Annotated in this window: 60 protein-coding genes and 1 rRNA gene (1 of these 61 cut by a window edge); 34 read left to right on the top strand and 27 right to left on the bottom strand. The window is 69.1% G+C overall.

The features are described from left to right. On the bottom strand, positions 1-327 hold the 5' portion of the coding sequence (locus ACSMFO_RS36320; RefSeq protein WP_016336029.1) for an SRPBCC domain-containing protein. 27 nt of this gene lie to the left of the window's left edge; only the first 327 of its 354 coding nucleotides appear in the window; its start codon is at positions 325-327; the stop codon falls past the left edge of the window. 124 nt (positions 328-451) lie between these two features. Between ACSMFO_RS36320 and ACSMFO_RS36315 the strand changes: the two genes are divergently transcribed. Then, positions 452-1,075 carry a uridine kinase gene (locus tag ACSMFO_RS36315; protein ID WP_436462097.1) on the top strand — a complete coding sequence of 208 codons (624 nt, stop codon included), beginning with the start codon at positions 452-454 and terminating at the stop codon, positions 1,073-1,075. A 4-nt stretch (positions 1,076-1,079) separates the two neighbouring features. Here ACSMFO_RS36315 and ACSMFO_RS36310 read toward each other — a convergent pair whose 3' ends face one another. The 3 genes from ACSMFO_RS36310 to ACSMFO_RS36300 form a co-directional block, all read right to left on the bottom strand. Next, positions 1,080-2,237: a glycosyltransferase family 4 protein gene (locus ACSMFO_RS36310; protein WP_436462096.1), complete on the bottom strand. Its 1,158-nt coding sequence runs from the start codon at positions 2,235-2,237 to the stop codon at positions 1,080-1,082. A 77-nt stretch (positions 2,238-2,314) separates the two neighbouring features. Beyond that, positions 2,315-3,367 carry a C40 family peptidase gene (locus ACSMFO_RS36305; RefSeq protein WP_436462095.1) on the bottom strand — a complete coding sequence of 351 codons (1,053 nt, stop codon included), beginning with the start codon at positions 3,365-3,367 and terminating at the stop codon, positions 2,315-2,317. Positions 3,368-3,813: 446 nt separating this feature from the next. After that, the gene (locus ACSMFO_RS36300) at positions 3,814-4,056 is read right to left on the bottom strand and encodes a hypothetical protein (RefSeq protein WP_240594053.1); all 243 of its coding nucleotides are present in this window, start codon (positions 4,054-4,056) and stop codon (positions 3,814-3,816) included. A gap of 192 nt (positions 4,057-4,248) precedes the next feature. Between ACSMFO_RS36300 and ACSMFO_RS36295 the strand changes: the two genes are divergently transcribed. Continuing rightward, a complete protein-coding gene (locus ACSMFO_RS36295) occupies positions 4,249-5,241 on the top strand; it encodes a hypothetical protein (protein WP_436462094.1) in 993 nt (330 codons plus the stop codon). A 44-nt stretch (positions 5,242-5,285) separates the two neighbouring features. On the opposite strand, the gene ACSMFO_RS36290 is transcribed toward ACSMFO_RS36295, so the two are convergent. After that, on the bottom strand, positions 5,286-6,674 hold the full coding sequence (locus tag ACSMFO_RS36290) for an NYN domain-containing protein (protein ID WP_395872238.1): 1,389 nt from the start codon (positions 6,672-6,674) through the stop codon (positions 5,286-5,288). A gap of 96 nt (positions 6,675-6,770) precedes the next feature. Between ACSMFO_RS36290 and ACSMFO_RS36285 the strand changes: the two genes are divergently transcribed. Both ACSMFO_RS36285 and ACSMFO_RS36280 read left to right on the top strand, forming a co-directional pair. Next, on the top strand, positions 6,771-8,492 hold the full coding sequence (locus ACSMFO_RS36285; protein WP_436462093.1) for a DEDD exonuclease domain-containing protein: 1,722 nt from the start codon (positions 6,771-6,773) through the stop codon (positions 8,490-8,492). A gap of 206 nt (positions 8,493-8,698) precedes the next feature. Then, positions 8,699-8,983, top strand: a complete 285-nt coding sequence (locus ACSMFO_RS36280) for an Lrp/AsnC family transcriptional regulator (protein WP_016336037.1) — start codon at positions 8,699-8,701, stop codon at positions 8,981-8,983. A gap of 80 nt (positions 8,984-9,063) precedes the next feature. Here the strand turns inward: ACSMFO_RS36280 and qcrB are convergent, their stop codons facing one another. Genes qcrB through ctaE form a run of 4 tightly spaced genes read right to left on the bottom strand, consistent with a single transcriptional unit; the run spans position 9,064 to position 13,355 of the window. Continuing rightward, positions 9,064-10,731 carry a cytochrome bc1 complex cytochrome b subunit gene (gene qcrB, locus ACSMFO_RS36275; RefSeq protein WP_038510200.1) on the bottom strand — a complete coding sequence of 556 codons (1,668 nt, stop codon included), beginning with the start codon at positions 10,729-10,731 and terminating at the stop codon, positions 9,064-9,066. After that, entirely contained in the window at positions 10,728-11,861 is a 1,134-nt protein-coding gene (gene qcrA / locus ACSMFO_RS36270; RefSeq protein WP_037344746.1) for a cytochrome bc1 complex Rieske iron-sulfur subunit, read from the bottom strand. The genes qcrB and qcrA overlap by 4 nt, the downstream gene beginning before the upstream one ends. Then, positions 11,858-12,676, bottom strand: a complete 819-nt coding sequence (gene qcrC, locus ACSMFO_RS36265) for a cytochrome bc1 complex diheme cytochrome c subunit (RefSeq protein ID WP_038510197.1) — start codon at positions 12,674-12,676, stop codon at positions 11,858-11,860. Before qcrC ends, qcrA begins: the two co-directional genes overlap by 4 nt. A 55-nt stretch (positions 12,677-12,731) precedes the next feature. Further along, complete coding sequence (gene ctaE / locus ACSMFO_RS36260; protein ID WP_073848452.1) at positions 12,732-13,355, bottom strand: aa3-type cytochrome oxidase subunit III; 624 nt, start codon at positions 13,353-13,355, stop codon at positions 12,732-12,734. A 95-nt stretch (positions 13,356-13,450) separates the two neighbouring features. On the opposite strand from ctaE, the gene ACSMFO_RS36255 reads away from it, so the two are divergent. From ACSMFO_RS36255 to trpD, 3 genes are all read left to right on the top strand, one after another. After that, entirely contained in the window at positions 13,451-13,867 is a 417-nt protein-coding gene (locus tag ACSMFO_RS36255; protein WP_436462092.1) for a hypothetical protein, read from the top strand. Between the two features lie 61 nt (positions 13,868-13,928). After that, positions 13,929-14,339 (top strand): hypothetical protein, encoded by a 411-nt coding sequence (locus ACSMFO_RS36250; protein WP_016336048.1) that lies wholly within the window; start codon positions 13,929-13,931, stop codon positions 14,337-14,339. A gap of 3 nt (positions 14,340-14,342) precedes the next feature. Continuing rightward, positions 14,343-15,368: an anthranilate phosphoribosyltransferase gene (trpD, locus tag ACSMFO_RS36245; RefSeq protein WP_436462091.1), complete on the top strand. Its 1,026-nt coding sequence runs from the start codon at positions 14,343-14,345 to the stop codon at positions 15,366-15,368. Positions 15,369-15,446: 78 nt separating this feature from the next. Here the strand turns inward: trpD and ACSMFO_RS36240 are convergent, their stop codons facing one another. Next, entirely contained in the window at positions 15,447-16,412 is a 966-nt protein-coding gene (locus ACSMFO_RS36240; protein ID WP_436462090.1) for a helix-turn-helix domain-containing protein, read from the bottom strand. A 52-nt stretch (positions 16,413-16,464) separates the two neighbouring features. Here ACSMFO_RS36240 and ACSMFO_RS36235 point away from each other — a divergent pair, with 52 nt between their 5' ends. Next, positions 16,465-16,860 carry a cupin domain-containing protein gene (locus ACSMFO_RS36235; RefSeq protein WP_037344733.1) on the top strand — a complete coding sequence of 132 codons (396 nt, stop codon included), beginning with the start codon at positions 16,465-16,467 and terminating at the stop codon, positions 16,858-16,860. On the opposite strand, the gene ACSMFO_RS36230 is transcribed toward ACSMFO_RS36235, so the two are convergent. Beyond that, positions 16,857-17,819, bottom strand: a complete 963-nt coding sequence (locus tag ACSMFO_RS36230; protein WP_350597651.1) for a GlxA family transcriptional regulator — start codon at positions 17,817-17,819, stop codon at positions 16,857-16,859. The genes ACSMFO_RS36235 and ACSMFO_RS36230 overlap by 4 nt on opposite strands. 82 nt (positions 17,820-17,901) lie before the next feature. Here ACSMFO_RS36230 and ACSMFO_RS36225 point away from each other — a divergent pair, with 82 nt between their 5' ends. Further along, a complete protein-coding gene (locus ACSMFO_RS36225; protein ID WP_038522794.1) occupies positions 17,902-18,777 on the top strand; it encodes a DMT family transporter in 876 nt (291 codons plus the stop codon). Positions 18,778-18,841: 64 nt separating this feature from the next. Here ACSMFO_RS36225 and ACSMFO_RS36220 read toward each other — a convergent pair whose 3' ends face one another. Further along, positions 18,842-19,261, bottom strand: a complete 420-nt coding sequence (locus ACSMFO_RS36220) for a cytochrome c oxidase subunit 4 (RefSeq protein WP_037344731.1) — start codon at positions 19,259-19,261, stop codon at positions 18,842-18,844. Positions 19,262-19,301: 40 nt separating this feature from the next. Then, positions 19,302-20,240 carry an aa3-type cytochrome oxidase subunit II gene (gene ctaC, locus ACSMFO_RS36215; RefSeq protein WP_360089059.1) on the bottom strand — a complete coding sequence of 313 codons (939 nt, stop codon included), beginning with the start codon at positions 20,238-20,240 and terminating at the stop codon, positions 19,302-19,304. Positions 20,241-20,432: 192 nt separating this feature from the next. On the opposite strand from ctaC, the gene asnB reads away from it, so the two are divergent. Both asnB and ACSMFO_RS36205 read left to right on the top strand, forming a co-directional pair. Then, positions 20,433-22,367, top strand: coding sequence for an asparagine synthase (glutamine-hydrolyzing) (gene asnB / locus ACSMFO_RS36210; RefSeq protein WP_436462089.1), 1,935 nt, complete (start codon positions 20,433-20,435; stop codon positions 22,365-22,367). A gap of 56 nt (positions 22,368-22,423) precedes the next feature. After that, the gene (locus tag ACSMFO_RS36205; protein WP_436462088.1) at positions 22,424-23,080 is read left to right on the top strand and encodes an alpha/beta fold hydrolase; all 657 of its coding nucleotides are present in this window, start codon (positions 22,424-22,426) and stop codon (positions 23,078-23,080) included. Here the strand turns inward: ACSMFO_RS36205 and ACSMFO_RS36200 are convergent. Both ACSMFO_RS36200 and ACSMFO_RS36195 read right to left on the bottom strand, forming a co-directional pair. Further along, entirely contained in the window at positions 23,069-23,722 is a 654-nt protein-coding gene (locus tag ACSMFO_RS36200; RefSeq protein WP_436462087.1) for an SMI1/KNR4 family protein, read from the bottom strand. The two genes, ACSMFO_RS36205 and ACSMFO_RS36200, sit on opposite strands and share 12 nt — an antisense overlap. 86 nt (positions 23,723-23,808) lie before the next feature. Continuing rightward, the gene (locus ACSMFO_RS36195; RefSeq protein ID WP_143202733.1) at positions 23,809-24,798 is read right to left on the bottom strand and encodes a carbohydrate kinase family protein; all 990 of its coding nucleotides are present in this window, start codon (positions 24,796-24,798) and stop codon (positions 23,809-23,811) included. 141 nt (positions 24,799-24,939) lie between these two features. Here ACSMFO_RS36195 and ACSMFO_RS36190 point away from each other — a divergent pair, with 141 nt between their 5' ends. Further along, positions 24,940-25,128 (top strand): hypothetical protein, encoded by a 189-nt coding sequence (locus ACSMFO_RS36190; RefSeq protein WP_016336059.1) that lies wholly within the window; start codon positions 24,940-24,942, stop codon positions 25,126-25,128. Between the two features lie 87 nt (positions 25,129-25,215). Here ACSMFO_RS36190 and ACSMFO_RS36185 read toward each other — a convergent pair whose 3' ends face one another. Further along, a complete protein-coding gene (locus ACSMFO_RS36185; RefSeq protein WP_005164197.1) occupies positions 25,216-25,593 on the bottom strand; it encodes a HesB/IscA family protein in 378 nt (125 codons plus the stop codon). Positions 25,594-25,736: 143 nt separating this feature from the next. On the opposite strand from ACSMFO_RS36185, the gene ACSMFO_RS36180 reads away from it, so the two are divergent. Beyond that, on the top strand, positions 25,737-26,393 hold the full coding sequence (locus tag ACSMFO_RS36180; RefSeq protein WP_038510163.1) for a DUF3043 domain-containing protein: 657 nt from the start codon (positions 25,737-25,739) through the stop codon (positions 26,391-26,393). 226 nt (positions 26,394-26,619) lie between these two features. Then, a complete protein-coding gene (locus tag ACSMFO_RS36175; RefSeq protein WP_037344716.1) occupies positions 26,620-27,609 on the top strand; it encodes an aldo/keto reductase family protein in 990 nt (329 codons plus the stop codon). 67 nt (positions 27,610-27,676) lie between these two features. On the opposite strand, the gene ACSMFO_RS36170 is transcribed toward ACSMFO_RS36175, so the two are convergent. The 3 genes from ACSMFO_RS36170 to ACSMFO_RS36160 are packed head-to-tail and all read right to left on the bottom strand — an operon-like array spanning position 27,677 to position 29,494. Then, a complete protein-coding gene (locus ACSMFO_RS36170; RefSeq protein ID WP_016336063.1) occupies positions 27,677-27,904 on the bottom strand; it encodes a hypothetical protein in 228 nt (75 codons plus the stop codon). After that, positions 27,897-28,748, bottom strand: coding sequence for a phosphoribosylaminoimidazolesuccinocarboxamide synthase (locus tag ACSMFO_RS36165; RefSeq protein ID WP_436462086.1), 852 nt, complete (start codon positions 28,746-28,748; stop codon positions 27,897-27,899). The genes ACSMFO_RS36170 and ACSMFO_RS36165 overlap by 8 nt, the downstream gene beginning before the upstream one ends. Next, on the bottom strand, positions 28,745-29,494 hold the full coding sequence (locus ACSMFO_RS36160; RefSeq protein WP_037344711.1) for a GntR family transcriptional regulator: 750 nt from the start codon (positions 29,492-29,494) through the stop codon (positions 28,745-28,747). Before ACSMFO_RS36160 ends, ACSMFO_RS36165 begins: the two co-directional genes overlap by 4 nt. Positions 29,495-29,664: 170 nt before the next feature. Here ACSMFO_RS36160 and ACSMFO_RS36155 point away from each other — a divergent pair, with 170 nt between their 5' ends. Next, on the top strand, positions 29,665-30,069 hold the full coding sequence (locus ACSMFO_RS36155; RefSeq protein WP_037344708.1) for a hypothetical protein: 405 nt from the start codon (positions 29,665-29,667) through the stop codon (positions 30,067-30,069). On the opposite strand, the gene ACSMFO_RS36150 is transcribed toward ACSMFO_RS36155, so the two are convergent. Next, entirely contained in the window at positions 30,066-30,734 is a 669-nt protein-coding gene (locus ACSMFO_RS36150; protein ID WP_038510150.1) for an IspD/TarI family cytidylyltransferase, read from the bottom strand. The genes ACSMFO_RS36155 and ACSMFO_RS36150 overlap by 4 nt on opposite strands. Before the next feature lie 93 nt (positions 30,735-30,827). Between ACSMFO_RS36150 and cobT the strand changes: the two genes are divergently transcribed. Beyond that, positions 30,828-31,904, top strand: coding sequence for a nicotinate-nucleotide--dimethylbenzimidazole phosphoribosyltransferase (cobT, locus tag ACSMFO_RS36145; protein ID WP_436462085.1), 1,077 nt, complete (start codon positions 30,828-30,830; stop codon positions 31,902-31,904). Between the two features lie 96 nt (positions 31,905-32,000). On the opposite strand, the gene ACSMFO_RS36140 is transcribed toward cobT, so the two are convergent. Then, a complete protein-coding gene (locus ACSMFO_RS36140) occupies positions 32,001-33,104 on the bottom strand; it encodes a branched-chain amino acid aminotransferase (RefSeq protein ID WP_436462084.1) in 1,104 nt (367 codons plus the stop codon). A gap of 117 nt (positions 33,105-33,221) precedes the next feature. Between ACSMFO_RS36140 and ACSMFO_RS36135 the strand changes: the two genes are divergently transcribed. After that, positions 33,222-33,533 (top strand): hypothetical protein, encoded by a 312-nt coding sequence (locus ACSMFO_RS36135; RefSeq protein ID WP_038510141.1) that lies wholly within the window; start codon positions 33,222-33,224, stop codon positions 33,531-33,533. Here ACSMFO_RS36135 and ACSMFO_RS36130 read toward each other — a convergent pair. Together ACSMFO_RS36130 and ACSMFO_RS36125 are read right to left on the bottom strand one after the other, a co-directional pair. Further along, positions 33,530-34,156 (bottom strand): DUF402 domain-containing protein, encoded by a 627-nt coding sequence (locus ACSMFO_RS36130; RefSeq protein ID WP_037344701.1) that lies wholly within the window; start codon positions 34,154-34,156, stop codon positions 33,530-33,532. The genes ACSMFO_RS36135 and ACSMFO_RS36130 overlap by 4 nt on opposite strands. Beyond that, positions 34,149-35,018 carry a hypothetical protein gene (locus ACSMFO_RS36125; protein WP_436462083.1) on the bottom strand — a complete coding sequence of 290 codons (870 nt, stop codon included), beginning with the start codon at positions 35,016-35,018 and terminating at the stop codon, positions 34,149-34,151. Before ACSMFO_RS36125 ends, ACSMFO_RS36130 begins: the two co-directional genes overlap by 8 nt. 132 nt (positions 35,019-35,150) lie before the next feature. Between ACSMFO_RS36125 and ACSMFO_RS36120 the strand changes: the two genes are divergently transcribed. Then, positions 35,151-36,653, top strand: coding sequence for a leucyl aminopeptidase (locus ACSMFO_RS36120; protein WP_038510136.1), 1,503 nt, complete (start codon positions 35,151-35,153; stop codon positions 36,651-36,653). An 82-nt stretch (positions 36,654-36,735) separates the two neighbouring features. Continuing rightward, the gene (locus tag ACSMFO_RS36115; protein ID WP_436462082.1) at positions 36,736-37,719 is read left to right on the top strand and encodes an SMI1/KNR4 family protein; all 984 of its coding nucleotides are present in this window, start codon (positions 36,736-36,738) and stop codon (positions 37,717-37,719) included. Between the two features lie 3 nt (positions 37,720-37,722). Here the strand turns inward: ACSMFO_RS36115 and ACSMFO_RS36110 are convergent, their stop codons facing one another. Beyond that, positions 37,723-38,067, bottom strand: a complete 345-nt coding sequence (locus ACSMFO_RS36110) for a hypothetical protein (protein WP_037345665.1) — start codon at positions 38,065-38,067, stop codon at positions 37,723-37,725. 214 nt (positions 38,068-38,281) lie between these two features. Between ACSMFO_RS36110 and lpdA the strand changes: the two genes are divergently transcribed. The 8 genes from lpdA (at position 38,282) to ACSMFO_RS36070 (ending at position 45,923) form a co-directional block, all read left to right on the top strand. Then, a complete protein-coding gene (gene lpdA, locus ACSMFO_RS36105; protein ID WP_037344695.1) occupies positions 38,282-39,655 on the top strand; it encodes a dihydrolipoyl dehydrogenase in 1,374 nt (457 codons plus the stop codon). A 56-nt stretch (positions 39,656-39,711) separates the two neighbouring features. Then, on the top strand, positions 39,712-41,478 hold the full coding sequence (gene sucB / locus ACSMFO_RS36100) for a 2-oxoglutarate dehydrogenase, E2 component, dihydrolipoamide succinyltransferase (RefSeq protein WP_360097722.1): 1,767 nt from the start codon (positions 39,712-39,714) through the stop codon (positions 41,476-41,478). A 217-nt stretch (positions 41,479-41,695) separates the two neighbouring features. Further along, on the top strand, positions 41,696-42,778 hold the full coding sequence (locus ACSMFO_RS36095) for a serine hydrolase (protein WP_436462081.1): 1,083 nt from the start codon (positions 41,696-41,698) through the stop codon (positions 42,776-42,778). 22 nt (positions 42,779-42,800) lie between these two features. Further along, positions 42,801-43,301 carry an ArsR/SmtB family transcription factor gene (locus ACSMFO_RS36090; protein ID WP_073848438.1) on the top strand — a complete coding sequence of 167 codons (501 nt, stop codon included), beginning with the start codon at positions 42,801-42,803 and terminating at the stop codon, positions 43,299-43,301. A 14-nt stretch (positions 43,302-43,315) separates the two neighbouring features. Further along, positions 43,316-44,200: a TIGR01777 family oxidoreductase gene (locus ACSMFO_RS36085; protein WP_360134898.1), complete on the top strand. Its 885-nt coding sequence runs from the start codon at positions 43,316-43,318 to the stop codon at positions 44,198-44,200. Further along, on the top strand, positions 44,197-44,811 hold the full coding sequence (locus tag ACSMFO_RS36080) for a phosphatase PAP2 family protein (protein ID WP_038510119.1): 615 nt from the start codon (positions 44,197-44,199) through the stop codon (positions 44,809-44,811). Before ACSMFO_RS36085 ends, ACSMFO_RS36080 begins: the two co-directional genes overlap by 4 nt. Positions 44,812-44,821: 10 nt before the next feature. Beyond that, positions 44,822-45,565 (top strand): lipoyl(octanoyl) transferase LipB, encoded by a 744-nt coding sequence (lipB, locus tag ACSMFO_RS36075; RefSeq protein ID WP_073848437.1) that lies wholly within the window; start codon positions 44,822-44,824, stop codon positions 45,563-45,565. Between the two features lie 61 nt (positions 45,566-45,626). After that, the gene (locus ACSMFO_RS36070; RefSeq protein ID WP_436462080.1) at positions 45,627-45,923 is read left to right on the top strand and encodes a hypothetical protein; all 297 of its coding nucleotides are present in this window, start codon (positions 45,627-45,629) and stop codon (positions 45,921-45,923) included. Between the two features lie 62 nt (positions 45,924-45,985). Here ACSMFO_RS36070 and ACSMFO_RS36065 read toward each other — a convergent pair whose 3' ends face one another. Beyond that, positions 45,986-46,921, bottom strand: coding sequence for an LLM class F420-dependent oxidoreductase (locus ACSMFO_RS36065; protein ID WP_436462079.1), 936 nt, complete (start codon positions 46,919-46,921; stop codon positions 45,986-45,988). A 25-nt stretch (positions 46,922-46,946) separates the two neighbouring features. Next, positions 46,947-47,564, bottom strand: coding sequence for a TetR/AcrR family transcriptional regulator (locus ACSMFO_RS36060; protein WP_016336085.1), 618 nt, complete (start codon positions 47,562-47,564; stop codon positions 46,947-46,949). Between the two features lie 132 nt (positions 47,565-47,696). Between ACSMFO_RS36060 and ACSMFO_RS36055 the strand changes: the two genes are divergently transcribed. From ACSMFO_RS36055 to ACSMFO_RS36025, 7 genes are all read left to right on the top strand, one after another. Beyond that, positions 47,697-48,224 (top strand): hypothetical protein, encoded by a 528-nt coding sequence (locus ACSMFO_RS36055; RefSeq protein WP_436462078.1) that lies wholly within the window; start codon positions 47,697-47,699, stop codon positions 48,222-48,224. Positions 48,225-48,266: 42 nt separating this feature from the next. Continuing rightward, positions 48,267-49,223 (top strand): oxidoreductase, encoded by a 957-nt coding sequence (locus ACSMFO_RS36050; RefSeq protein WP_436462077.1) that lies wholly within the window; start codon positions 48,267-48,269, stop codon positions 49,221-49,223. A gap of 37 nt (positions 49,224-49,260) precedes the next feature. Continuing rightward, complete coding sequence (lipA, locus tag ACSMFO_RS36045; RefSeq protein ID WP_360134965.1) at positions 49,261-50,262, top strand: lipoyl synthase; 1,002 nt, start codon at positions 49,261-49,263, stop codon at positions 50,260-50,262. 61 nt (positions 50,263-50,323) lie between these two features. Further along, on the top strand, positions 50,324-50,986 hold the full coding sequence (locus tag ACSMFO_RS36040; RefSeq protein WP_038510102.1) for a DedA family protein: 663 nt from the start codon (positions 50,324-50,326) through the stop codon (positions 50,984-50,986). A 9-nt stretch (positions 50,987-50,995) separates the two neighbouring features. After that, entirely contained in the window at positions 50,996-51,862 is an 867-nt protein-coding gene (locus tag ACSMFO_RS36035) for a patatin-like phospholipase family protein (RefSeq protein WP_037344668.1), read from the top strand. 92 nt (positions 51,863-51,954) lie between these two features. Continuing rightward, positions 51,955-53,154, top strand: a complete 1,200-nt coding sequence (locus ACSMFO_RS36030; RefSeq protein WP_436462076.1) for a L,D-transpeptidase — start codon at positions 51,955-51,957, stop codon at positions 53,152-53,154. Positions 53,155-53,169: 15 nt separating this feature from the next. Next, entirely contained in the window at positions 53,170-53,916 is a 747-nt protein-coding gene (locus ACSMFO_RS36025; RefSeq protein ID WP_436462075.1) for an SIR2 family NAD-dependent protein deacylase, read from the top strand. 260 nt (positions 53,917-54,176) lie between these two features. Here ACSMFO_RS36025 and rrf read toward each other — a convergent pair. After that, positions 54,177-54,274, bottom strand: a 5S ribosomal RNA gene (gene rrf, locus ACSMFO_RS36020); the annotation flags it as partial.

Raw genomic sequence — 54,274 nt, 5'->3', positions numbered from 1 at the left:
TCGCTCGGTCACTTCGGTCCAGTATGCCCGCTGTTCCTCGCGCTCGTCGGCGCCCGCGAGCCATTCCTGGTGGAACCGGAGCGTGGTCTTCTGGTCGGTGCCGCTCACCGTGATCTGCAGGGTCGAGTCGTGGTCCCAGTCCTTCGGGCGCCAGGTCAGCCGGAGTTTGTCGCCTTCGGAGCGGCCGCGGATCTCGCCGGTCGTCCCGTTGGCCGTCTCGTACGCCGCGCCCAGCTCGTGGCCGAGTTCGGCACCCGGACCGAGCCAGATGCCCACACCTTCGCGTCCGACCAGGAAGTCCCACACCTGGGTGCCGCTGTACGGCACCGTCTGGGAAACGCCTACCTGCCAACCACTTCCGGCTGTTTTGGCCGTTGTCTTGGTCACCGGGCCATCATCCCATCGGGTGTACCGTGCGACAGTCACCGGTCCGGGTGGAGGATGTCTTCCCGTGCGCTACCGTCCGATTTCTCCCGCTCTGCTGGTGTCCGAACTGACCGAACGCATCACCTCGATCACGGGCCGCCGCCGGATCGCGGTCGCCGTCGACGGCGCGGCCGGTGCGACCAACACCACAGAACTCGCCGACGCCCTGGTCGATCCCCTGCGCATCGCCGGTCGCGCGGCGTTGCGGATCTCGGCGAACGACTTCCTGCGCCCCGCTTCATTGCGCTTCGAACGAGGCAAAGAGGACCCGGACTCGCGCTACAGCGACTGGCTCGACCTCGGCGCCCTGCGGCGCGAAGTGCTCGACCCGCTCGCCGAGGACGGCAGCGGTCTCGTCCTTCCGTCGCTGTGGGATCCGGTCCGTGATCGCGCCACGCGCGCCGAACGCGTCGAACTGCCCGAGGGCGGCGTCGTCCTGCTGGACGGGGAGTTCCTGTTCGGCGCGGGGCTCGCGTTCGACCTGAGCGTGCATCTGTGGCTCTCCCCCGGCGCGCTGAGGCGGCGGGTGCCGGACGCCTGGGCGCTCCCCGCTTATGCGCGCTACGAACAGGAAATCGATCCGTCGGCGCTGTCGGACGTGGTGATCCGCGTCGACGATCCGAAGCATCCGGCGCGCTACGAACCCTGATTCCTCAGCGCACCGCCGCGACGGGGTCGCCGTCGAGCAGGACGGAAAGCCGGCTCGCCATGGTGTCCCACCGCCAGTTCTCGCCGACCCAGTCGCGACCGGCGGCCCCCATCCGCCGTGCCCGCACCGGATCGGCCAGCAACGCCGCCAGCGTCTCCCTCAGCTGCTGCTCGTCGCGTCCGTCGACGACGTGCCCGGTGACCTCGTCCAGCACCGTTTCCGGCGCACCACCGGAATTCCCGGCGACGACCGGCAAGCCGGTCGCGGAGGCTTCCAGGTACACGATGCCCAGACCCTCGACGTCGAGCCCCTTCCCGCGCGTCCGCGCCGGCATCGCGAAGACGTCGCCCGCGTTGTAATGCGCGGGCAGCTCTTTCCACGGCACCGATCCGGTGATGACGACGCTGTCTTCGACCCCCAGCGCTTCGACGAGCCCGGTGAGCGTCTTGCGGTACGGGCCGCCGCCGACGAGCAGCAGCGCCACGTCCGGGATGCGCTTGCGGAGCTCGGGCAGGATCTTGATCAGCATGTCCTGGCCTTTTCGCGGCACCAGCCGCGAAACGCAGACGATCGTCGGCCGGTCGGCGAGGCCGTGCCGCTCGCGGATCTCCTTGCCCGCGGCCGGATCCGGCCGGTAGAGCGCGGTGTCCACGCCGCACGGGAGCATCTCCAGTCCCGCCATCGGACCGAAGGCGGCCGAAAAGCGGGAACGCGTGTACTTGCTGACGTAGGTGACGACGTCGACGGTGTCGCCGATCCGCCGCAATGCCTGCCGTGAACCAGGAAGCATCGACCAGCCGACCTCGTGGCCGTGCGTCGACGCCAGCACCCGGCGCGCGCCCGCCGAACGCAGCGGATGCCCCAGCAACGCCAGCGGCGCCGCGGCGCCGAACCAGACGGCCTCGCAGTCGCGGGCGCGCATGATCTCCTTCGCCCGCTTGAGCACGTCCGGGGTCGGCAGCATCAGCGACGTCGGATGGCGCACCACCTCGAACGGGGCGGCGGCGTCGAACTCGCCGTGCGAGCCGGTGCTCGACTCCCAGGAGGGGGCGTAGACGACCAGGTCGTCGGCGGGCAGGCGGGTGGCCAGCGAATTCAGGTAGTTCTGGATACCGCCCGGCCGGGGCGGGAAGTCGTTGGTCACCAGCAGGGTCCTCAGCACCCCTGCAGGCTACTTGGCCCGCCGCGTGCGAAAGGGGCGGCACCGCTTGCGCGGTACCGCCCCTTGTCGTCTGTTCGTCAGGCCGTCGGGCGACGGGCGCCGACGTAGTTGTTCTGCAGCGGCGACACCTTGACGACGTCACCGGTGGTCGGCGCGTGCACCATCATGCCGTTGCCGACGTACATGCCGACGTGCGAGACCGGCGAGTTGTAGAACACCAGGTCGCCCGGCTGGAGCTGCGACCTCTGCACCGGGGCGCCGAAGGTCGACTGCTGACGGCTGGACCGCGGCAGGGTCAAACCGGCCTGCTTGTACGCCCAGAGCATCAGACCGGAGCAGTCGAAGGACGACGGTCCGGTGTCACCCCAGCCGTACGGGCTGCCGAGCTTGCTCTTCGCGGCCGCGAGGGCCGCCGCCGCGGCGGGCCCCGGGGCGGGCAGGTTGGGGAACGCGCCGCCCTTGTCCTTCTGGGCGTTGCGATCCGAGGCGCTCAGGTTGCCGCCGGCCCGCTCGATCTCCTTGAGCTGGTCGGCCAGCGTCTTCTGGCGCGCCTCGATGTCCGTGGTCAGCTTGGCGGCCGTGTCACGGGCGGCGGTGGCCGTGTTCTGGGCGTCCGCCGCCTGCTTGGCCGCGGCCGCGGCCTGGGCGACGGCACCGCTCAGGTTGGTCAGAGCGGTGTTCTTGTTCGCGGCGAGGACCTCGAGTGCCGAGGAACGCTCCAGGAAGTCCTGGGTCGACGCTCCCGACAGCAGCGACGACAGCTTGTTCAGCTGCACACCGCTGGTGAAGGAGGCACCGGCGAACTTGTTCACCTCGGCCTGGAAGGTCTTCTCGTCACCGGCCGCCTTGATACCGAGCTCCTTGGCTGCGGCGGCGTCCGCGGTCGCCTTGTCGAGCTCACCCTGCTTCGCGGCGAGGTCGTCCTTCGCCTTGAGGAGGTCTTCGTTCGCCTTCTCGGCCTGTGCCGCGAGGTCGCGGTACTTGGCGAGAGCGTCCGAGCCGGACGGGGGCTGCTGGAGGGCGGGGCCTGGGGCAGCGGTGGCTGAAGGCTGGGCCACTGTCACCGCGGTGATCACCGCGGCCGCGGCCAAAGCTCCTGACACCACGCGCTTGACTGGATGCGACTGCACGGTCGCGCGTGTCTCCTTTGCTGTCGGCCACCGACTCGGAACCCGGGACGAAGAGGTCGGGGGCCCTCTTCCGCGAAGCCGCGACGCCGACCGTGTGGCCCGCGCGGTTCCCCGCGTTCCCGCCTCGCGCCTGGCCGAGTGCTATCGCAACAGGTTTGGCGCTTGGCTGGTTCCGGTGCAGCTCCCCGACAAAGCTGCCTCAGTGGCGATCTCGTGTCGCCGTCTGGCGACGACTTCCGGCCACGAGATCTCGGACAGGTTACGAAACCACGGGCACCGCGTCCACCATGGGAAGCGCAAAAACTCTCCGTGATGCGCCGAAACACCTTCGGACCAGCATGAGCGGAAAGGTGTGACGGGCGTTACAACCTGGGGCCGATCACGACTACCTACCGTTCACCCGATCGGATCGACCACTCGTCGAATACCCCGGTCGAGGCGTGTCCTCAGGCCGATTTCCGGCGCTCCTGCTCCACGATCTCGACCATCCGGAGGCGCGGGACCATCCCGGCTTCGGCGAGCGCGTCGACCGCTTTCCGCTCGTCGGCGTCCCATTCGAGCGCGAGCGGCGCGCCGAGAAGGACGCTGACGACACAGTCATGACATGCGTCACCGCGGACCGCGCACCGGTCGCAATCGATGACGAGCGTCTCTATGTCGGCTATATCGGCGATGGCCTTGTCGTCCATCTCGGACTCCTCACTTTCAGTGGTGAGGTGCACATTAAGAGCGACCACCGACAGTTTCGCCTCGTGAGTGTTCAGGACGGTTAGAACCGTCCTGAACACTCACGAGACTTGAGCTGTCCACAACCGCCTGTTCCATCCACAACTTGCGCCTGCGGGCTCTTTCGGTGCTCTGCTCCGGTCAGTGTGAACGGCGTGCCCCTACACAAACGCTGGTCGGAAGAAGCCATCCCGGCCGAACAACGGCCGAGCTGGCCTGTCCTGCTGCAGGAGCAGCACGGGATCGTCACCAGAGCTCAGCTCCTCGCCTATGGACACACCAAGGCGGACATCGTCGCCAATCTGGAGGCCGGACGCTGGCAGCGTGTCCTGCCGCGGGTCTACGCGACCTTCACCGGCCCCCTCCCGCGAAACGCGAGAATGCACGCCGCCCTCCGCTATGGAGGTGGACACGCCGTTCTCAGCCATCGCACGGCGGCCGAGGAATGGCGTCTCCTTCCGATCGAAGAGGGTCCGATCGAGATCACCGTTCCGTATGCCAGTTCCGCCGTTTCCCAATCCCCCTTGGTGAAGGTCCACCGGTCGCGAGCGCTCCCGTACTCCACGGCCGAGGCGTGGCCGCCTCGTACGAAGCCCACGGACACGATCGTCGATCTGGCGGTCTCCCAGCCCACCGGGCGAGACGCGGTGCACGTCGTCGTCGATCTGGTGAGCCGGAGCAAGGTCCCGGTGTCCGCGATGCGCGACTGCGTCTCGATGCGCCCGCCGTTCCGCTTCCGCGCCGAGATCCAGCGAGGCCTCGAACTGGTGGACGGAGGCCTGATGTCCGCGCTCGAAGTGGAGTTCAAGGAACAGGTCGAGGAGCGACACGGTCTACCACCGGGTGACCGGCAGACGGCGATCAAAGTCGATGGGAAGACCTTGTGGGAGGACGTCACGTACGACTCGCACGGGGCGGCGCTGACCGTCCGCCTGGACGGGCGAGCGACCCATGCGATGGCCTCCGTCGCGTTCCGGGACCGTCGACGAGACAACGCCGCCGAACTCGCCGGCCGGGCACGCCTCGTCTACGGCTGGCAGGACGTCCGGAACTCACCGTGCGAGGTCGCGGCCGAGGTCCGCGCGATCCTCGTCCGAGAGGGCTGGCGACCGGCCGCCCGGCGCGTCACCTGCCTGGCCTGCTCGTGAGTGCCAAGGACGGTTCTAACCGTCTTTGCCACTCACGAGACGCGTCACACCCGGCTGAGCCGCGACACCAGCACCGCCGACGGCACCGGATGCGCGCCCTTGCCCCGCACCGAATCCGCCACCGCCCGGTCCGTGCTCGCGACCACCATCGGCCGCCCCGGCGGCTCGGCCGCGACGAGGGACCGGATGACGTCGTCCGCGAGCACCCCGCGTTCGGAGAACAGCACCCGCACCCCGCGCGGCACCGCGGCGGGCACGGAAAGCACGCCGGCACCGTCGAACACGACGGTGACTTCGGCCGAAGTCCGCGCGGCGAGCGCGGAAAGCTGGTGGATCAGCCGGTCGCGCTGGTCGGAAAGCGCCAGCTCCGGATAACCGGTCTTCGTGACGTTGTAGCCGTCGACGATCAGGTGCACGTTGGGCAGCGCGAGGTGCCGGTCGAGCGCGGTGACGTCCTGGATCTTGCCACCCGCCCCGAGACCCGACGTCGCGCCGCGCACCATGTCCGCCGGACGCTGACCCCGCGCGCTCACCGAAAGTTCGCGGCGCAGCCCGCCGACGGCGCCCTCGATCGTGTCCAGCAGCAGCCCGAGCCTCACCTCGTCGGCCTGACGCGCCTCACGGGCCGACTGACGGGCGATCTCGGCGTCCGTGACGGCCTTCTCCGCCCGCGCCCGCTCTGTCGCGACACGCTGCCTCTCACGGTCCAACTGGGCCTTCAGCGCCTTGATCTCTTCGGCGCTCTCGGCGCCTCCGCTCTCCAGCCGAGCGTGCGCCTCGGCGACGGCGTCCTTCGCCTGGCGCAGCTGGACACCTTGTTCCCGCAGGCGCTTCAACAGCTTTTCGACCTCGGCGTCGCGTTCGCCCCGCGCACCACCGGCGATCTCCTTGGCCTCGCGCAATTCTTCGCGCAGCTGCGCCAGTTCCGTCTCAAGCCGCTGGTTACGCGCCAGCGCGGCGTCGCGTTCGGCGCGCAACGCCGTCTCCTCGGCGTTCTTCGCCACCAGCCGGACCCGTCCGGCCGCGCCCGCCTCGCCGAGCAGCACGGCGGCGGCCGCGGCGGCGACGGAATCGGGGGCGTTCGGGTCGAGGGCGTCCTTGCGGTGGTCACGCAGCCATTCGGTGACCGCGACCCGGAACTGCGAAGACTCCCCCAACGCGGTGAGCAACGCCGTCCCGCCGAGTTTCGCGCGTTTCGCCGGGGCGAACTTCGCGACCGGGCGCAGCTGCCTCGGCACGTCGGCGACCGGCAGTTTCCCGACGGCGGCGGCCGCCAGTTCGGCGATCCGCTCCCGCACGGTCTCCGGCAAGGCCGTCCAGCCTTCGGCCGGCACCTCTTCGGACGTCTCCGTCGCGCCCGCCGACGCCACGACACCCGAGGGGCCGCCGGTGGCGTCCTCGGGCGATTCGGGCACTGCGGGCTGCGGTTGCATCGCTCCAGCGTAGGCCCCGTGCCCTCGGGGCGCGCTCGATGGGACGGCGTGCGCGCATCCTGGGATTGTCGGTGCCCGCCCCTACTGTGCCCGACCATGGACACCGGACGGCGGCCCGGCGCGGCGCAACTCGCCTTCGACGAGCTGGGAACTCCTTTGCGGGACATCACTTTCGTCGTATTCGACCTGGAGACCACCGGGACGAAACCCGGACCGGACGGGATCACCGAGATCGGCGCGGTCAAGATCCGCGCGGGCGAGGTGGTCGGCGAGTTCGCCACCTTCGTCAATCCTGGGATGCCGATCCCGCCCCAGATCGTCGAGCTCACCGGCATCACCGGGGCGATGGTCTACGACGCTCCCCGGATCGAGCGCGTGCTCCCCGCGTTCCTCGAATTCATCTCCGGTGCCGTGCTCGTGGCGCACAACGCCGCCTTCGACACCGGATTCATGCGCGCGGCCTGCGAAGGCCACGGCTACCACTGGCCCAAGACGGCCGTCGTCTGCACGGTCCGGCTCGCCCGCCGGGTCATCTCCCGCGACGAGACGCCCAGCTACCGGCTTTCCGCGCTGGCGGCGTTGTTCGGGGCGCGCACGACGCCCAACCACCGCGCGCTCGCCGACGCGCGCGCCACCGTCGACGTCCTGCACGCGCTTCTCGAACGGGTGGGCAATCTCGGCGTCCACACCCTCGAAGAGCTGCTGGACTACCTGCCCGAAGTGACCGCTGCCCAGCGCCGTAAACGGTCGCTGGCCGAGCATCTGCCGTCGAGGCCCGGCGTCTACCTGTTCCGCGGCCCGAGCGACGAGGTCCTCTACGTCGGCACGTCGTCCGATCTGCGCCGCCGGGTCCGGCAGTACTTCACCGGTTCGGAGAGCCGGGGGCGGATCCGGGAGATGGTCGCGCTGGCCGAGCGGGTCGACGCGGTCGAATGCGCGCACGCGCTCGAAGCCGCCGTCCGGGAGCTTCGGCTGATCGCCGCCCACCGCCCCATGTACAACCGCCGTTCCAAGAACCCACGGCACGCCTGGTGGGTCGCGCTGACCGAGGAGGCGTTCCCACGCCTGTCGGTGGTCCGCATGCCGCGAGACGGGATGCTGGGGCCCTTTCGCACCCAGACCGACGCCCGGTCCGCCGCGGACACCCTCGCCGGCGCCTCCGGGCTGCGGACGTGCACCCAGCGCATCTCGGCGACCGCGCCGAGCGGGACGCCCTGTGTCCTCGCGGAACTCGGCCGCTGCGGAGCGCCGTGCGCCGGGCTGCAGACGGCGGAGGCGTACCGGCCGGGAGTGCTCGCGGTGTCCGGTCTCATCGCCGGCACGGACGCTCGGCCGCTGCGGGCCGCCGCCGACCAGCTGGCCCGGCTCTCCGCGGCGGAACACTACGAACAGGCCGCCCAGCATCGCGATCAGCTGGCCGGGCTGATCCGCGCGGTCGGCCGGGCGCACCGGCAGTCGGCGCTGGCGGGTATCCCGGAGCTGATCGCCGCCGGCCCGGACGGGAACGGCGGCTGGGAGCTGGCGGTGATCCGGCACGGCAGGCTCGCGTCGGCGGGGGTCGCGCGGCGCGGGGTGCCGCCGATGCCGGTCGTCGAGATGCTCGTGGCCTCGGCGGAGACGGTGCTCCCGGGTCCCGGTCCGCTCTTCGGCGCGATCCCGGAGGAGATCGGCATCCTCCTGCGCTGGCTGACCCGTCCGGGCATCCGGCTCGTGCGCACGACGCGACCTTGGGCGGAGCCCGCCGCCGTCGCGGGCGGCTGGCAGGAGTGGCTCGATCTCGCGGCGAGCGCGACGGCACTGGAACGCGTGGCGGGCTAGGATCTTCCCTTGGCAGGACCAAAGACGGTCTCCCCAAGGGCGCCCCGCGCCCGACGGAGACTTCACCTCGCGCGCCTCTTTCGGGCCGAAGGCCCACGGGAACGCGATGAAGGGGCGCCTGCCTGGTCAAAGTCGGCCGAACCGCTGACCGCGCTCCTTCGGCGCGTTTCCGTCAGCGCGCGACAACGAACACAGGAGGCGCTCTAGTGATCACCGCGATCGTGTTGATCCAGGTCGAAGCCGATGCCATCCCCGAGGCGGCGCAGGCGATCGCGGACATCGAGGGTGTCCGCGAGGTCTACTCCTGCGCGGGTGACGTCGATCTGGTCGCTTCGGTCCGGGTCACGGCCCACGAAGACCTCGCGGATCTGATCCCGGCGAAGATCGGCAAGGTGCCCGGCGTGCTGAGCACCGTCACGCATATCGCGTTCCGCTCGTACTCGAAGGCCGACAAGGAGTCCGCGTTCGACATCGGCGTCGAAGGCGCCTGAGCTTCCCCCGACACGCGTGAAGGCCCCCTTCCCTCGGCTGAGCCGAGGGAAGGGGGCCTTCACGCGTGTCTCCCGGGCTTTTAGTGCCCGGAGGTGATCTCCTTGCGCTCCTCGGAAGGCTCGCCACCGATGTCGTCGACCTTGCCGTTGCCGTGCCCGTTGGACCGGGCGCGCTCCAGCGCGATCGTCTCCTCGACCGGGTCCGGGGACCAGGTCGAACCGGCGACGGCGTGTCCGGCCGAGCCGAGCTTGTTCATCTTCTTCGGCACCGACGCGCCCTGGTACTCGAGCGGGATCGCGTGGCCGTGGTCGTCCACCGGGCCGAGCGGCTGGTGGATCTCGATGAACTCACCGTGCGGCAGGCGCTTGATGATGCCGGTTTCGACACCGTGCTCCAGCACCTCGCGGTCGGCCCGCTGGAGGCCGAGGCAGATCCGGTAGGTGATGTAGTACGCGATCGGCGGCAGCAGCAGGACACCGATCCGGCCCGCCCACGTCGTCGCGTTCAGCGAGATGTCGAAGGCGAACGCGATGATGTCGTTGAAGCCCGACAGCATGATGACCGCGAAGAAGGTCAGGGCCATGATGCCCAGCGAGGTCCGGACCGGGACGTCGCGCGGACGCTGCAGCAGGTTGTGGTGCGCGGTGTCCTTGGACAGCTTTCGCTCGATCCAGGGATACATCACCAGCAACCCGATCAGCAGCGGCATCCCGACCGCGCCGGGGAAGAACACCGCCGGGACCGTGTAGTTCCCGAGGTAGAGCTCCCACGCGGGCCAGATCCGCAGCATGCCGTCGGCCCAGGCCATGTACCAGTCAGGCTGCGAGCCCGCCGAGACCTGCGCCGCGTTGTACGGGCCGATGTTCCAGATCGGGTTGATCTGGAAGAGGCCCGACATCAGCGCGATGATGCCGGTGACCAGCGCGAAGAACGCGCCGCCCTTGAGCGCGAAGACCGGCATGATGCGGACGCCGACGACGTTGGTCTCCTTGCGGCGCACGCCCGGGAACTGCGTGTGCTTCTGGTACCAGACCAGCGCGAGGTGCGCGGCCACCAGGCCGAGCATGATGCCCGGCAGCAGCAGGATGTGGATCGTGTACAGGCGCGGGATGATCTCGTTGCCGGGGAACTCCCCGCCGAACAGCGCCCAGTGGATCCAGGTGCCCATGACCGGCACCGAGAGCACGATGCCCGACAGGGTCGCGCGGATACCGGTGCCGGAGAGCAGGTCGTCCGGGAGCGAGTAGCCGAAGAAGCCTTCGAACATGCCCAGGACCAGCAGCAGCGCGCCGATGACCCAGTTCGCCTCACGCGGGCGGCGGAACGCGCCGGTGAAGAAGATCCGGAACATGTGCACCATCATCGAAGCCACGAAGATCAGCGCGGCCCAGTGGTGCAGCTGGCGGACGAAGAGACCGCCCCGGACGTCGAACGAGATGTCGAGCGTGGTCGCGAAGGCCCGCGACATCTCGACGCCCTGCAGACCGGTGTAGCTGCCGTTGTAGACGACCTCCTCCATGGAGGGGTCGAAGAACAGCGTGAGATAGACACCCGACAGCAACAGGATGATGAAGCTGTAGAGCGCGATCTCGCCGAGCAGGAACGACCAGTGCGTCGGGAACACCTTGTTGAGCTGGTGCCGCATGCCCTTGGCCAGGTGATACCGGTCGTCGGCCCACTTCGCACCAGCGCCCGCGGCCTTCTCGACCGGGTTCGTCCCCTTGGTCGGGGTGGTGAGTGAACTCATGACTTACGCTCCCAAAAGGCCGGTCCGACGGCCTCGTTGAAGTCTCCGCGCGCGATCAGGTAGCCCTCTTTGTCCACTGTAATCGGAAGCTGGGCCAACGGCCGCGTCGCCGGCCCGAAAATCGGCTTGGCGTAGTGGAGCGCGTCGAACTGCGACTGGTGGCAGGGGCAGAGGATGCGGTTGGTCCGCTGCTCGTACAGGGAGGTCGGGCAGCCCACGTGGCTGCAGATCTTCGTGTACGCGTAGTAGTCGCCGAAGTTGTAGTCCTCCTGGCCCTGACGCTTGACGACCTTGGCGGCGTCGGTCGGGCGGAGACGGATCAGCATGACCGGGTTGTCGACCCGCTTGAAGGCGGCCGACAGCGCGTGCTCGTCGTGCTCCTCGGACTTGCGGTACGGGAACACCGTCTCCATCGCGCCCGCGTCGAGGTCCTCGGCCTTGACCAGGGAGATCTCGTGCGGACGGCCGGTGTTGCGGCGCAGGTAGACGACCTCGTCCGGGAAGTTCTTCTTCCAGCCCGAGTGCCACAGCGAGTCGCGGTTCTCGGTGTCCTTCCACGGGTCCTTGATGAAGGACGCGACCGGCAGCGCCGCGACGGCGAGGCCGAGCACACCGGCACCGGCGCCCGCGGACCGCTTGATCATCGAGCGGCGCGCGATGGTGCTGCGGCTGCCCGAGTCGGCGAGCTGGGCGACGATGGTGGCCTTGTCGACCTCCTTGGAACCGCCGTCCCCGCGCTCCTGGACCGAGACCTCGGCCGGGATGAACTTCTTGGTGTAGAGGATCACACCGATACCGAGGCTGAGCACGGCCAGCCCGAGGGTGACCCCGAGCAGCGGCGTGTACAGCGTGTACTTGGTGTAGCCGGTCGTACCCGGCTCCTTGTACTCGAACCAGTGCGGCCATGCGATGAGGACCACGAACGCGAGGCCGGACAGCGCGGCCAGCACGAACCAGAGGGCGACCGCGCGCTCGGCGCGCTTCTCCGCCCGTGTCCCCTCGACCGGCCACGGCGTCGGGTACTCCACGATCTCGACCCCGTCGAGCGCGGTACCCAGCTTGACGAGCTGGTCGCGATCCATGTCCGCCAATTCCGCCTCTGTCGGCGGCTTCGGCCCTTCGGCGCTCATGCCTTCGATCCAATCCACAACGTCACGCCGATCAGCGCGGCGATCCCGACGATCCACGCGATCGCGCCCTCCGAAGCCGGGCCGAGTCCGCCGAGCGAGCTACCGCCGGGAGCGTTGTTCCCGTCGCTCACGGACTTCACGAACGCGATGATGTCCTTCTTCTCCTCCGGCGACAGCTGCCGGTCGGAGAACTTGGGCATGTTCTGCGGCCCGGTGAGCATCGCGGTGTAGATCTGCTCTTCCGTGGCCGGGTCCAGGTTCGGGGCGAACTTGCCCGAGGAGAGCGCACCGCCGCGGCCGGTGAAGCCGTGGCAGGAGGCGCAGTTGAGGCGGAAGAGTTCGCTGCCGCGTGCGACGTCCTCGCCGCGCAGCGCGTCACCCTTCTCGGCGGGACGCTGCGCGCCGCCGCCGTTGGCCTGGATGTAGGCGCCGAGGGCGTTGATCTCGGCCTCGGACAGCTTCGGCGGCTTCCGCTGCGCCTGGGCTTCCTGACGCACCGCGGGCATGCGGCCGGTGGAGGTCTGGAAGTACACGGCCGCGTCGCCGATGCCGATGAGGCTCGGGCCACGGTCGGTGACACCTTCGAGCTTCGGCCCGTGACATTCGATACACGTGTTGTTGTAGAGCTTCTCGCCCTCGCGCAGGAGGGCGGATTCGCCCTGCGCCTGCGCGGTCTGCGGCTCCGGGGCGAAAACGGCGTACAACCCGCCCACGCTGAGCAGCGCGATCCCGAGCGCCAGCGCGCCGGCGAAGCGCCTGCGTGCCTTCGACCGCTTGCGGAAGCGGCGCTCCGTGTTGTTCTTGCTGGAGGTCATCTTGCGGCAACCCTTGCTGTCAGTTCAGGCCGATAGGTCGTGGTGGCGGCTTCGTTCACGGAAGGATGTAGATCACCGCGAACAGACCCACCCACACGATGTCGACGAAGTGCCAGTAGTACGACACCACGATCGCCGAGGTGGCCTGGGCCGGGGTGAACTTGCTCAGCTTGGTGCGGATGAGCAGGTACACGAACGCGATGAGCCCGCCGATGACGTGCAGGCCGTGGAACCCGGTCGCGAGGAAGAAGACCGTGCCGAACGGGCCGGACGGGATCGTCATCCCCTCTTCGATCAGGTGGAGGTACTCGTAACCCTGGCCGCCGACGAAGATCGCGCCCATGATCAACGTGATGATGTACCAGCGTCGAAGGCCGAAGACGTCGCCCTTTTCGGCGGCGAACACGCCGAACTGGCAGGTGAACGAGGACGCCACGAGGATCACCGTGAACGGGATCGCCAAGGCGATGTTCAACTCGAAGGGCTCACCGTGCAGCGGCGGCGGCCACTGACCGGTCGCGTTCTGCGCCTTCACGGTGAAGAACATGGCGAACAGTCCGGCGAAGAACATCAGTTCGCTGGACAGCCACACGATGGTGCCGACACTGACCATGTTCGGCCGGTTCAGCGAGTGGACCCGCTGGCTGATGGTGGGAGCTGCCGTTGTCACGCGTCGCATTATGTCCTCTCACGCATGGCGCCCGCCGGGTGGGTCCACGGCGGGTCGCGTGCGTGTCGGGTCACATCTGAACGAAAGTGGGAACCGGGCTACTCATGGGTTTACTAGATCGGCTTCGTGACCTGGTCAGGAAGCCTTCCGCGCCGAGCCTGACGATCGACACGCCCGGCGTGGAGATCGTCGTGGAGGCGTTCGATCCGGCCGAGGCGGACTCTTCGGCGTTGGCGAGATCACCCGCTTGGGTCGCCGAAGCGCCCGCGATCCTGCGGCATCACTTGAAGCTGCCGCCCGAAAAGGTGGCGGAGGCGGCCTCGATCCTCGCCCAGGACGGCTGGGAGCTGCGAGAACAGGCACCCGACGGCGACTTCGCCCTCGCGCACGCACTGCGCGTCCAGACCCTCGACGCGCTGCACTGCGCGCAGGAACGGTCACGGATGGCGGGGCTCGCGCAACGGCTCGGCGGCGACTCCCTGGGCTGGGACGCGCTCCAGCCGTCGGGTGCGTCCACGTGATGTCGGTCATGGCGGATAACATCGCGGGGTCGACATGACTAGACGAGGCGGAGGCGCGCTCATGGGCGAGCAGGCGATGCGGATCCTGGTGTTCAGCCACAAGGCGGAGGTGCGCGAGGCGATCATCAACGCCGTCGGCCGCAGGCCCGCCGCCGACCTCGGCCGGGTGGACTACACCGAGGCGTCCGGCATCTCCGAGGTCCTCGTCGAGATGGACGCGGGCAACGTGGACCTGGCCATCCTCGACGGCGAGGCCCAGCCGACCGGTGGCATCGGGCTGACCCGTCAGCTGAAGAACGAGATCGAGGACTGCCCGCCGATCGTGGTGTCGGTGCGGCGCAAGGACGACCGCTGGCTCGCGACCTGGTCGCAGGCCGACGCGGTGCTGGTCCACCCGCTCGACCCGCTGACCGCCGCCGAGACCGTCGCCGACGTGCTGCGCGCCCGGCGGGTGCCGGCCGTGCACGGCTGAGCCGTGACCGCCAAGACCTGGCCGTCCCTGCTCAACCAGCTCATCGCGCGCGCGGATCTGTCCGAGGAGGACACCGCGTGGGCGATGGACCAGATCATGAGCGGGGCGGCGACGCCCTCCCAGATCGCCGGATTCGCCGTCGCGCTGCGCGCGAAGGGTGAGACACCGGCGGAGATCTCCGGCATGGCCGACGCCATGCTGGCGCACGCCAAACGGGTCACCATCGACCGGCCGTCGGTGGACATCGTCGGCACCGGCGGCGACCGGTCGAACTCGGTCAACATCTCCACCATGGCCACGGTGGTGACGGCCGCGGCGGGTGCCCCGGTGGCCAAGCACGGCAACCGGAGCGCGTCGTCGAAATCCGGCGCGGCGGACGTGCTGGAGGAGCTGGGCGTCACGATCGACCTGCCGCCGGAGACGGTCCAGCGCAGCGTGAACGAGCTGGGCATCGGCTTCTGCTTCGCGCCGAAGTTCCACCCGGCCCTGCGCCACGCGGGCCCGACCCGCGGCGAGCTCGGCGTGCCGACGACGTTCAACCTGCTGGGTCCCCTGACCAACCCGGCGCAGCCGCGCAGTTCGCTCATCGGTTGCGCTTATCAGGACAAGACCCGCGTGCTGGCCGAGGTGTTCGCGCGGCGCGGCATGACCGTGCTGCTCGTGCGCGGCGACGACGGCCTGGACGAGCTCACCACCACGACCACGAGTTCGGTGTGGGTGATCTCCGGCGGCGAGATCACCGAGCGGAGCTTCGACCCCGCTTCGCTGGGCATCGCCAGGGCGACCGCGGACGACCTGCGCGGCGGGGACGCCGCCCACAACGCCGCCGTGTTCCGTCAGGTGATGGCCGGGAAGACCGGGCCGGTGCGGGATGCGGTGCTGCTCAACTCGGCGGCCGCGCTGGCGGCTTTCGCCGGGTTCTCAGGGTCGCTGGAAGACGATCTGGCGGCCGGGCTCGAACGAGCGGCGTCGGCCATCGATTCGGGCGCCGCCGCGGACCTGCTGAACCGGTGGATCGCCTTCGCCTGACGCCCACCAGTGCGTTTCGTCCTCTGAATGCGGTAGTTGCGCGTGCAAGGACCGCATCCAGAGGACGAAACGCGTCGGTCACGAGGCCGTGCGGAACCGCGCCCGGTAAGCCGTAGGCGTCAGTCCCGTAGCGCGCCGAAGCTGCGTACGCAGGTTCGCAGCGGTCCCGAAACCCGAAGCCCGCGCCACCCGGTCCAGCCGCTGCTCCCCGCGCTCGATCAGCCGGCACGCCAGCGCGATCCGTTCCGTCGTGAGCCACGCCAGCGGCGTCGTCCCCAGTTCGGCCCGGAACCGCCGGTGCAGCGTCGCCTGGCTGGCCGCCGCCCGCGCGGCGAGGTCGGCGACGGTGAGCGGCCGGTCCAGCCGTTCGCGCGCCCACGCGAGCACCGGCGCCAGCGACGTGTCCGGCACCGGCGGCAGCGGCCGTTCGACGAACTGCCGCTGCCCGCCATCACGGTGCCCGGCGAACACCAGCCGCCTGCTCACCGCGTTCGCGATCTCGGCGCCGTGGTCACGACTGATCAGGTGCAGCCCCAGATCGAGCGCGGCCGCGCTGCCCGCCGCGGTCAGGACGTCGCCGTCGTCGACGAAGAGCACGTCCGGCTCCAGTAGCACTTCGGGATACAGCTCCCGGAAGAGCCCCGCCCACTTCCAGTGCGTCGTCGCGCGGCGCCCGTCCAGGACCCCCGCCTGCGCGAGGGTGAAGGCGCCCGTACAGAAGCTCACCAGCCGGGCACCCCGCTCGGACGCGGCGCGAACGGCCTTCAGCACCGATTCCCTGGCCGGGCTCTCCGGATCGGGCCGGTTGGGCACGATCACCGTGTCGGCGGTCTCCGCGGCTTCGAGCCCGGCGACCCCGCTGAGGGTGAACATGCCCAGATGCATCCGCACGGACGGCTCGGCCGCGCACACCGTGAAGTCGTACCAGGGCCTCCCCAGCTCCGGCCGCCGCAGACCGAAGAGCTCGGTCGCGACGCCCATTTCGAAGGGGTTGGAGCCCTCGTCGACCAGGATGGCGACCTTGTGCGAGGAATCATGCGACATATGCGATTCCTAGCACTCACTCCTCCGGCGGTCCAGTGACGAGGATCGGGGCATGAGCAAGCAGCCGATCGATCTGGAAACCGCGCTGGCCGGGTTCGACGAGATCTGGAGCCCCCGGATCGTCGCCCACGTCAACGACTACGACGTCCGTCTCGCCAAGGTCGCGGGCGAGCACGTCTGGCACGTCCACGAGAACACCGACGAGTTCTTCCTCGTGCTCGACGGCACCTTGGACATCGCGTTGCGCGAGGAGGGCGGCGAACGCGTCGTCACGCTGCCGCGCGGTTCGGTTTTCGTCGTCCCGCGCGGGACGTTCCACAAACCGTCCTCAGTGGACGGTGCGTCGCTGCTGCTGTTCGAGCCGACCGGAACGCTCTCCGTCGGCGACGAGCACGACGAGGTCCCCGACCATGTCCAAGTGACAGTTGGACAGGAAATCTCCTTCTAGCCTGCGGAAAACGTCCTGCGGTACGCGCTCGGGCTGGTCCCCCGCAGCTTGCCGAACTGATGCCGCAGCGCGGCGGCCGAGGCGTATCCGCAGGCGACCGCGATGTCCTCAATGGACAGACGGCCTTCTTCGAGCAAGGACTGCGCACGGTCCAGGCGGCGCTCGGTGAGCCATCGGTGCGGCGTCGTACCGGTGGCCGCCGAAAACCGGCGCAGGAACGTGCGCTCCCCCAGCCCGCTGCGACGGGCGAGCTCCGCGACAGTGAACGGCTGGTCCAATCGCCGCTCGATCCATTCAAGCGCTTCGGCGAGCACGGTGTCGTCCGGCGCGGCGGTCTCGGGCACCGGCGCCTGCACGAACTGTGCCTGCCCGCCGACCCGGTGCGGCGCCGCGACCATCCGCCTGGCCAGCGTCGTGGCGGCGGCGACACCGCGCAGCTCCCGCACGAGATGCAGGCACAGGTCGACTGCGGCCACGGTTCCCGCGCTGGTGAGAACGCCGCCGTCGTCGACGTACAACGCCTTCGGATCCACCTTCGCCGTCGGGAAACGCGACCGGAACTCCTGTTCGTAGACCCAATGGACGGTGCAATTGCGCCCGTCGAGCAGCCCCGCGTAGCCGAGCGAGAAGACGCCCGCGCAGAAGCCCGCGACCCAGGCACCCCGGCTCGCCGCGTCGCGCAGGACCTCGAGCACCGGCTCCGGCGGGCTCGCGCTGCGCGGTGCGCAGGTCGGGACGATCAGCAGATCGGCGGACGCCGCGAAGTCCAGGTCCCGCAGGCCGTCGAGCCCGAAGCCGGACCAGCTCAGGACGTTCGCGCCGCCGGGCGAGCAGACCGCGAAGTCCCAGCCCTCGATGCCGTCGGCGCTGCGATCGGTGCCGAAGACCTCGCAGGCGACGCCGAGTTCGAACGGCGAGACCTGGTCGGCGAGCACCACCGCGACCTTCTTCACATCCATCCGGACAGTGTGTCACAAGTTTTGCGGTCGATGTCATCTCTGACACTGGTTGAACGCGGACACGAGGGCGAAAGTGGTCGCCATGAACAAGAACAACCCCGTGTTGCAGTGGACGGCCGCGATGGCGCTGTCCGGCACGATCGGCGCCGTCGTCCTCGAAAGCGGCGCCGACGCCCCCGCCGTGGCGTTCGCGAGGAGCCTCGTCGGCGGTCTGCTGCTCCTGGTGTGGAGCGCGGCTCGCGGCTGGCTGCGCCCGTGGACGCTCAGCCGACGCGACCTGCTGCTCGCCGTGCTCGGCGGCCTGTTCCTGGTCGGGAACTGGGTGCTGCTGTTCGCCTCGTACTCGCTGTCGTCGATCGGGGTCAGCACCGTCGTCTACCACACGCAGCCGCTGATGCTGGTCGGTCTCGCCGCGGCGTTCCTCGGCGAGAAGATGGCGAAGAGCCAGCTGGTCCGGGCGCTGATCGCGTTCGGCGGAGTGACCCTCATCTCACTGTCCGCGCACGGCGCCGACGGCAAGCCCGTACGGCTGGCGGGGATCGCGCTCGCCCTCGGCGCGGCCGCGCTCTACGCCGGCGCCTCGTTCGTCGCGAAGCAGCTCACGCACGTCCGTCCGCACGTCCTCGCGGCCGTACAGCTCGTGACCGGCACGATCGTGCTCGCACCCGCCCTGCTGGTCACGCCGCTGCCCACGGACACCTCAGGGCTGCTGTGGCTGGTCCTGCTGGGAACCGTGCACACCGCGCTGATGTACGTGCTCATGTACGCGAGCATCGGGAAGCTGCCGACCACGACGGTGGCGCTGCTGTCCTACGTCTATCCGGTGGTCGCGGTGGTCGTCGACGTCCTCGCCTACGGGCACCGGCCGACCTGGCCGGAAGGTGTCGGGATGCTGGCCGTCCTGGCGGCCGCGCTGGCCCCGAAACGCGCGGAGGCACGCCAACCCGCCCGCGTTTAGTCCTCTGAATGCGAAAAGCGGCGCCCGGTCCGAAGACCGAGGCGCCGCTTCCGGCGTCAGAACGTCACTCGTGGTTCGGACCGGTGTGGTACTCGAACACCAGCCCGCCGATGGCGATGATGACCAGGCCCAGCGCGATGATCAGCAGCCAGACGTGGAAGAACGCGAGCGCGACACCGGTCAGCGCGGCGGCCGCCGCGAGACCGATCGGCCAGTAGCTGCCCGGGCTGAAGAAGCCCAACTCACCGGCACCGTCGCTGATCTCGGCGTCTTCCCGGTCCTCCGGCCGCGGCTCGATGCGCCGCGCCACGAACTGCAGGTAGCTCCCGGCCAGGAAGGCCAGGCCACCGGTGAGGATCAGGGCCACCACACCGACCGGCTCGACGCCGTCCCGGGTCATCGTTCCGGTCATGTACGCGTAGATACCCGCGACGATGACGGAGAAGACCGCGACGAGGAAGAAAATCCGTCCTTCGACCTTCATGGACGTTGCCTCACTCCTGTTTCGGGCTCGAACAGCCGGGTCAGTTGGACGCGACCCGCGCGGTGCGGTCGGTGTTGAACGGGGTGGTGGTGACGGCGTAGGGCGAGCACAGGTCGCCGCAGTTCATCGCCGTCAGCGCTTCGGAAGCCGTGTTCGGCTTGCCGCTCTTCGGGTTCACGGTGCCGCGGAGCTGGATGTACTGCGCGTACTTGTCCGGCGAGAGCGCCCTGACCTCGAAGTTCATCCCCGAGTGGTAGGTGCCGCACAGTTCGGCGCAGCGGCCGACGAACGAACCTTCCTTGTCGATCGAGTTCTGGAAGGTGAAGTCCTGGTTGTTCTTCTCCGGGTCCGGCATGACGTCCCGCTTGAAGTGGAACTCCGGCACCCAGAACGAGTGGATGACGTCGGCCGACCGCAGGTTGTACTGGATCGTCTTGTTCGTCGGCAGGACCAGCAGCGGGATCTCGGTCGAGCTGCCGACCGTGGTGATCTCGGGGTCCTCGTGGTTCTTGGAGTCGCTCTTGTACTTGAACTCCCAGTTCCACTGGAACGCGACGATGTCGACCGTGACGTCCGGGTTCTCCGTCTCGGCGAGCACCCGGTTCTCGGTGGTCGCGGTGAAGAAGAACAGCACGCAGACCATGATCGTCGGGACGACGACCGTGAAGATCTCCAGCGGGATGTTGTACTGGAACTGACGGGGCAGTTCCTCTTCCGCGCCGTCGGCGGTCTTCTTCTTCCGGTGGAAGATCGCGGTCCAGAAGATCAGCGCCCACACGATGACACCGACGGCCAGCGCGGCGACGACGGTCCACGTCCACAAGGTGCGCATGTCGTGCGCCTGCGGGGTCACCCCGACCGGCCAGCCGAAGCGGAGGATCTCGTCCCCGGAACAGCCCGTCGCGGTCAGCATCACCAGCGCGGCGAGCGCTGCGACGCGACCAGCCCGCTTAACCGGGATGCGCTCTGGATTTCCCACTGCGCCTTGCCCTTTCACCCAGAGCCTCCTCGACCGATCTTTGTGACAGCCGGAGCCTAGCCGAGTTGCGGCGCCGCGCTGACCAAGGGGTGACCCCAACACGCGTATCCCCCACCACATCCGGGTGTACACACCCACCGGCATACTGGGCCCTTCTCCCCGCTCGGCCAACAAGAGGTGTGTGAACTAGACGTGTGCGGCCTGCTTGGACTGATCTGTTCGACCGAAGCCGACGCTGCGAGCGCCCGTGACGCCGTCGACGCGGCCATGCGCTGCCAGCGGCACCGCGGCCCCGACGAGCACGACACCTGGGCCGACGCCGAGGTGGTCTACGGCTTCAACCGGCTGGCCTTCATCGACGTCGACCACGCCCACCAGCCACTGGTGTGGGGTCCGCCGGAGGCTCCGGAGCGCTACACGCTGAACTTCAACGGCGAGATCTACAACTACAAAGAGCTGCGTGACGAGCTGGCCGCCGGGCACGGTGCGAAATTCGCCACAGAAGGTGACGGCGAGGCCATCGTCGCGGCGTACCACTACCTCGGCGACGAAGCGGTCAAGAAGCTGCGCGGCATGTTCGCCTTCCTGATCTGGGACTCGCAGGAGAAGGTCGTCTTCGGCGCGCGGGACCCGTTCGGCATCAAGCCGCTGTTCTACTCGGCGGGCCCCGGCAAGGTCGCCTTCTCCAGCGAGAAGAAGAGCCTGCTGGAGCTTTCGAGCGTGCTCGGCGTCCAGGACGAGCTGGACAAGACGGCCCTGCAGCACTACCTGGTGCTCCAGTACGTGCCGGAACCCGAGTCGATGCACACCGGTATCCGCCGCGTCGAGTCCGGCACGTCGTTCCGGGTGGTCCCCGGCGGTGACGTCGAGTTCACGCGCTACTTCCACCCCACGTTCAACGCGAAGCCGGTGAACAGCCAGGCCGAGGCCGACGAGCTGTACGAGCGCATCGCCGATGTGATGCGCGACTCGGTCGGCAAGCACATGATCTCCGACCCGGACGTCACGGTCGGCGCGTTCCTCTCCGGCGGTATCGACTCAACGGCGACCGCGACGCTGGCCAAGGAGCACAACCCGAACCTGATCGCGTTCACCACCGGGTTCGAGCGCGAGGGCTACTCCGAGGTCGACGTCGCCGCCGAATCGGCCGCCGCGATCGGCGTGAAGCACGTGGTCCGCACGGTGTCGGCGGACGAGATGATGGAGGCGCTGCCGCTCATCGTCTGGTACCTCGACGACCCGGTGGCGGACCCGGCGCTCGTGCCACTCTGGTTCATCGCGCGCGAAGCCCGCAAGCACGTCAAGGCGGTGCTGTCCGGCGAAGGCGCCGACGAGCTCTTCTGCGGCTACACGATCTACAACGAGCCGATCTCGCTGGCGCCGTTCGAGAAGATCCCGGGCGGGATGCGGAAGATCATCGGCAAGGTCTCCACGAAGATCCCGGAGGGCACCCGCGGCAAGGACCTGCTGCGGCGCGGGGCGCTGCCGCTGGAAGACCGCTACTACGGCAACGCGCGCAACTTCCGCGACGACCAGCTCCGCAAGGTGCTGCGCACGTACGAGGACGGGATCGGCTTCAAGGACGTCACCGCGCCTTGGTACAAGATCTCCGAGAACTGGGACCCGGTCGCGCGTATGCAGCACGTCGACCTCTACACCTGGCTGCGCGGCGACATCCTGGTCAAGGCCGACAAGGTGACCATGGCGAACTCGCTGGAACTGCGCGTGCCGTTCCTCGACGCCGAGGTGTTCAAGGTCGCCTCGACCATCCCCCTCGACCAGAAGCTCGCGCACGGCACCACGAAGTACGCGCTGCGCCAGGCGCTGGCGAAGATCATCCCCGGACACGTGCTGAACCGGCGCAAGCTGGGCTTCCCGGTGCCGATCCGGCTGTGGCTGCGCAACGAGATGTACGACTGGGCCAAGGGCATCATCTCGGACTCGCGGACCGACGCGCTGCTCGACAAGAAGGCCGTCCTGGCACTGCTCGAAGAGCACAAGGCCGGGCAGCTCGACCGCAGCCGTCAGCTGTGGGCGCTGCTGGTGTTCATGCTGTGGCACGGCATCTTCGTCGAGAACCGCATCAAGCCCGTGGTGCCGGAACCCGTCTACCCGGTGAAGCTCTAGTCACGACTCGTGACGCCGGCCTTCACCGTGGATGCGGTGGAGGCCAGCATGGAGCGATGGACTTCGTCCTCGTGCACGGCACGACGCAGAGCCCGGCGGGCTGGGACAGGGTGGCGAAGCTGCTCACCGCCGCCGGGCACCGCACGATCGCGGTGGATCTGCTGACCCCGCGAGAACTGCCGGTCGAGGGCTACGCGCAGCACGCGCGAGACCAGTACGACGGCGAGCGGCCGGTGGTCGTGGCGCATTCCGGCGCGGGAGTCCTGCTGCCCGCGATCGCCGAAGCCCTCGACGCGAGGGCGCTGGTGTGGGTCGCCGCCTACATCCCCGATTTCGCCGGTGGGCGGAGCCTGCGGGACGAGGCGCGGGACGTGCTCGAACCGGACTGGATCGGCGTGGACCCGACGGCGGATCCCGAAAAGGCGTCGGAATTCCTCTTCCACGACTGCGATCCCGAGACCGAACGGCTGGCGCTCGACAGCCTGAGATTGTTCAACCCGGCTGTGCTCGCGGCGCATCCCGCCGGGGCGGCGCCGGAGATCCCGTCGACGGTGATCGTCCCCACTCGCGACCGCACTCTCCGGCCGGATTGGCTGCGGCGGGCAGCCAGGGAGCGGCTCGGGGTCACCGCGATCGAGATCGACGCGGGGCACTGCCCGCAGATGTCCAGGCCTGCCGAGATCTGCGGGATCCTGACCGGATCACGGCGATAGCCGCTTCAGGGACTCGGTGAGCCAGGCGTCGTACCAGGCCGTGAAGGTCGGCGTGGGCCCCAGGTCGATCACCTCGCCCGGGACAGAAGGGCCCGAGCGGTCGGCGTGGGCGGGCATCCAGCCCCACTCGTCCATATCCCACAGCGATCCCGCCAGTTCGCCGGTGGTGACCAGCATCGTGAAACCGCTGCAGCCCTGTTCGCTGATGGCGACACAACCGGGCAGGTCGGACCTCACCTCGATGCCTTTGAGCCAGCCGCCCTCGGGATCGCGCCCCCGGTCACGCCATTCCTGGTGAACCCGGCGAGCGTCTGCCGCGGTGAACGGGAATTCTTCGGCCGGCTTCAGGTCCTCGGCCCACTCTCGCAGCTCGGTCATGTCCAGCAGGCCGTGATCGGGCCCGGCACCGGCGCCGACCCGGCACAGAAAGTCGCGATAGTCGGCCGGGAACTCGACGCCGAGATCGGCCTCGGCTGCCGTGACCTCGGCTTCGTCCTGCGGTTGGCTGCGATACAGGTGTGTGTGGGCGCCGAAGATCACGAACTTGTCGTCGTACCGGCGCAGGTGGTGAAGTGACTCCGGGAGGTCTTCCTCGATCGCTCGCAGTCGCGCGAGTTTCGCCGCGAGGGCATCGGTGTTCACCGGCAAAGCTGAAGGGGCCCTTCCTCGCGTCTCACGCGGTGAAAGGCCCCTTCGCTGCATCACATGAGGGGAAAGTCCCCTTCAGCTCACTCCGGCAGGATCGCCGCGATCTCCTCGGCGGACTCCGGCCCGAAGGCCTCCTTGAGCCGGCCCAGGACGTCGGCGCGGTCGAAGGACCACTCCTGCGTGCCGACGGTCTCCAGCACCAGCACGGCGATCAGCGAGCCCAGCTGCGCCGAACGCTCCAGGCTGAGCCCGCCGTCGATACCCGCGATGAACCCGGCGCGGAAGCCGTCGCCGACGCCGGTCGGGTCGACCTTGCCGCGTTCCGGGACGGCGCCGATCTGCAGCGCGAGGCCGTCCTTGCCGATGATCTCGACGCCCTTCTCCCCGAGCGTCGTGATCCGCATGCCGACGCGGTCGAGGACCTCGGCCTCGGTCCAGCCGGTCTTCTGCAGCAGCAGTTCCCATTCGTAGTCGTTGCTGAACAGGTACTTCGCGCCCTCGATGAACCCGCGCACCTGCGCGCCGTCCATCCGGGCCAGCTGCTGCGAGGGGTCGACGGCGAAGGTGTAGCCGCGCTGGCGGCATTCCTCGGCGTGCCGGACCATGCCTTCGGGGTCGTCCGGGCTGATCAGCACGAGCGACAGTTCGCCGGCGTGCGCGGCGACCGGAGCCAGTTCGATGTTGCGGGATTCGGCCATCGCGCCGGCGTAGAAGGTCGCGATCTGGCAGAGGTCCTCGTCGGTGGTGCAGACGAACCGGGCGGTGTGCGCGACCTCGGACACCAGCACCCCGGCCGTGTCGACGCCGTGCCGCTCGAGCCACGAGCGGTAGTCGGCGAAGTCGGAGCCCACCGCGCCGACCAGGATCGGGCTCTTGCCCAGCACCCCGAGACCGAAGGCGATGTTCGCGCCGATCCCGCCCCGCCGCACGACGAGATCGTCAGCCAGGAAGCTCAGGGACACCCGGTGCAGCTGCTCGGCGATGAGCTGCTCGGCGAACCTGCCCGGGAAGTGCATGAGATGGTCGGTTGCGATACTGCCGGATACTGCGATCCTGGCGCTGGCTGCCACCGGTTCTCCTTGTTCGGTCGGCCCCGCGGGAGCGAGGACGGCTAAGTTACCCGCAGGTCATGCCCCATACGGGTTGCTTCAGGCACGGCCATCAACACTACCGGTTGGTAGTGGTGTCCGACTCCACGATGAGTCATTAGCTTGTCGTTCGTGACCACTTCCGCGTATCACCTCGAACCGGAATCGATCGGCGAACTCATCGCCGACTGTGCCGGTATCCCGTCGTCCCTCCAGGCCGAGAACATGCCCCTGCCCCGGGAGAGCGCTCCGCCCTGGACCGTGGACGAGCGCTGCCTCGCCCAGGTCGCCGATCTGGACGCCTACGTCTGATCCGCGGCGGCTTCGAAAAGCCGCAAGCATGAAGAAGGGCCGCGACCTGGGTGAGGTTCGCGGCCCTTCTTCATGCCTCGACGCGGATCAGTGGAAGCTGTCGCCGCAGGCGCAGCTGCCCGTCGCGTTGGGGTTGTCGATCGTGAAGCCCTGCTTCTCGATCGAGTCGACGAAGTCGATCACGGCGCTCGACACGTACGGCGCGCTCATCCGGTCGACGGCCACGCGGAGGCCGTCGAAGTCGCGGAAGAGGTCGCCGTCGAGCGTGCGCTCGTCGAAGAACAGCTGGTAGCGCAGGCCGGCGCACCCACCGGGCTGGACGGCGATGCGCAGGTGCATGTCGTCGCGGCCCTCCTGCTCGAGCAGGGCCTTCGCCTTGACGGCGGCGGCGTCGGTCAACGTGACGCCGTGGGTCTCCTCGGCGGTTTCGGCCTGAGCTGCGGCTGCCTGCTCAGCGGTCGTCATGGTTCTCCCTCTGGTCGAACTCGCTGCGGGTACTCGTCTTGCACATGGTCCAACACGTCGGAGTCCCGATCTGTTCCCCTCCATGGTGACATATCGCTCGGCCTGGTGCGTGGCACCGTGACGCCCGCGACTACCCTGGTGAGGTGAGGTTCCTGCGCCGTAGCACCACAGACTCCGCCACGACGGACACCGAGACGCCCGACACCGAGGCCGTCGAGGTCCAGGCCAAGGCGTATACGCCCGGCAAGGGCAAGGCCACGCCCAAGCGGCGTGAGGCCGAAGCCAAGCGCCGCGGCCCGGTGGCTCCCCCGCCGACCACCATGCGGGAGGCGATGAAGCGCAACAAGGAACTCCGCAAGTCCGCGAAAGCCGACCCGGAGTACAAGGCGAAGCAGCGCAACGCCGCCAAGGAACGCCGCGAGCGGATGATGGCGGGCGAGGACAAGTACCTGCTCCCCCGCGACCGCGGCCCCGTCAAGGCGTACATCCGTGACCTGGTCGACTCGCGGCGCAACCTGCTCGGCCTGTTCATGCCGCTGGCGATCCTGGTGTTCGTCGCGCTGATCCTGCCGTACCCCGAGGTCCAGCGGTACGCGACGCTGCTCTGCACCGTGATGCTGCTCGGCATGATCGTCGAAGGCTTCCTCAGCGGGCGCCGGATCGCGAAGATGGTCCGCCTGAAGTTCCCGAACGAGACGGTCAAGGGCACCTCCGTCGGCTGGTACTCCTTCATCCGGGCGAGCCAGATCCGCAAGCTGCGGGTTCCCAAGCCTCGGGTGAGCCCCGGCGACAAGGTCTGAGAACAGTAGGCGGAGCTGCGCCGTATCGGAGAAGGACCGGACGCGTGAACCCGCCCGGCCGAAGGCCCCGCTATCGCGGTGGCAGGGCGCAATCCGCCCGGCGGGACGTGTTCACGCAGGCCGCGCCCTGCCGACGTCGATCGCGGTCGCGGGTTCACCGACTAGCACTGAGCAGGCGAAACCCAGGTCGTTAGCCTGCCTAACGGCCTGGGGTAGAGTCGCGCCCATGGAGTTTCGACGACTGGGCCGCAGCGGCCTCAATGTCAGTGAGATCTCGTACGGCAACTGGCTCACCCACGGGTCCCAGGTGGAAGAGGACCAGGCCCAGGCCTGCATCAAGGCGGCGCTCGACGTCGGCATCACCACCTTCGACACCGCCGATGTTTACGCGAACACGGCCGCCGAATCGGTACTCGGCCGCGGCCTGAAGGGCCTGCGCCGCGAGAGCCTGGAGATCTTCACCAAGGTCTACTGGCCCACCGGCCCCAAGGGCCCGAACGACCAGGGCCTCGGCCGCAAGCACATCATGGAGTCGGCGAACGCCTCGCTGAAGCGCCTCGGCACCGACTACGTCGACCTCTACCAGGCGCACCGGTTCGACCGGACCGTCCCGCTCGAAGAGACGTTCCTCGCCTTCGCCGACCTCGTCCGCCAGGGCAAGGTGCTCTACGTCGGCGTCTCCGAGTGGACCGCCGAGCAGATCACCCAGGGCGCGGCGATCGCGCGCGAGCTCAACGTGCCTCTCATCTCGAACCAGCCGCAGTACAACGCGCTGTGGCGGGTCATCGAGGCGCAGGTCGTCCCGGCCTCCGAGCGTGAGGGGCTCAGCCAGATCGTCTGGTCGCCGATCGCGCAGGGCGTGCTCACCGGCAAGTACAAGCCCGGTCAGCCGCTGCCCGAGGGCTCCCGCGCGACCGACGAGAAGGGCGGCGCCAACATGGTCGCCCGCTTCCTCAACGACGACGTCCTCGAGCGCGTGCAGCGGCTCGAGCCGATCGCGGAGAAGGCGGGCCTGACGATGGCCCAGCTGGCCGTGGCGTGGGTGCTGCAGAACCCGAACGTCGCTTCGGCGATCATCGGCGCCTCGCGGCCGGAGCAGGTGCACGAGAACGTGAAGGCGGCCGGCGTGAAGCTGGACGCGGATCTGCTCGCCGCGATCGACGAGGCCCTCGACGGCGTCACCGAGACCGACCCGACGCTGACCCGCTCCCCCTGATCCCCCGGAACGCATTTAGCCGACTGAACGCGGGCGCTTTTCCCCGCGTTCAGTCGGCTAAATGCTGTCAGTCGCCGTGCACGCGGGACTGGTACGCGATCTGACCGTCGAGGTCCAGCGCGTCACCAGGAGCGCGCAAAGGATCGATTCCCAAGCCCCGCAACAACCTGCTCGCGCCGGCGACCCGGTCACCGGTCCGGCCGTCGAGCCGCACCGGCGCGTGGCCCCGCTGGATCAGCAGGCCCTCGACGTCGTCGATCAGCCGGTACGGGTCGTAGACCTGCTGTTCAGGCATGACCACCACCGGGAATCCAGGTGTTCCCGGTGATCCTTTCGTAGACCTCGGTGTAGCGCTTGCGGGTCGCCTCGACGATCTCGGCCGGGATGGCGGGTCCGGGCGCCGTCTTGTCCCAGCCGGTCGTGGTGGACCAGTCACGGACGAACTGCTTGTCGAACGCGTGCTGCGTCCGGCCCGGCTCGTACTCGTCGGCGGGCCAGAACCGCGACGAGTCCGACGTGAGGACCTCGTCCCCGAGCGTCAGCACGCCGTCGGCGTCGAAACCGAATTCGATCTTGGTGTCGGCGATGATGATGCCGTTCTTCGCCGCGTGCTCCGCACCCTTGGTATAGACCTCGAGCGTCAGCTCGCGGATGCGGTCCGCGGTCTCCCGGCCGATCTCGTTCACGACGTCGGCGAAGGTCATGAACTCGTCGTGACCGGTGTCGGAGATCTTCGTCGTGGGCGTGAAGATCGGCTCGGGCAGCTTGTCCGCCTCGACCAGACCGGCGGGCAGCTCGACACCGGAAACCTTGCCGTCGCGCTGGTATTCGCGCATCCCGAGACCGGTGAGGTAGCCGCGCGCGATGCACTCGACCTGGATCATCTTCAGCGGCTTGCAGCGCATGGCGCGGCCGGCGAATTCGGCGGGCACGTCGGTCGTGGAAACGACGTGGTTCGGCACCACGTCGGCCATCTTTTCGAACCACCAGGCGGAAAGCTGGTTCAGCAGCGCGCCCTTGTCCGGGATCGGGGTCGGCAGCGAGACGTCGTAGACCGAAACGCGATCCGACGCGACGAGCAGAATGTCGCCGTCGATTTCGTAAAGGTCCCGGACCTTACCCGCGTGAATGTGCTTCATGCCCCGTCCTCGATGTTGTATTCGTAGAAAATCCAGTGGTCCGGCAAGGCCGCCGATTCGCCGTACTCGAGTACGTCGCCCTCGGCGGACAAGAACCTGTTGCGACTCAACAGAATCGCCGAACCTTCGGCCACGCCGAGTTCCGCCGCCTCCTCGGCACCCGCCAGCCCCGCGGCGTGCTGAGAATGAGTCGCGGTCAGTACCCGGCCCGTCCGGTCCGCCACGTATTTGACCGTGCCTTCGACGATCCGCACCGGCTCGAACAGCAAAGGCGCCTTCGACGCGACTGCGCCGTCGAACCACGAAACCGACGTCGACACCGGCCTGCCTTCGGCCGCGTACGTGGTCCTTCGCCGCCGGATCACCGGAGCACCTTCATCGATTCCGAGCGCGCCCGCCACCCTGTCCGGTGCCGGCAGGAGGCCCGCTTCGCGGATTTTCGCGTAGTGGCCAGGCGGATAGACCTTGCCGGTTCGCGCGATCGAGATCGTCCGATCGTGCGCGGACCGATGCAGCGCCCTGGTCTGCACCACTGTCCCGATCCCGCGTACCGCGCGGACCAGACCCTCGGCGCGAAGTGTCGAAAGCACCTTCATCGCCGTCGCCATCGCGACGTTCCAGTTCCTGGCGATCTCGCGCGCGGACGGAACCGCGTCGCCTTCCTTGAGCCTGCCCGAAACGATGTCGTCGCGAATGTTCCCCGCGATCTGGAGATACGGCGGTTCGGGTCGATCGACGGCGGGCAAGGTGACTCCTCACAAGGTCGCGCGGTGCGCACAAGCGTTCTAGCACACCAATGGGCGAGCACCAAGGATCCTGCTCACACCCCATTATTACGTACTAGTACACATTCTGGACGGTGCTCTAGTACACCTGTTACTCTCCGAGAAGTTCCCGAAACCCGTTGGGGGGCTCGATGAACCATCTGAGCATCGACGAACTGCTCGAAGAGCTTCGAAGACGCCGGTGGGTCGTCTACATCTTCGGCCCCCGGGAGGAGCCGGAGGTCTGTGCCGCGGTGTTCCAGTGGGACACCTGCGCCGACGTCCTCATCCTCCGCGGGGAAGAACGGGCGAGCGCCTTCCGCGTCACCACGGTCGCCGACACCGACGTCTTCCGGCCGGCGCTCGTGTCCTGGCAGTACCACTCGACGGCCGACTGGACCCTGCGCGCCGTGCTCACCATTCCGCCGCCCGGCGACACCGCAGCGCCGATCCAGCTGCTGCAACCACATCCGGACTGCGTGATCCCGATGGAGGCGCGACGGCCGGTCACCGTCCTGCCCGCCATACCGACCAAGGCCGACCAGGGAGATCCCTAACCTCGGCCGATCACCTGCTCGGCGACAACGAGGTCGTGCGGGTAGGTGATCTTGAGGTTCTCCGCGCTGCCCGGAACCCACCGCACCGGCAGCGCGGAGAACCTTTCCATGCACGAAGACGTGTCCGTGCCGACGAAACCCTCACGCTCGGCCGTTTCGTACGCCTCGAGCAACGGGGCGGCGCGGAAACCCTGCGGTGTCTGCACCCTGATCGCCCCGGGCAGCGCACCGGAAACGGTGTCGCCGTCGACGCGCACGATGTCGTCCGCCGCGACGCCGGGCACCACTCCCCCATGGCGCCGCGTGCCGTCGAGGACGTCCGCGATCAGTTCCGGGGTGACGAGCGGGCGGGCCGCGTCGTGCAGCAGTACCGCGTCGATCTCACCGCTCTCGATGCGGGAAGCCATGTGGCGCAAGGCGTTCAGCTCCGAACCCTGCCGTGTCGCGCCGCCGTGGACGAGTTCGACCTCGCCCGGATGCGCGGCGAGCACCTCGTGCGCGAGTTCGGTGTCCTGCGGCCGGATGACCAGCACGAGCACGTCGATTCCGGGCACGCGCGCGAAGGCGTCGAGCGACCACGCGACGACCCGTTTGCCCGCCACCGGCAGATAGACCTTGTTGAGCTTCGCGCCGACCCGGGTACCCGCTCCGCTCGCGAGCACCACCCCGGCGGCCTTCGTCTGAGCCACAGGCAACTCTGGCACAGCCGGGTGGGTAGGTTGGGCCCGGCCACCAAAGCGATCCGAAGGGGCAGGGCGTTGGACTACGAAAACCTCGAGTTCGCCGAAGTCGAGCAGCCTGATGAACACGCGCGTTCGGCGGCGATCGCCCTGCACACGAAGCTGATCAAACCGGCCGGTTCGCTGGGCAGGCTCGAAGAACTGGGCGTCTGGGTCGCGGCCTGCCAGGGCCAGTCGCCGCCGCGGCCGTTCACGCGGCCGCGGGTCGTGGTCTTCGCCGGGGACCACGGTGTCGCCGCGAAGGGCGTCTCTGCTTATCCGGGTGAGGTCACCGCGCAACTCGTCGGAAGCATGCTGACCGGTGGCGCGGCCATCAACGTCCTGGCCGCCTCGGCGGGCGCGAGCGTCCGGGTCGTCGACATGGCCGTCGACAGCGAGGCCCCCGCGACGCGGTCGATCGGCGAGTTCAAGGTGCGGCGCGGATCCGGCTCGATCGACGTCGAAGACGCGCTGACCGACGAAGAGGCGCATGCCGCGGTCCGCGCGGGCCGGGCGATCGCCGACGCCGAGGTCGACGGCGGGGCCGACCTGCTCATCGCGGGCGACCTCGGGATCGGGAACAGCACCCCGGCCTCGGTACTGGTCGCGGCGCTGACCGGGAGCGAACCGGTGGCCGTCGTCGGCCGCGGTTCCGGTATCGACGACAACGCCTGGATGCGCAAGGCCGCGGCGGTCCGTGACGCGCTGCGGCGGGCGAGGACCGTGCTGGCCGACCCGGTCGCGCTGCTGCGCACCGCCGCCGGCGCGGACATCGCCGCGATGGCGGGTTTCCTCGCGCAGGCCTCGCTGCGGAAGACGCCGGTGATCCTGGACGGCCTGGTCGCCTCCGCGGCCGCGCTGGTCGCCGAGGAACTCGTCCCGGGCGCGCGGCAGTGGTGGACCGCGGGCCAGCGCGGCGGCGAACCCGCGCATGCGCTGGCACTGGAACACCTCGACCTGGAGCCGATCCTGGACCTGGACGTACGCCTCGGCGAGGGAACGGGTGCCGTCGTGGCGCTGCCGCTGGTGTTCATGGCGACGCGGGTGCTCGCGGAGATGGCCACCCACGAGCAGGCCGGGGTCAGCGGGCCGCTGATCGAAACCCCTTCCGCCTGACCCCACGCCGCATTTAGTCCTCTAAATGCGTAAGTCCGTGAAGGCCCCCTTCCCTACGCTCAAGGTAGGGAAGGGGGCCTTCACGGACTTGGGGCGCTAGCCCAGCGGGTACATCCAGCCTTCCGGAGCCTGCCGGGTGCCCTCCTGGATCCCGGTCAGCGCGCCGCGCAGCTTCATCGTCAGCTCGCCGGGCTGCCCGCCCGCGACGGAGAACTCGCCGCCCGCGTGCTTCACGTGCCCGACCGGCGTGATGACCGCCGCGGTCCCGCAGGCGAACACCTCGGTCAGCTCACCCGAAGCCGCCGCCTTCTCCCACTCCTCGGTGGAGATGCGCCGCTCCTCGACGTGGTGCCCGAAGGACTTCGCCAGCTCCAGCAGCGACTTGCGGGTCACGCCCGGCAGCAGCGAGCCGGTCAGTTCCGGGGTCACGACGCGGGCTTCGTCACCGGAGCCGAAGACGAAGAACAGGTTCATCCCGCCCATCTCCTCGACCCAGTGCCGCTCGACCGCGTCGAGCCACACGACCTGGTCGCAGCCCTTCTCCACGGCCTGCGCCTGCGCGACGAAGGACGCCGCGTAGTTGCCCGCGCATTTCGCCTCGCCGGTGCCGCCGGGGACGGCGCGCACGTACTCGGTCGAGAGCCACACGCTCACCGGCTTCACGCCGCCGGAGAAGTACGAACCCGCGGGCGAGCCGATCAGCGCGTAGAGGTACTCGTTCGCGGGCCGGTTGACGCCGAGCCCGGCCTCGGTGGAGATCATGAACGGCCGCAGGTACAGCGACTCGCCCGGCTTCGTCGGCACCCAGCGGCTGTCGACCGCGACGAGCTCGCGGATCGAGTCGAGGAAGGTCTCCACCGGCAGCTGCGGCATGGCGAGGCGCTCGGCAGAGTTACGGAAGCGGATCGCGTTCGCGTCGGGGCGGAACGCCGCGATCGTGCCGTCGGGCTGGCGGTACGCTTTGAGGCCTTCGAAGATCGCCTGGCCGTAGTGCAGCACGGAGGTGGCCGGGTCGAGCGAGAAGGGCGCGTACGGCCCGACCGTCGCGTCGTGCCAGCCCTGCTCGGCACTCCATTTCACGGTCACCATGTGGTCGGTGAAGTGCAACCCGAAACCGGGTGCGGCCAATACGTCCGCGACGCGTTCCGGGCTCGCGGGGCTCGGGTGCGGGAGGTGGTTGAACTGCGTCGAGGTCGTCATGCCTAAGACGATAACGCTTGGTCGGACCCACGTTAGTCGGACGTCCGCATATCTTTACCTCCCTCGTTCTGTCCGTCACGACGAACACGCGAGGGGTCGCGCCCCTAGGATGGCGGCGTGACGTACAACCAGATGCAGCCCGCTCACCCGGCCGCTCCCGCCGCTCCCGGCAAGGGGGCCGACGTCAAGACCTTCGTGACGGCCGTGCTGCTCACCTTCGGCACCGGCGTGCTGATGATGGACGGCTGGGCCCTGCTCGACAGCGGCTTCGGCGCGTTCCTCGGCCTGATCGCCGGGTTCTTCGGCATCTTCTGGTGGAAGCACATCCACGGCAAGGTGTTCCCGCGTGAGCTGTCCACCAAGTCGGTGGTCGTCCTCACGGTGATCAACGTCGTGCTGGTGCTGCTCCTGCTTCTGCAGGTGAGCTAGAGCAACCCGTCGGGGAGGCCGGGCGCGGGCCAGTCCGGGTCGGGCCGGAAGTCGGTCCACGTCCCGTCGAAGGGGAACCGCCCGGCGTCCGCGAGCGCCCCGATCCGCTCGCCCTCGGCGCGCAGGCGTTCGAGCTGACCCGCGGTGATGCGCCCCGCGAGGACGGCCTCCTCGGCCTCGTCCTCGTCCTTCCACTGCCAGCGTCCGCCGGGCTCCACGGCGACGTCGAGGATGCCGTCGATCCGGTCGGGACCGGACGGCGTGCGCCCCAGCGGGACCTCGAGGTTGACGTACCAGTTCAGGAAGTGGCCGTCGGCGTCGAAGAACCACCAGACCGACGACCATTCGTCGTCGGCGATGCGGCGCAGCGTCGACGTGTCGCGCCAGAAATCGGCCACGCGCACCCTCGGCACCCGGAACCGCTCTTCCAAGGGCGCTTCACGGAAAAGCCGTCCGTCGGCGAGCCTGCTGCCGACGATCGGGGTGTCCGCGGGCAGCCAGCCGAGCAGCACGGTGCCGTCGTCGGCGATGACGCGCAGCGGGTGGTGCTGGCCGATCGAGCCGTCCGGTCGCAGGAAGCGTTCGACGACCGTGTCGCCCGGGGTCCAGAGAGGATCATGCACGCCTTGAACGGTCACTCTTCGAACGGTACCGACGGGCGCGGACCCGCAGAACCAGTTCGGCGAGCGTTCCCACTCCCGCGAGCGCGAGGGCCACGACCGGCCCAGCGAAGAAGGCGGCGACGGCCACGATCAGTCCACAAGCGAGTGTCGCCTTCGGACGTTCCGGGGAAAGCCGTTCCCTGCCCTCGGTGAAGGCGTCGACCGCGACGGGGACGGTCGCCACGGCGGCCACCACGGTCAGCACCGGCAACAGCGAGACCGCGTCGGCCGCGGCGAGGAGCTCGCGGAACGAGGTCGCCGAAAGCCCCAGCCGGATCGGTCCCAGCTGGTAGAGGGCGACGGCCGTGATCGCGACGGCCACCGCGCCCACCGCGGCGGCCCGGCCGGCGCCGGGGCGGCGGGGCAGCAGGAACGGCAGCAGTACCAGCACGGCGAGGCCGAGACCGGGTACGGACGGCGGATCCGGCGCGATGAACTGCGCCAGCGGCGGGATGCCCACGCAGATCGCGATCAGCGACGCGGCGGCGGCCAGCGACAGCCCGGTGACCCAGCGGGCGGCGTGGTCGCCGAGACGGACTCCGGCCAGGTCGGCGCCGGTCACCACGACGGCGAACACCGCGGCCGCGGCTCCCGGCGCGGACGGGAACAGGTACTGCCCGAACGTCGTCGCGAAGACCAGGACCAAGCCCAGCCTGGAAACGGAGCCCGCGATCCGCTCGGGCCGGGTGTCGCCCAGCGGCGGCAGCAACGCCTCCGCGGCGACGGCTAGGACAGCCGCGACGACGACCGCGACGAGTACCCAGTAGTCCGCTCCAGAGGTGCCCACCGCCAGGGCGATGAGCAGACCGCCAGCCAGTCGCACGCCGTCGCCCTTCCAGTTCGTCCAGTCACCTGCTCGGCCCCGCTGTTCCCCCAGGTCCCACTGTCATTAGCATGGCTCACGATCCAACCGGGCGGCCGCCCGGTACCACCGCGAACGCGCGAGGAGCCAGAAGTGACCGTGCCGAAGCTTGCCCTGACCGAGAACGCCGAAGCGGCGCTTGCCAAGACGCGCGCCGACGTCGTCGTGATCGGCGCCCTGCAGGGTGAGGACGGTCTGGCTCTCGCCGCCGGTTCCTCCGTCGCCGACGCCGCCTTCGACGGCAAGCTCGCCGAGGTCCTCGGCACCCTCGGCGCCTCCGGCAAGGCCGACGAGGTCGTCAAGGTGCCGACGCTGGGCAAGCTGTCCGCCGGTGTCGTGCTGGCCGTCGGCCTCGGCAAGGCGGGCGCGGACGGCGTCACCGCCGAGCAGGTCCGCCGGGCCGCCGGTGCCGCCGCGCGGGCGCTGAGCGGGACCGACCGCGCGTTCGTCACGCTGTCGGCGATCGACCTCCAGGCCGCCGTCGAGGGCACCGTGCTCGGTGCCTACAACTTCACCGAGTACCGCTCCGAGAAGGGCGACGGCCCGGTCGCGAAGGTCGACTTCGTGAGCCCCGAAGAGGGCACCGCCAAGGACCACAAGGCGACGCTGAAGGCCGCCACCCTGATCGCCGAGTCGGTCATCATCGCCCGCGACCTGATCAACACCCCGCCGAACGACCTGTTCCCGGCCTCCTTCGCCGACCGCGCGAAGACCCTGGCCGAGGCGAACAACCTCGACTTCGAGGTCCTCGACGAGAAGGCGTTGAAGCGCAAGGGCTTCGGCGGCATCCTCGGCGTCGGCGGCGGTTCGTCGCGGCAGCCGCGCCTGCTGCGCATCGCCTACAAGCCCGCGAAGGCGTCGAAGAAGGTCGCGCTGGTCGGCAAGGGCATCACCTTCGACTCGGGCGGCATCTCGATCAAGCCCGCCGCGAACATGGACCACATGACCTCGGACATGTCGGGCGCGGCCGCCGTGCTCGCCTCCGTGGTGCTGGCCGCGAAGCTGAAGTACCCGCTCGAGGTCGTCGCGCACATCCCGCTGGCGGAGAACCTGCCCTCGGCCACCTCGTACCGGCCGGGCGACGTGCTCAGCATGTACGGCGGCAAGACCGTCGAGGTGCTCAACACCGACGCCGAAGGCCGTCTCGTGCTGGCCGACGCGATCGTGCGCGCGGGCGAGGAGAACCCCGACTACCTGATCGAGACCTCGACGCTGACCGGCGCGCAGGTCGTCGCGCTCGGCAACCGCACCGCGGGCGTCATGGGCTCGGACGAGTTCCGCGACCGGATCGCTTCGATCGCGCAGGCCACCGGTGAGGGCGGCTGGGCCATGCCGCTGCCGGAGGAGCTGCGCGCCGACCTCGACTCGCGTCTCGCCGACCTGGCCAACGTCACCGGGCACCGCTGGGGCGGCATGCTCGCGGCGGGCATCTTCCTGCGCGAGTTCGTCACCGAGGGCCTGCCCTGGGCGCACATCGACATCGCGGGCCCGTCGTTCAACACCGCCGGCGCGTGGGGCTACACCGGCAAGGGAGGCACCGGCGTCCCGGTCCGCACCATCGCCGCCGTCCTCGCGGACATCGCCGCGAACGGCTGATCCTTTCGCGCGTGAAGGCCTCCTTCCCTCGGCTGAGCCGAGGGAAGGAGGCCTTCACGCGCTTTATGGCAAGGTCGGTGCCGTGGACAGGGACGCGTATCTCGAAGGCGCGATCAGGGACGTGCTCAGCGGAGACGACGCGACGCTCGACGACCGGATCGCGCACGCGGCGCTGCTGTTCGCCGCGTCCGGGGCGATGGCGGACGCCGACCGGCTGGTCACGCACTGGCACGCGCTCACCGAACGCCCGATCACGACGCTGATCCCCGGCGCCGTGCAGGCCCGCGCGTGGGCGATGTTCTTCGAAGCGCGGGGAGCGCACCCGGACTGGGCCGCGGCGATGATCCCGCTCGATCTCGACGCCGAGGAACGCGCGCACGACGACCACCTCGCCCGGCGCGTGTCCGATCTCGACGGTCTGCTCGGCGGCTCCCCGATCGGCGAGGCCGTCTCGCATCTCGGGCCGTCGCGGCCGGATCGGTTGCGTGAGGCCGTCGCGCGAGGCGATCTGGACGGCTGGGCCGAGATCGCGTCGCGACAGGGCCGCCCCGACGTCGCCGTGCTCGCCGCGACCCGGCGCCTCGCGCCGCGACTCGCCGCGGGCGCGGACCCGCTCGGGCTCGGCGACTGGACGGAACTGTGCGCCGGGGCTCTGGTCGCGGCGCTGTACGAGCGCTACCCGCCCGACACCGGCTCCTGGCGCGAAATGATCGGGGGCATCCTCCGGCTGCGCGGCGGAGGGACCGCTCCCCCGGCGGCGTCGCTCCGCACCATCGACGCGGCCGAGGCACGGCTCGGGCTCCGGCTGCCCGACGACTACCGCGAATTCCTCCTGACCTGCGACGGCCTGCCCGCGGACGTCGTCTTCCCCCGGCTGCTCGGGACGGCGGAACTGCGCGCGGAAGGCGGCGTCGTGGTGATCTCGGAACCGGCCGTCGTGCTGCTGACGGCCGCGGGCGAGCAGTGGCGGACGGTCGAGATCGACCCGGCGCTGGGCACGACGGTGCATCCGACGTTCCGGGCGCTGCTGGAACGGCACTTGCTCCTTTTGGCGCAATCCGCGTGAGGCTCAGGCTTCGCCGCGCTTCTTCCGCTCGGTGTACTCCCGCATCCGCTTCGGGTAGCCGACCCGCGCCACCTCGTACACGGGGATCGACCGTTTGTGACCGAACTGCTGCGCCGCGTCCAGGCTCTCGATCCGGCGCCGGGTCCACTCACCGTCATGGGCGATGAGGACGACCGTGGTCTCGGTGACGTTGGTCTTCGGCTCCACGTACGCCTCGACACCGGTCCGTGACGACGCCCAGTCCTCAAGATGCTTGAAGTCGTTTGACGAGGCTTTCCGCAGCGTACCGGGCTTTTGCCCGCCCTTAGAGCGCCGGCGCAGCGAGTCGAACAGACCCACTCCGACCACCTCACTTCCCATTCGCGTCCGATGTCCATTATCCCGACGCGGGCGTGTGCTCAGCGTGGCGGTCCGCGTGGACCGTGTCCCGTGGGTCACAGCACGCGGCCTAGGTCGCAGCCTCTCCACACGTAGTGACAAGATGGCAAGTGTCCGCGCGCGCGTATACCGCGCGGAGCGGCGCCAGAGCACCACCCCTACCGCTTGCCGAGGAGTTATTGAAGTGACCGACACCTCCGCCGACCTTGTGATCCTGGGTGGCGGATCGGGCGGCTACGCCGCCGCGTTCCGCGCGGCCGAGCTGGGCCTTTCCGTCACCCTGATCGAAAAGGACAAGCTTGGCGGGACGTGCCTCCACCGAGGCTGCATCCCGACCAAGGCCCTCCTGCACGCGGCGGAGGTCGCCGACGAGACCCGCGACGCCGAGACCTTCGGTGTGAAGGCCGTGCTGGAAGGCATCGACATCGCCGGCGTCAACAAGTACAAGGACGGGATCATCTCGCGCCTGTACAAGGGCCTCCAGGGCCTGGCCAAGGCGCACAAGGTGAACCTCGTCGAGGGCACCGGGACGTTCGTCGGCGGCACGACCGTCGAGGTCGACGGCACCCGCTACACCGGCAAGAACGTCATCCTCGCCACCGGTTCGTACTCGAGGACGCTGCCGGGCCTGGAGCTGGGCGGGCGCATCATCGCCAGCGAGCAGGCCCTTTCGCTGGACTACATCCCGAAGAAGGCCATCGTCCTCGGCGGTGGTGTCATCGGTGTCGAATTCGCGTCCGTCTGGGCGTCCTTCGGCGTCGACGTCACCATCGTGGAGGCGCTGCCCCGCCTGGTCCCGAACGAGGACGAGTACGCGTCCAAGCAGCTCGAGCGCGCTTTCCGCCGCCGCAAGATCGCCTTCAAGACCGGCGTGCGGTTCACCGGCGCCAAGCAGGACGACAACGGCGTCAGCGTGTCGCTGGAGTCCGGCGAGACGCTCGAAGCCGACCTGCTCCTGGTCGCCGTGGGCCGCGGCCCGAACTCGGCCGGGCACGGGTACGAGGAGGCCGGCGTCAAGATGGAGCGCGGCTTCGTCCTCACCGACGACCGCCTGCGCACCAACCTGCCGAACGTCTACGCCGTCGGTGACATCGTCCCCGGCCTGCAGCTCGCGCACCGCGGGTTCCAGCAGGGCATCTTCGTCGCGGAAGAGATCGCCGGCCAGGAGCCGCGCGTGATCGACGAGAGCGGCATCCCGCGCGTCACCTACTCGCACCCCGAGGTCGCTTCGGTCGGCCTGACCGAGTCGCAGGCGAAGGAGAAGTACGGCTCCGACGTCACCACCTTCACCTACGACCTCGGCGGCAACGGCAAGAGCCAGATCCTCAAGACCTCCGGTGGGGTCAAGCTGATCAAGGCTCCGGACGGCCCGGTCGTCGGCGTGCACATGGTGGGCGACCGCGTCGGCGAGCTGATCGGCGAAGCGCAGCTGATCTACAGCTGGGAGGCCTTCCCCGAGGACGTCGCCCCGCTCATCCACGCGCACCCCACGCAGACCGAGGCCCTCGGTGAAGCGTTCCTCGCCCTGGCGGGCAAGCCGCTGCACGTCCACAGCTGACGTCTCACCGTCGAAGAACCAGACCAAGCAAGACATATCAAGGGAGTCAGCGAACGATGGCCTACTCCGTCACGTTGCCGGAGCTCGGTGAGAGCGTCACCGAGGGCACCGTCACCCGGTGGTTGAAGCAGGAGGGCGACACCGTCGAGGTCGACGAGCCGTTGCTCGAGATCTCCACGGACAAGGTCGACACCGAGGTCCCGTCCCCGGTCGCCGGCAAGGTCGTGAAGATCAGCGCTCAGGAAGACGAGACCGTCGAGGTCGGCGGCGAGCTCGCCGTCATCGACGACGGGACCGGCGGCGTGCCGGAGTCCTCCGGTTCGGCCGAGCCGGCCGCCGAAGAGGCGCAGCCGGAGCCCGAGCCGGAGCCCGCTCAGGAAGAGGCCTCCGCGCCGTCCCAGCCGGACACCGCGCCGGCTTCGGGCGGCGAAGGCACCGAGGTGAAGCTGCCCGAGCTGGGCGAGAGCGTCACCGAGGGCACCGTCACCCGGTGGCTCAAGCAGGTCGGCGAGAGCGTCGAGGTCGACGAGCCGCTGCTCGAGATCTCCACGGACAAGGTCGACACCGAGGTCCCGTCCCCGGTCGCCGGCACCGTGCTGGAGATCCGCGCCGGTGAGGACGAGACCGTCGAGGTCGGCGGTGTGCTCGCGGTGATCGGTGCCGCCGGTTCCGCCCCGGCCCCCAAGGCCGAGCCGAAGCCGGAACCCAAGCCCGAGCCGAAGCCGGAGCCCAAGCCGGAACCGAAGCCCGAGCCCAAGGCCGAAGCGGCTCCCGCGCCGAAGCCCGCCCCGGCTCCGCAGGCCGCCCCGGCCCCCAAGGCCGAGGCACCGAAGCCGGCGGCGAGCAGCGACAACGGCTCGGACAACGCGCCGTACGTGACGCCGCTCGTCCGCAAGCTCGCATCGGAGCACGGCATCGACCTGTCGTCGCTGTCCGGCAGCGGCGTCGGTGGCCGCATCCGCAAGCAGGACGTGCTCGCGGCCGCCGAGGCCAAGCAGAAGGCCGCCCCGGCTCCGGCCGCGCAGCCCGCTGCCGCCGCCCCGGCCGCCGCCGCCCCGTCGGCTCCGCGCAAGGCCGCGGTTTCGCCGGAGCTCGCGGCTCTGCGCGGCACCGTGCAGAAGGCCAGCCGGATCCGCCAGATCACCGCCACGAAGACCCGCGAGTCGCTGCAGGTTTCCGCGCAGCTCACGCAGGTCCACGAGGTGGACGTCACGAAGATCGCCAAGCTCCGCCAGCGGGCGAAGGCGGCCTTCAAGGAGCGCGAGGGCGTCAACCTGACGTTCCTGCCGTTCTTCGCGAAGGCCACCGTCGAGGCGCTCAAGCAGCACCCGAACGTCAACGCGTCCTACAACGAGGACACGAAGGAGATCACCTACCACGGTGCGGTGCACCTGGGGATCGCGGTGGACACCGAAAAGGGTCTGCTGTCGGTGGTCATCCACGACGCGGGTGAGCTCAGCCTCGCCGGTCTCGCGCACCGCATCGCCGACCTGGCGGGCCGCGCGCGTTCGGGCCAGATCAAGCCGGACGAGCTGTCGGGTGGCACCTTCACGATCACGAACATCGGCTCCAACGGCGCCCTGTTCGACACGCCGATCATCGTGCAGCCGCAGTCCGGCATGCTCGGTACCGGCGCGGTCGTGAAGCGCCCGGTCGTGATCGCGGACGCCGACGGCAACGACACCATCGCCGTCCGGTCGATGGCGTTCCTGCCGCTGACCTACGACCACCGCCTGGTGGACGGGGCCGACGCGGGCCGCTTCGTCACGACGATCAAGCAGCGTCTGGAAGAGGGCAACTTCGAGGACGAGCTCGGTCTCTGATCCTCCGGTAGTCCGTGAAGGCCCTCGTCCCGCTTCGGCGGGGCGAGGGCCTTCGCCTTTCCCTCCCCTTCTCCCTTCCCCTCCCGCATTTCGTCCTCTGAATGCGGTCGTTGGCATGACGAACTACCGCATTCAGAGGACGAAATGCGGGGGTTTGACAGCCACCTGGAACTCTAGTATTCCGGAATTACGGAAAACAAGAGGGAGGGTATCGACCATGCTGACCAGACGCCATCTGCTGGCGGGTGCCGCCGCGGGATCGGCCGCGCTGCTGCTGCCGGGGACCGCGAGCGCAACTCAGCCGGACACGACGACCGAACAGGGCTGGCTCGACTGGATCGCCGCACACCGGCACGACGTCTCCGTCCTGATCGACGACGGCGCCGGCCGCCGGGCCGCGCGCAACCCCGACGTCCGGCGCGTCATGGCCTCGTCGATCAAGGTCGTGCATCTCAGCGCGTACGCCGTCGCGGTCGCCGAGGACAGGCTCGATCCGAAGGAACAGATCCGGATGGGCGACTGGGACGCCCACCACCCGTTCGTAGGCGATGGCCGCGCGCACTTCCTGGCGCTCAACCGGCTGGGTGTCCCCTGCGACGACTACGGCGTCGCCAAGGATCCCGAGCAGCGTGTCCCCCTGGCCAGGCTCGCCGAAGCGATGATCTTCTTCAGCGACAACGCCGCCACGGACTATCTCCGCACCCGACTCGGCGACCCGGCCCTCCAGCGCGCGGCGGCGCGGGGCGGCTGGTTCCGGCCGGACACCCGTTCGCTCGGCGGCGAGGTCCTGATGCTGATCATGCCGGAGTACGCGCCCCCGCCCGGCAGCCCGGCCGCGGTCCGCCGGGCGATGGGTGACGCGGTCGCGCGCCGCTTCGTCCGCGATCGGGCGTTCCGCGCCGAAGCGCTCAGGCGCTGGCCGGACATGCCGAGCACCCCCGACACGCAATGGCCGTGGGTCAAGGGGCACGGCCAGGGTTCGGCGGCGGATCTGTTCGCGCTGCACCGCGGTATCGCGAACGGGCTGTACCCGACCGCGCGCGAGATCCTCGCGAAGCCGCTCGCGGACCGTGTGCCACCCGGAGCGAGCGAAGTGCTCTTCAAGGGCGGAAGCCTGCCGCGCTCACTGACCACGGGGCTTTCCGTTCGCTGGCCGGGCGGACGTTCGGGTACCGCGGCCGTCCTGTTCACCGGCGTGAGCGATCAGGAAATCGCGAACGCCCCGGTGCTCCTCGACGTCTTGATCGCGGCATTGTCCGATCCGGCACGCTTCAGCGCCCTGGAACGAGCGCTCTGCTGAGACGCAGGTATAGATAACCGGCATGGACGCTGAGCTCGCCGACCGGATCGCCGCCCTCGAAGCACGGGTCGCCGCGCTCGAAGACCGGCACGGCGAGCACCAGGCCGAGCCGGCGGCGAGCCCCGGCGGGCTCGTCGGCTACCACGGCGAGCTGACCGAGCCCCTCGAGCTGAGCTGGGCCATCACCATCACGCCCGGTCCGATGCTGGGATTCGAGGACGGGCCGCGGGTCGAGGTGCTCGCGGCCCTGTCCAGCACGGCGCGGGTGGCGCTGGTGCGGACGCTGGCCGAGAAGGGCGCGCAGACCGCGCCCGCTCTTCAGGAGGCCGCCGATCTCGGGTCGCCCGGCCAGCTGTACCACCATCTCAAGGCGCTGACCGGCGCCGGGATCGTCGAGCAGGACAAGCGCGGCAGTTACCGGCTTCGTCCCACCGCGACGATCCCGGTACTGGTGCTGCTGACCGCCGCGTCGGATGTCGCCGGGCAACTGAAGAACCTGAGCGTGCGACCGGATCGCGGATAGGACACGATCGGATCATGCGAGTTCTGATCGCGGGCGCGAGCGGACTGATCGGTACCTCCCTGACGACACGGTTACGCCGTTCCGGGCACGAGGTCGTCCGCCTCGTCCGCCGGGAGGAGCGGGCGGCCGACGAGCGCCGCTGGGATCCCCCGGCGGGCGAGATCGCCGACGGCGCGCTCGACGGCGTCGACGCGGTCGTGAACCTCGCGGGCGCGCCGTTGCTGCCCGGACGCTGGAGCGCGGCCCGCAAGCAGGTGCTCCTCGACAGCCGGGTCGAACCGACGGAGGTTCTCGCGGAGGCCGTGGCCGAACACGGGATCCCGGTGCTGGTCAATGCTTCCGCCGTGGGCTACTACGGCGATCCCGGTCCGTCCCTTGTGGACGAAACGAGCCCGGTGGGCCGCGGTTTCCTCGCCGAGCTCTGCACCGCGTGGGAAGGCGCCACCGAGTCCGCGGCCACCGCCGGAGCGCGCGTCGTGCGTATCCGCACCGGGCTGGTGCTCGCACGCAAGGGCGGGCTCCTGGACGTCCTGCGGCCGCTGTTCCGGTTGGGGCTCGGCGGGAAACTCGGCGACGGCAAGCAGTACATGCCCTGGATCTCGCTCGACGACGAGGTCGGCGCGATCGTTTTCGCGCTGGAGAACGAATCGCTGTCGGGCGCGGTGAATCTCTCGGGGCCGCAGCCCGCCACGAACGCCGCCTTCACGAAGGCACTTGGCCGCGCCGTGCACCGCCCGGCGATCTGGCAGGTACCCGGTTTCGCCATGAAGATCGCCCTCGGGCAGGCGGCGGAGGAGATGGCGCTGTTCGGGCAGCGCGCCATGCCGCGTGTGCTGGAGGAGGCGGGATACGCCTTCCGCCATCCGACCCTCGAGGACGCGCTGGCCGCCGCGACATGACCTTGCAGCGCGGGCTGTACACCCTCGCCGGAATCCTGCTGCTGGTCGGCTTCGTCACACTCGGGCTGTCCGTCGACGAGCGGCCGCCGCCGGTGGACGTCGCCCTCGCCGACGCGTTCCGCGACCAGCACACCCGGCCCGCCGGGCAGGTGGCCGGCCTGGTCACGCACGTTCTCGGCCCGGTGCTGCCGTTCGCGCTGGGCGCCGTGCTGGTGGTGATCGCCTGGCGCCGCCGGGACCTGACCGTCCTGTGCGTCAAGCTGGCCGTCGTCCTGCTGTTGTGCCGCCTGACCAGCCTGATCGCGAAACCGGCCTTCTACCGGGAGCGGCCACGCGAATTCCCCGACCTGAGTTACCCGAGCGGGCACGTGGTCGCCGTCGCGTGCACGGGATTCGTCGCGGTGCTGCTGTGCGCGTGGACCCGGCCGCGTCTCGCGCGCCTGGCGATCACGATCGCCGCCGCCGCGACGGTGCTCGGCGCGCTCTGCCGCATCGTGCTGGGCGTGCACTGGCTGACCGACACCGCGGGATCCGTGCTCGCGGTGGGTGGCGTGGGCCTGATTTCGGCGGCCTGGCTGGGCCTGCTCCCTCTGCCGAAAGACCCGGCGTAGTGTCGCTGACGTGAGCTCTTCGACCACGTCATGCCGTGCCGCCACCGAGCCCGTCGACGTCCGCGAGATCGGGACGATCGACTACACCGAAGCCTGGGAACTCCAGCGACGGCACGTGACAGCCCGTGCCGACGGCGAGGGTCCCGACACCATGCTGCTGCTGGAACACCCGTCGGTGTACACGGCGGGCAAGCGCACCGAAGCCGAGGACAGGCCGACCGACGGCACCCCGGTGATCGACGTCGACCGCGGCGGCAAGATCACCTGGCACGGGCCCGGTCAGCTGGTCGGGTACCCGATCATCAAACTCGCCGACCCGATCGACGTCGTGCACTACGTGCGGCGTCTCGAAGAGGCCCTGATCACCGTTTGCGACCAGCTCGGCGTGCACACCGGCCGGGTCGAGGGCCGCAGCGGCGTCTGGATCCCCGCCGACGACCGCGGCCCGGAGCGGAAGATCGCCGCGATCGGCATCCGCGTCCAGCGCGGCGTGACCATGCACGGTTTCGAGCTGAACTGCAACGCCGACCTCGGCGCCTTCGACAAGATCGTCCCGTGCGGCATCCGGGACGCGGGCGTGACTTCGCTTTCCTACGAGCTCGACCGCGAGGTCACCGTCGCGTCGGTGCTGCCGATGGCGCGTGAGGCCGTACTCGCGGCGCTGGAAGGCGAGCTGTCGGTGAACGACGAGCGCTGGCTGCCGCGTCCCGAAGCCCCGGCCGCCCCCGGCGTCACTTTCGCTCTGCAGAGCTGACATCTGCGAAGATCACCGGTACGACCGCCGGAAACACCGACGGTCGTACTGGGAGGAACCAATGCGCAAGGTTTCGCGCGTTCTGGCGGCGGCCGGTGTCGCGGTCGCCGCTTCGGTGAGTCTGCCCGCGGCGGCGTCGGCCACACCGCCGCCCGGCTGCACCGGCGGCCACGACGGGGCGAAGTACGCCTGGGCGAGCTGCACCGCCTATGGCACCCGCATGTACCGGGTCACCGCGTACAACTGCAGCCCGGTCTGCGGCAACGCGGTGGGCGAATGGGCCGCCAACGGGGCGGAGTCCCACCTCACCATCACCTGGCCGGCGAAGATCCTGGACATCGGCGTCGAAATCCAATGACCAGAAGTACATGAAGGTCCCCTTCCTTGCGCCTGGCGCAAGGAAGGGGACCTTCATGTACTTCAGTCCAGCTGAGGGGCGACCTCGGAAGCGATCAGCTCGACCTGGTCCAGATCCGAAAGGTCCAGCAGCTGCAGGTAGAGCCGGGTGATCCCGGTCTTCTCCCGCCACTGCCCGACCTTCTCGACGACCTCCGACGGCGTCCCCGCGAGCCCGTTCTCCCGCAGCTCGGAGACCTCGCGGCCAAGCACCGAAGCACGCTTCGCGACCTCGGCGTCGTCACGCCCCACGGCGACGACGAGCGCGGCCGACCGGATGATCTCCTTGGGGTCGCGGCCGATTTCGCGCGCGGCGTCGTCGACGCGGCCGAACTGCTCGACGGCGAAGTCCGGGCCGACGAACGGCAGGTTGAACTCGTCCGCGTAGCGGGCGGCGAGCGCCGGGGTGCGCTTCTTGCCGCCGCCACCGATGATCACCGGCGGCCGGGGCCGCTGCGCGGGCTTGGGCAGGCCGGGCGAGTCGACGAGCTTGTAGTGCTCGCCGTCGAAGGAGAACGTCTCCCCCTCCGGCGTCTCCCACAGCCCGGTGACGACGGCGAGCTGCTCGGCGTAGCGGTCGAAGCGCTCCTTGATCGGCGGCAGGTCGAGGCCGTAGGCGGTGTGCTCGTCGTCGTACCAGCCCGAGCCGAGGCCGAGCTCGACGCGGCCGCCGGACATCTGGTCCACCTGCGCGACCGAGATCGCGAGCACCGACGGATGCCGGAAGGTGGCGGCGGTGACGAGGGTGCCCAGCCGCACGCGGCGCGTCTCGCGGGCGAGACCCGCGAGGGTGATCCACGCGTCGGTCGGCCCCGGCAACCCGGTCGCCGAACCCATCTTCAAGTAGTGGTCGCTGCGGAAGAAGGCGTCGTAGCCCGCGTCCTCGGTGGCCTTCGCCACCCGGAGCAGGTCTTCGTAACTGGCCCCCTGCTGGGGCTCGGTAAAGATCCTGAGGTCCACGAAAGCCACCCTATAGACGGCTTCGTCAGCTCGCTTTCCCGTGCTCGGCGGGCGGAACACGGCGGAATCCGACGAGCAGCCGCACCAGCACCTCCTCGACCTGGGCGCTGACCTTCTTCGGCTCGGGCGACGAAGCGATCTCGATCGCCGCGCTCGACAACGCGCCGAACAGCAGCCGCGCGGTGACGTCCACCGGGACGTCGTCGACCTCGCCGACCTCGATGAGCGACTGGATCCCGGTGCGGACCAGGCCGAAGCTGCACCGCTCCTCCGCCTCGCGCCAGCGTTCCCAGCCCATCACCACCGGCGCCTCGTGGATTGCGATGCGCTGGTACGCCGGGTCGAGGCAGCTCTGCAGGAAGCCGCGCAACCCCGCGAGCGCCCGCTCCCACGGCGAGGCCGGGCCGTTCATGATCTTTTCGAGCCGGTCGAAGACCTGGCTCTCGACGGTGTCGAAGGCCGCCTCGAACAACGCCTGCTTCCCACTGAAATGGTGGTACAGCGCGCCTTTCGTCACCCTGGCCCGTTTGGCGATCTCGTCGAGAGACGTGCCGGCGTACCCGCGTTTGGTGAACAGCTCCACGGCACTCTCGACGAGCGCCGACCGGGTGGACTCGGAATAGTCCAGCCGCCTTGACCTCATTGTCGCCACCTTCACAACTTTACGCCGCCGGTCCCGCTCCATACCCATGGTATGTTGACTGCTGTCAGGTCCGTACCGGGAGTATGCCGCAAACCTGCGGTATGAACCGGGTCACGGAGGGGAGCCCACATCATGAGCTGGAACGACTTCTACCAGCGGCGCGACATCCTCGAAGCCGCACTGCGCCAGGCGGGTCACCCGTCCGACGCGATCTCACTCGAAGAAATCCCCGGCGCCACCAAGTACTTCGCGACCGAAGAGGAGCTTCTGGTCGCGCTCCGGTACAAGTGGAACCAGGTGTTCGCCGGTCACCTCCGCGCCGAGATGACCGATCCGGACTACGCGGACCAGGACCTCGCGCTCGACAGGGTCGAAGCCGTCACCCGCGCCTGGAACAGCGCCACCACCGAACACGAGACCCTCCGCGCCGTTCTCGACGCGGCCCTCGAGCGGTGCCCCGCGCTGATCCCGTCGCACGAAGCCGAACTGCGCACGCTCGCGCTGACGGCGGGGCTGGCCGACGGCAAGGAACCGGCCGACGAGATCACCCAGGTCGGCAGCGCGTTCGCCACCCTGCTCCGGCACGGACGGCACGCGAAACCCGCCCGCCGCCGCAGCCCCATGGGTCACCTGCTCAGGTTGCTCGCGCCGAGCGCCTGATCCGGCGTAGCGGCCTCGCCGACGATGTAGTTAGGTACCGACATGGCTGCTCACGCGCGCTGGACCGAGGCCGACATCCCGGATCAGACCGGCCGGACCGTATTCGTCACCGGCGCGAACTCGGGGCTGGGGTTGCGGATGTCCGAGGTGCTCGCGGGCAAGGGGGCCCGCGTGCTGCTCGGCTGCCGGTCGCCGGAACGCGGCGCCAAGGCACTGGAGCAGGTGCGCGCGGCCGCGACCGGGAAAGCACCCGGGCTCGTCCGGCTGGACCTCGCCGACCTCGACTCGGTCCGCGAAGCCGCGAAGAAGGTCGACGAACTGACGGACGGCAAGCTCGACGTCCTGGTCAACAACGCGGGCGTGATGGCGACCCCGCGCGGCCACACCAAGGACGGTTTCGAAACCCAGTTCGGCACCAACCATCTCGGGCACGCGGTGCTGACCTGGCTGCTGATGCCGTCACTGCGCCGCGGCTGGGGATCGCGTGTCGTCACCTTGTCGAGTGTCGCGGCGACGGGCGCGCGCATCGACGTCGCCGACCCGAACTTCGAACGCCGGATGTACAACCCGGGCTCGGCCTACGGCCAGTCGAAACTCGCCAATCAGGTGTTCGCGCTCGAACTCGACCGCAGGCTGCGTGCCGCGGGCGAGGACGTCATCAGCGTGGCGGCGCATCCCGGCTACACCTGGACCGGACTCGGCTCGGGGATGGCCCGCTCCTACCGCAACCCGGTGGTCCGCGCGCTCGTCGCCGGGGGCAACCGGATCGGCGAGATCTTCATCGCGCAGAGCGCCCGCCAGGGCACGCTCCCGCAGCTGTTCGCGGCGACCTCCCCGGAGGCCGAAGGCGGCGATTACATCGGCCCTCGCGGGCTCGGCGGACTTCGCGGCGCCCCGGTCAAGGTGCGCCCGCTGGCCGCCGCGAGGAGCGAATCGCTCGGCGCCGCGTTGTGGGACGTGACCACCAAGTTGACGGGCGTCACCCCCGACCCCGCGTGAGCGGCGACCACTGCTCCGGCGGGCGTAGGGTGACGGTGTGAGTGCTGCCCCAGATGGCCGCAAGCTGTTGCGGCTCGAGGTCCGGAATTCCCAGACTCCCATCGAAAAGAAGCCGTCGTGGATCAAGACGCGCGCCCGGATGGGTCCGGAGTTCACCGAACTCAAAGGCCTGGTGCGCCGCGAAGGCCTCCACACCGTCTGCGAGGAGGCCGGTTGTCCCAACATCTACGAGTGCTGGGAAGACCGTGAGGCGACGTTCCTGATCGGTGGTGACCAGTGCACGCGCCGGTGTGACTTCTGTCAGATCGACACGGGCAAGCCGGAGGCGCTGGACCGGACCGAGCCGCGCAAGGTCGCCGAAAGCGTCCAGGCGATGGGCCTGCGTTATTCGACCGTCACCGGTGTCGCGCGCGACGATCTGGAGGACGGCGGTGCGTGGCTGTACGCAGAGACCGTCCGTCAGATCCACGCGCTGAACCCCGGCACCGGTGTCGAGCTGTTGATCCCGGACTTCAACGCGGATCCGGAGCAGCTGGCCGAGGTGTTCGGTTCACGCCCGGAGGTGTTGGCGCACAACGTCGAGACCGTGCCGCGGATCTTCAAGCGGATCCGGCCGGGTTTCCGGTACGCGCGGTCGCTGGAGGTCATCACGAAGGCTCGTGAGGCCGGTCTGGTGACGAAGTCGAACCTGATCCTCGGCATGGGCGAGACCCCCGAAGAGGTCGCGCCCGCGATGAAGGACCTGGTCGACGCAGGCTGCGAGATCCTCACGATCACCCAGTACCTGCGCCCGTCACCGCGTCACCACCCCGTGGACCGCTGGGTCAAGCCCGAAGAGTTCGTCGAGCACTCGAACGCCGCCGAGGCCATGGGCTTCGCCGGCGTCATGGCCGGGCCGCTGGTCCGCTCCTCGTATCGGGCCGGTCGCCTTTTCGCCCAGACGAAGGCCCACCGCGGCGAGCCGCTGTCGGAGAACCTGGCCCACCTCGCCGCCGAGGGTCCCGCCGCGCAGGAAGCCAGCTCGCTGCTGGCTCGGTGACTCCGGTCACCCTCTTCGCGACATCGCCACCCACCAGGTCACGAATCAGTAAAGTGACCTGGTGGCGTTGGTAACCGATCTTCTGAACTGGCTGCAAGGACTCCCGGAACCGGGTCTGGTCGCGGCGACCGGCGGACTGGTGTTCGCCGAATGCACCATCGGCCTGGGCTTCATCGCCCCCGGTGAATCGGGGCTGCTGGTCGCGGCCACGACGGCGACGTCGGTCTCGCGCTTCCTGACCCTGTGGGCGGTCGTGACGGTCTGCGCCGCACTCGGTGACTCGCTCGGTTACGCGATCGGCAAACGCTTCGGCCCACGCCTGCGCGAGACGAAGCTGATCCGCAAGTACGGCCTCGACGCCTGGGACAAGGCGACAGGCGTGCTCGAACGGCGAGGCGCGTGGGCGGTGTTCTTCGCGCGGTTCCTCCCGGTGATCCGTACGCTGACCCCGGCCGCGTCCGGCACGTCTGGCCTGCCCTTCCGCAAGTTCCTGCCCGCCGCCGCGGCCGGCGCGGCCTGCTGGTCGGCCATCCACATCGGTATCGGTGCCGCGCTCGGCGAGGCCGCCAAGAAGGTCGAAGGCGCGCTCAACACCGGCGGCCTGGTCATCGTCGGTGTGCTCGTCGGTGTCGCCGTGTTCTTCCTGCTGCGCTACAAGAAGAAGAAAGCGCTCGCGGTCACAGCCGAAGAAGCCACCCCGGCGAAGATCGGCGCTGACGACTAGATTCCGGGCATGACCGCCCTGAACCTGCCCCAGCCGATCGGTTTCGTCCTCGGCGGCGGCGGCAGTCTCGGGGCGATGCAGGTCGGGATGCTGCGCGCCCTCACGGAAGCGGGCGTCGCGCCCGACCTCGTCGTCGGCACCTCGGTGGGTTCGCTGAACGCCGCCGTGCTCGCCCTCGGGGGTGAATCGAGCGGCAGGCTCGACCGGATCTGGTCGCGGATGACGCGGCACGAGGCGTTCCCCGGCGGTGTGCTCAGCCAGGTGCGGACCCTGCGGCACAGCAAGACCAACCTGTTCCCCAACACCGGGCTCGCCGCGATCGTCGACGAGCACATCGGCGAGGGCGTCCGCTTCGAAGATCTCGCGCTGCCGCTGGGTGTCGTCGCGACGGACGTCGACACGGCCGAGCCGCTGCTGATCCGTTCCGGGCCCGTGCTGGCGCCCCTGCTGGCCAGTTGCGCGATTCCGGGGATCTATCCGCCAGTGCCCTTCGGAGAGCGCATGCTCTACGACGGCGGCCTGGTCGCCAACGTGCCGATGCGCCAGGCGCTCGCCATGGGCGCGAAATCGCTCGTCGTCCTCGACTGCGCCTTCCCCGGCAAGATGCCGGGCACACCGCAGACCTTCGCCGAGGTCATGATGTTCACCGCGATGATCAGCATGCGGAACCAGGCGGTCCTGGAGGCGCCGATCGCCGCGGCCGAGGTGCCCGTGGTCTACGTGCCGGGGCCGAAGCCGGTGCGGGTCAGCCCGCTCGACTTCAGCCACACCGCGGCACTGACCGCCGAGGCCTACGACGCCGCGAAGACCTATTTGGGTGAATTGAGTGTCGATGGCCCCGGTCTTTATGGTGCGCCCGGTCTCGTCGTGGACTGAGAAGCAACCATCCGGCATCGATCACGTCTTCTTCGTCGCGTAGTTTTGAAAGAGAACTTTCCGCTGATCGAGCGAAGTAAAAAGAGAATCTCATGTTTCCCAAGAAGACATTACTTTCGGCGGCCGGAATACTCGCCGCGATACTGCTGGTCTCGGCCTGCTCTTCCACTGGCGACTCCGGTACCTCGAATTCATCCGGCCCGAGCGCCGGATCGGACGAAAGCGCGGTTTCGGTGACCATCGACCCGGCGGGCGGGACGAACGTCAATCCGGCGACCCCGGTGGTGGTCAAGGCCGAGCACGGCAAGCTGATCGACGTCACCGTCAGCAACGCCGACAAGGGCAACCAGGTCAAGGGCGAACTGGCGAGCGACGGGCTCAGCTGGAAGACCACCGAACCACTCGGCTACGGCAGCACCTACAAGATCGTGGCGCATGCCCAGGGCACCGATGGAAAGCCTGTCGAGCAACAGAGCAGGGTCTCCACTCTGAGCCCGAAGCAGCAGGCGAACCCGAACCTGATCCCGGCGCCCTCGGCGGTCGCGTCCGGCGGTGTCGGCGTCGGGCAGCCGATCGTGTTCACCTTCGGCCAGCCGGTGAAGAACAAGGCCGAGGTGGAGAAGAAGCTGTCCGTGGAGTCGACGCCGAAGCAGGAGGGCTCCTGGTACTGGATCGACGACAAGAACGTCCATTACCGGCCCAAGGTGTATTGGCAGCCGGGGACGACGCTCAAGGTGTCGGCGATGATCTACGGTGTCGATTTCGGCAATGGCGTGTACGGCGCGACCGATCGCACCGAAACGTACAAAGTGCACGATTCCTGGGTCGCGAAGGCTGACGGCAACACCGAGCAGATGCAGATCTTCCACAACGGTCAGCTCGCGAAATCGATGCCCATTTCAATGGGCAAGGACGCCACGCCGACCCATTTGGGCGCGCACGTCATTTCGGACAAACACGAGAATTACACGATGGACTCGTGCACGTACGGCGTCTGCCAGGGCCAGCCGGGGTACTACAAGTCGAACGAGAAGTGGTCGCTGCGCATCTCCAACGACGGCGAGTTCGTCCACGAGAACCCGAACAGTGTCGGCGCGCAGGGCAGCTCGAACGTGTCGCACGGCTGCATCAACCTCAACGCCGCCAACGCGCAGTGGTTCTACCAGAACATGGGGCTCGGCGACGTCGTCGAGGTGACCAACTCCGGTGGCCCGCAGCTGCCGGTTTGGGACCTGTACGGCGACTGGTCGAAGTCGTGGGCGGACTGGCAGGCGGGCAGCGCGCTCAAGTAGAGGGATGATGGGCCGGTGACCAGCACCCTGAGCACCGCCCGTGCCCTCGTGGCCGGCGCCGGCCGGATCGTCGCACTGACCGGCGCCGGGATCTCCACGGACTCGGGGATCCCCGACTTCCGCGGCCCGCAGGGTCTGTGGACCCGCGACCCGGGCGCGGAGAAGATGTCGAACCTCAAGGCATACCAAGGCAGCCGCGAGGTCCGGGAGCGGACCTGGCAAGCGCGGCTGGTGCATCCCGGGTGGGACGCAGTGCCGAACGCGGCGCACTACGCGCTCGAGCGCCTGTCGCCGACGTGGATCATCACCCAGAACATCGACCGGCTGCACCAGAAGGCGGGCTCTCCGCCCGAGCGGGTACTGGAACTGCACGGGACGATGTTCGAGTCCGTCTGCCTGTCCTGTGACGATCACCGGGACATGCGCTCGACACTGGAGCGGGTCCGGGCAGGCGAGGCCGATCCGCCCTGCGTCGTGTGCGGCGGCATCCTGAAGTCGGCCACTGTGTCGTTCGGCCAGCACCTGGACCAGAACCTGCTCCGGGCCGCGCGGGCCGCCGTCTCCGACAGCGACCTCCTGCTGGTGGCCGGGTCTTCCCTGAGCGTGCAGCCGGCCGCCTCACTGGTGAGTGTCGCTTCCCGCGCCGGCGCCGCGGTGGTCATCTGCAATGGCTCCGAAACGCCTTACGACTCGATGGCCACCGCCGTCGTCCGCGGCCCGCTCTCCGACTCGCTCCCCGCCCTCGCCCCCTCCCGCATTTAGTCCTCTAAACGCGGAACGGCTCGCCCTCTCCTCGCGTGCTCCAGGCCGTGACTCGCGTGATCGATGCCGTGACTCGCGTGATTGAAGGCGGATCTCACGTGTTTGGGGAGGGATCACGCGTGTTCGCCCTCTGATCACGGGTGATCGGTGTCTGATCACGGGTGTGACGGGGTTTCGGGCATGAGAAAAAGGGCCCAGGTCTGGGAGAACTCATGGTTCTCGACCAGGCCCTGGGCCCTTTTCCTTCTTTTCTAATGTTAGTCCGGCGGTGTCCTACTCTCCCACAACCCTTCGGTTGCAGTACCATCGGCGCTGTCAGGCTTAGCTTCCGGGTTCGGAATGGGACCGGGCGTTTCCC

Source organism: Amycolatopsis sp. w19 (assembly GCF_051373225.1).
GTDB lineage: Bacteria > Actinomycetota > Actinomycetes > Mycobacteriales > Pseudonocardiaceae > Amycolatopsis > Amycolatopsis japonica.
The sequence above is the reverse complement of the archived record's forward strand: the minus strand, read 5'-3'. Positions and strand labels throughout refer to the sequence as shown.

What these genes read in the sequence shown, in the direction of transcription:
- ACSMFO_RS36300 (WP_240594053.1), bottom strand. Translation starts at nt 4,056, where the DNA reads ATGGACGACAAGGCCATCGCCGATATAGCCGACATAGAGACGCTCGTC.
- ACSMFO_RS36290 (WP_395872238.1), bottom strand. Translation starts at nt 6,674, where the DNA reads ATGCAACCGCAGCCCGCAGTGCCCGAATCGCCCGAGGACGCCACCGGC.
- ACSMFO_RS36285 (WP_436462093.1), top strand. Translation starts at nt 6,771, where the DNA reads ATGGACACCGGACGGCGGCCCGGCGCGGCGCAACTCGCCTTCGACGAG.
- qcrB (WP_038510200.1), bottom strand. Translation starts at nt 10,731, where the DNA reads ATGAGTTCACTCACCACCCCGACCAAGGGGACGAACCCGGTCGAGAAG.
- qcrA (WP_037344746.1), bottom strand. Translation starts at nt 11,861, where the DNA reads ATGAGCGCCGAAGGGCCGAAGCCGCCGACAGAGGCGGAATTGGCGGAC.
- qcrC (WP_038510197.1), bottom strand. Translation starts at nt 12,676, where the DNA reads ATGACCTCCAGCAAGAACAACACGGAGCGCCGCTTCCGCAAGCGGTCG.
- ctaE (WP_073848452.1), bottom strand. Translation starts at nt 13,355, where the DNA reads ATGCGACGCGTGACAACGGCAGCTCCCACCATCAGCCAGCGGGTCCAC.
- ACSMFO_RS36255 (WP_436462092.1), top strand. Translation starts at nt 13,451, where the DNA reads ATGGGTTTACTAGATCGGCTTCGTGACCTGGTCAGGAAGCCTTCCGCG.
- ACSMFO_RS36250 (WP_016336048.1), top strand. Translation starts at nt 13,929, where the DNA reads ATGGGCGAGCAGGCGATGCGGATCCTGGTGTTCAGCCACAAGGCGGAG.
- ACSMFO_RS36240 (WP_436462090.1), bottom strand. Translation starts at nt 16,412, where the DNA reads ATGTCGCATGATTCCTCGCACAAGGTCGCCATCCTGGTCGACGAGGGC.
- ACSMFO_RS36235 (WP_037344733.1), top strand. Translation starts at nt 16,465, where the DNA reads ATGAGCAAGCAGCCGATCGATCTGGAAACCGCGCTGGCCGGGTTCGAC.
- ACSMFO_RS36230 (WP_350597651.1), bottom strand. Translation starts at nt 17,819, where the DNA reads ATGGATGTGAAGAAGGTCGCGGTGGTGCTCGCCGACCAGGTCTCGCCG.
- ACSMFO_RS36225 (WP_038522794.1), top strand. Translation starts at nt 17,902, where the DNA reads ATGAACAAGAACAACCCCGTGTTGCAGTGGACGGCCGCGATGGCGCTG.
- ACSMFO_RS36220 (WP_037344731.1), bottom strand. Translation starts at nt 19,261, where the DNA reads ATGAAGGTCGAAGGACGGATTTTCTTCCTCGTCGCGGTCTTCTCCGTC.
- ACSMFO_RS36205 (WP_436462088.1), top strand. Translation starts at nt 22,424, where the DNA reads ATGGACTTCGTCCTCGTGCACGGCACGACGCAGAGCCCGGCGGGCTGG.
- ACSMFO_RS36185 (WP_005164197.1), bottom strand. Translation starts at nt 25,593, where the DNA reads ATGACGACCGCTGAGCAGGCAGCCGCAGCTCAGGCCGAAACCGCCGAG.
- ACSMFO_RS36175 (WP_037344716.1), top strand. Translation starts at nt 26,620, where the DNA reads ATGGAGTTTCGACGACTGGGCCGCAGCGGCCTCAATGTCAGTGAGATC.
- ACSMFO_RS36170 (WP_016336063.1), bottom strand. Translation starts at nt 27,904, where the DNA reads ATGCCTGAACAGCAGGTCTACGACCCGTACCGGCTGATCGACGACGTC.
- ACSMFO_RS36165 (WP_436462086.1), bottom strand. Translation starts at nt 28,748, where the DNA reads ATGAAGCACATTCACGCGGGTAAGGTCCGGGACCTTTACGAAATCGAC.
- ACSMFO_RS36155 (WP_037344708.1), top strand. Translation starts at nt 29,665, where the DNA reads ATGAACCATCTGAGCATCGACGAACTGCTCGAAGAGCTTCGAAGACGC.
- ACSMFO_RS36140 (WP_436462084.1), bottom strand. Translation starts at nt 33,104, where the DNA reads ATGACGACCTCGACGCAGTTCAACCACCTCCCGCACCCGAGCCCCGCG.
- sucB (WP_360097722.1), top strand. Translation starts at nt 39,712, where the DNA reads ATGGCCTACTCCGTCACGTTGCCGGAGCTCGGTGAGAGCGTCACCGAG.
- ACSMFO_RS36095 (WP_436462081.1), top strand. Translation starts at nt 41,696, where the DNA reads ATGCTGACCAGACGCCATCTGCTGGCGGGTGCCGCCGCGGGATCGGCC.
- ACSMFO_RS36090 (WP_073848438.1), top strand. Translation starts at nt 42,801, where the DNA reads ATGGACGCTGAGCTCGCCGACCGGATCGCCGCCCTCGAAGCACGGGTC.
- ACSMFO_RS36085 (WP_360134898.1), top strand. Translation starts at nt 43,316, where the DNA reads ATGCGAGTTCTGATCGCGGGCGCGAGCGGACTGATCGGTACCTCCCTG.
- ACSMFO_RS36080 (WP_038510119.1), top strand. Translation starts at nt 44,197, where the DNA reads ATGACCTTGCAGCGCGGGCTGTACACCCTCGCCGGAATCCTGCTGCTG.
- ACSMFO_RS36070 (WP_436462080.1), top strand. Translation starts at nt 45,627, where the DNA reads ATGCGCAAGGTTTCGCGCGTTCTGGCGGCGGCCGGTGTCGCGGTCGCC.
- ACSMFO_RS36060 (WP_016336085.1), bottom strand. Translation starts at nt 47,564, where the DNA reads ATGAGGTCAAGGCGGCTGGACTATTCCGAGTCCACCCGGTCGGCGCTC.
- ACSMFO_RS36055 (WP_436462078.1), top strand. Translation starts at nt 47,697, where the DNA reads ATGAGCTGGAACGACTTCTACCAGCGGCGCGACATCCTCGAAGCCGCA.
- ACSMFO_RS36050 (WP_436462077.1), top strand. Translation starts at nt 48,267, where the DNA reads ATGGCTGCTCACGCGCGCTGGACCGAGGCCGACATCCCGGATCAGACC.
- ACSMFO_RS36035 (WP_037344668.1), top strand. Translation starts at nt 50,996, where the DNA reads ATGACCGCCCTGAACCTGCCCCAGCCGATCGGTTTCGTCCTCGGCGGC.
- ACSMFO_RS36030 (WP_436462076.1), top strand. Translation starts at nt 51,955, where the DNA reads ATGTTTCCCAAGAAGACATTACTTTCGGCGGCCGGAATACTCGCCGCG.